Origin of the sequence: Nocardia exalbida NBRC 100660, from assembly GCF_000308575.1 — a bacterium.
Taxonomy (GTDB): Bacteria; Actinomycetota; Actinomycetes; order Mycobacteriales; family Mycobacteriaceae; genus Nocardia; species Nocardia exalbida.
In genome coordinates this window covers 1-55,666 of the sequence record NZ_BAFZ01000160.1, presented here as the reverse complement: position 1 = coordinate 55,666, position 55,666 = coordinate 1, and the positions used below count along the sequence as shown (strand labels likewise).

The window sequence follows — 55,666 nt, the reverse complement described above, 5'->3', positions numbered from 1 at the left end:
ACGTCGGCCCCGGGCCGCGGCAGCACATAGGAAACCAGCGCGGTCGCGCCGGAGGGCAGCGTCTTGCCGAGAGTGGCCGCGAAGTCGATGTCCGGGTGGCCGGTGAGCGCGTTGTCGATCTCGCCGAGTTCGATGCGGAAACCGCGGATCTTCACCTGGAAGTCCGAGCGGCCCAGGTATTCGATGACGCCGTCCTGGCCCGCGGATTCGGTGCGGCGCACCAGGTCGCCGGTGCGGTAGAGCCGCGCTCCGGGGTTGCCGGTGTCGGCGCCGAACGGACTGGCGACGAATCGCTCCGCGGTCAGGCCCGGCCGGTTGAGATAGCCCTGCGCCAGCGCGGGACCGGTCAGATACAGCTCGCCGACCACCCCGGCCGGCACCGGCCGCAGCCGCGAGTCCAGCACGAACGCCCCGACTCCAGGGATGGCCGTGCCGATCGTGATGGGCTCGCCCGGCGTCATCGGTGGGGTACTGGTAGCCAGGATCGTCGCCTCGGTGGGCCCGTAGCCGTTGTAGAACTCGCGCTCGGTCGCCCAGCGAGCGACCAGTTCGGGTCCGAACTTGTCGCCGGCCACCACGACGGCCTGCAAGTCGTCCAGCCCCGCCGGATCCACCGATTCCAGGGCCCCCGGCGTGATGAGCATGTGCGTGACGTGCTCGCGCCGCAGCAGGTCCGCCAACTCGAAACCGCCGAACACCGACGGCGGCGCGATCACCAGCGTCGCGCCGGTGGAGAAGGCCAGCAGCAGTTCCAGCACCGAGACGTCGAAGTTCGGCGAGCAGACGTGCAGAACGCGCGAATCCTCCGTCACCCCGTAGTGCTCGCGCTCCGCGGTCACGAGTCCCGCGAGACCGCTGTGCGAGACCACGACGCCCTTGGGCTTGCCGGTGGACCCGGAGGTGTAGATGACATAGGCCGGGTGCCGCTCGTCCAGCGGACGCACCCGGTCGGTGTAGGAGATGGGGTGCTCAGGGCGCGCGGCGATGCGCGCTGCCTGTACCGGGTCGTCCAGCTCGATCCAGTACACGCCGGTGCCGAGCACCGGGCGGTGCGCCGAGGTGGTCAAGCCGACCGTGGCGCCGGAGTCGGCGACGATGTGGTTGATGCGATCGGTGGGGTAGGTCGGATCCACCGGCACGTACGCCGCGCCGGTCTTGGCGATGGCCCAGACGGCGAGCACCGACTCCACGCTGCGCGAGATTCCGATGGCGACCACGTCGCCCGGCCCGACACCGCGCTCGATCAGCTCCCTGGCCAGCCGCGAGGACGCGGCGTCCAGCTCGGCGTAGGTGAGTTCCCGATCGTCGGCCGGATCTCCCGTGGGGTTGAACCGGATCGCGACCTCGGTGGCGGCGGACTCGACGGCGGCGGTGAGCAGCTGCGCGAACAGCGGACTGCCCGACCTGCGGCGACGGCTACCGCGAGCAGAGCGACGGGCGGTTTCCATTCGAGTGCATTCACCTCTCGCATCGAGCCAGGACCCGGGCCGTACCCTGCGCAGGGTTCGTTATCCGGGGCCAGCGCGGACCGAGCAATCATATAGGGGCTTGACTGCCCAACCCGCGCGCTGTATCGGATTGCCGCGGCTGCCGTCGGTGCGGTCCGCGTCCCCCCTTTCGGTGCTGTCCTCTCGTCGAGCGCCGCCCACTCCCCCATGGAATCGGTGTCTTGCCTGATGCCTGCCGTTATATCGGCGCCGAGTCCCTCATGTTGCAAGACTCGTTCGATCGGTGAGCTTGCTCACAGCCACCCGCGCCGGGTCGCCTGCACCCCCGCCTGGAATCTCGTACTCGCGCCGAGACGCTCCAGCAGCCGTGCGGTCCGGCGGACCACCGTGCGCCGGGACATCCCGAGCCTGCGCGCGATGGTGTCGTCGGTGGCGCCCAGTCCCATCAAGGTCAGGATCGCGCGGTCGCGTTCGTCCAGCGCCTCGGCGGCCGGATTCACCGATATGGGCGCGGCCATCGTCCACAGTACGTCGAAGGTCTTGACCAACAGCTCGAGCGTGGGGGACCCCGTGATGCGCAGACCCATCGGGTCGGGCCTGCGTTCGTCGGCGTGCAGCACCAGGCTGGCGCGCTCGTCGTCGCTGATGATCAGCTTGAACGGCGGCTCAGGCAGCGTTCTGGCCTGTGCGCCGCCGGCGTTGGTGGACAGCGCGTGCCGCAAGCGCTCCGGATCCTGGTAGACGGTGTCCTGATACAAGGTCTGATAGCGGATTCCTTCGGCGAGCCTGGTCCGCTTGAGTTCGAACAGCCGGCGCTCGCGTTCCGGATCGCTGAGATAGGGGCCGCGCTCGACCAGCTTGACGCAGCTGCGCGCGCCGGTCTGCATTTCCTCGAAATCCGCCAGCATCTCCAGCCGCTCGTACACCGGCACCACCGCGCCGTTCCCGCGGGGCGAGCGGCGCACCGAACGGAACGTCTCGCTCAAGCGCGCCGCGGCCGCGTGCATCTGGTTGATCTCCTGCTGTCTGCGCCGCGCCTCGGCTTCGGACAACGATTCCGGTGCGTGCGCGTCCCACAGCGGTTCGCCCTCGGGCGACTCGACGCGGACCGCGGCGCGCAATTCACACAACACATCCAACGAGTCCGCGGCGAGGTCTTCCGAAACGCCCAGGTACTGCGCGATATCGGTGAGACTCGACCGCGGATGGTGCACCAGCACGGCGTAGACGCGGCCGTGCGGTGACCCAGGCTCGAAGATGTCGCCCAGCTCGATCACGGCCCGAGCCTAGCGACCGACCGGTGCCCATGGGGCGGCTCTGAAAGACCCGTGCGCCAACCGCTTCCCGCATTACCTCGTCGCGGGAAGCTCCGCTGCGCGCAACCGTGCGCTGACCGGAATATCAAGCTGGACAGGAGAAATCAGTGCGCGGACGGGCCCCACTGCAACGGCACGCCCTTGGCTGACAGGTACGGCATCGGGTCGATCTTGGTGCCCCCCTGATCCCAGATCTCCAGGTGCAGGTGCGGACCGGTGGACTGCCCCCGGTTACCGACGGTGGCGATCACGTCGCCCGCGTTGACGTGCTGCCCGGCGTGCACGAACATCTCGTTCACGTGCCCGTAGACCGCGGTGGTGCCGTCGTCCTGCAGCACGCGCACCCACAGGCCGAAACCGGAAGCCGGTCCCGCCTCGATCACGGTGCCGTTGCTGACCGAGTGGATCGGCGCGCCCAGCGCGTCGGCGAAGTCGAGGCCGTAGTGCATGGCGCCCCAGCGGCTGCCGAAGCCGGAGCTGATCTCACCGGCCACCGGGCGCACCGCGGGCGCCGGAGCGACCTGCTGCTGCACGCCCTTGAGGACCTCTTCGGCCTGAGCCAAGGGGGCCGCGATCTCCGGGGGAAGATTGGGAATGCCGAACGGAGCGGCGACCTGGGCCGCGATCTGCCCGGCGACCGCGGCGGGCTCCGGCGCGGCCTGCGCGACCGGCTCGGCGACCTTCGCCTCGGCGATCGGCAGGATGCTCGTACCCTTCACGGTGGAAGGCGCGGCCTGCGTCTCCTCGTCGGCATCGTGCGAGCCGGGCAGCAACGGCGACGCGTAGGCGATCGCGGGAGCGACTTGGCTGGCGGCGCCGATCAGAGCGCCCGCGGCGACCGCAGCGGTCGCGGCGGCCTTCACGCGCTCGGTGGCGGACGGCTCGGCGCGGTGCCGCGTCGGCCGGCCCGTTTCGCCGCCGTCGCCGAGGAGGCTCTGGACGGTAATGGAACTGGGGCCTACACGGTGCTGCGACAAAGCTGAGTCCTCGGTCGTAGAACAGGGTCCGGGATGCCGGAGCCCGAGCCGAACCGGGTTCGATAACGATCCGGTGAAGCCGAGCGGATAACGGTTTGGCATCCGTCGTGACGGGAACTCTACCGCGTCGTGACCATTCCGCAACCTTCCAGCGGAAAATCGCTGGTGAGGCCCGAGTCACATGTCCAGATGCGCGACAATCGGAGCGTGATCCTCGACCAGGTGGACGTTCCGATCGTGCTGGCCCCGATGGCGGGCGGCCCCTCTACTCCCGAGCTGACCGCCGCGGTCGCCGAGGCGGGCGGGTTCGCCCAGCTGGCCGCCGGCTATCTGAGCGCGGCCGATACCGCGGCGCGGATCGCGGCGACGCGCGCGGCCACCGCCAAGCCGTTCGGCGTGAACCTCTTCGTACCCGGCCCACCGACCCCCGCCGCCGACCTCGCGGACTATCTCGCCGAACTCGGCGCCGACCACACGCTCGGGGATCCGCGCTACGACACCGACGACTGGGACGCCAAGCTCGACCTGCTGGTCGCCGACCCGGTCGCCGCCGTGTCGTTCACCTTCGGCTGCCCGAGCGCCGCGGAGATAGGGCGGCTGCACGCCGCCGGTTCCGAAATCTGGGTGACCGTCACCTCGGTCGACGAGGCACGCGTCGCGGTCGAGGCGGGCGCCGACGTGCTCATCGCCCAAGGCGCGGAGGCGGGCGGGCACCGCGCGACCTTCGTGGACCGCCCTGCGGACGACACCGCCGACCCGCTCGGCCTGCTGGCGCTACTGCAACTGCTCACCGCCGCCACGGACCGGCCCTTGGTGGCCACCGGTGGCCTCGCGACCGGCGCGGGCATCGCCGCCGCCCTCGCGGCGGGCGCCGTGGCCGCGCAACTGGGCACAGTATTCCTGCGCTGCCCCGAAGCAGGCACCAGCCAGGTGCACCGCACCGCCTTGACCGCCGACACCCCGACGATGCTCACGCGAGCGTTCACCGGACGCAGGGCACGCGGGTTGCGCAACCGATTCCTGCTGCGGCACAGCGCAACCGCGCCGGTGGGATACCCGGAGATCCATTACGCCACCGCCCCGCTGCGGGCCGCAGCGCGCGCGGCGGGCAACCCGGACGAGGTCAATCTCTGGGCCGGTCAAGCCCATACGCTGACCCCCGAGTCACCCGCGGGAGAATTGGTCGCCCAGCTGGCAGCCGACACGAAAGCCGCACTGGAAAAAGCTCTTTCACGCCGAATCCAGCATTATTGACAACGACTTTCGATTAGACTCGGGCATCGCATCGACGTCCAGCACTGGAGGAGAGCGCCATGTCCCTTGATGTCCCCACCGCAATACTGGAACGCGCCGAGCGCGGCGAGGTCGACGACGCCGACTTCGTCGAGGTCGTCCGCAACTCGCTGCCGTACGCCTGGGAAGTGGTCAGCCGCGTGGCCGCCGACCTGCGTTCCGGCACGGAGGAATACGCCGACAACACGATCGCCCCGCCCGACGACGTGGCACGCGGACAACTGCTGCGCGCCATGGCTTCCGACGCGATTCGCGGTGGACTGGAGCGGCACTTCGGCGTGAAGCTCGCCTTCCAGAACTGCCACCGGGTCGCCGCGTTCCCGCTCGCCGCGGTCGGCGGCGACACCTACAGCACGTTCATCAGCACTCGGGCCCAGCTGCTCAACCAGAGCCCGGAACTGCGCAACTGCTGATCCACGAGCTGAACACCCGGCGCGGCAAACTGATTCGCCCGCGCCGGGTGTTCGCGTCCATCCGGTGGTGCGCCCGCGCGTCGCCGCCGTCGACGGCGGACGGTTGCGCGTATGGTCAACCGCCATGAGCAGCAACGATCTTCGCGATGAGGTCGAAGCCCGGCTCGCGCCGTGGCAGCAACAGCTCGGGTCGGACCGCGCCGCCTACACCAATCACGTGCTGCGCGTCCTGACGCTGTGCGACCTCTTGGCCGCCGACCAGCAACCTCGACCGAGCACACGCGAGGAGTTCTTGACCGCCGCCACCATGCACGACATCGGCATCTGGTCGGCGGGCAGCTTCGACTACCTCGCCCCCTCGTGCGACCAGGCACGCGCGTGGCTGGCCAGCATCGACCGCGACGACTCGACCGGGCTGGTGGTGTCGATGATCGATCAGCATCACAAGCTCCGCCCGGCGGGGCCGCCGCACGACCCGGTCGAGATCTTCCGGCGCGCCGACGCCATCGACATCGAACGGGGATTGCTCGGCCGGTTCGGCATTTCCCGCGGAACCTACCGCGACCTGGCGAAGCGCTACCCGAACCACGGCTTCCACCGCAGGCTCGTGTCGCTGGCCGCGCGGCGGCTGCGGACCCACCCCACGTCACCACTGCCGATGCTGAAGTGGTGACGCGGGGCGGCGCCGTCAGCCGAGCGTGGTGACTTCCAGGTCGCCGTCGGCGTACTGGCTGCGCAACCGCTTCTTGTCGAACTTGCCCACACTGGTCTTGGGAACCTCGGCGATGAACGCCCAGCGTTCCGGCAACTGCCACTTGGCGAACTTGTCGGCCAGGAAGTCGCGCAGATCCTCGGGTTTCACCTCGGCGCCCTCGGCGAGGACGACCGCCACCAGCGGGCGCTCGTCCCACTTCTCGTCCGGCACACCGATCACCGCGGCCTCGGCCACCGCGGGATGGCCGATCACGGCGTTCTCCAGATCCACCGACGAGATCCACTCGCCACCGGACTTGATCACGTCCTTGGATCGGTCCACCAGCGTGAGGTAGCCGTCGGGGCTGATCTTGCCGACATCGCCGGTGCGCAGCCAGCCATCGTCGAACTTCTCCGGATCGATCACCGCGCCGTCCGGCGAATAGTACGAGCCGGTGATCCACGGCCCGCGCACTTCCAACTCGCCCAGCGACACACCGTCGTTGGGCACCACGCCGTCGTCACCGACCAGACGCGCGCGCACCCCGGCCGGGAAGCGGCCCTGGGTCACCCGGTAGGCCCACTTCTCCTCGTCGGTGACCGCGGTGGCGGGCGGATGCGCGACGCTGCCCAGTGGCGAGGTCTCGGTCATGCCCCACGCGTGCAGCACGCGCACGCCGTGGGAGTCCTCGAAGGTGCGCATCATCGACGGCGGCACCGCCGAGCCGCCCACCACCACCGAGCGCAGGTGCATGATGTCCTGCGGATTCGCCGCCAGCGCCGCCAGCACCCCACCCCAGATCGTCGGCACCGCGGCGGCGAACGACGGCTTTTGCGCGGCCATCATCTCCAGCAGCGGGCCCGGCTGCAGGAACCGGTCCGGCATCAGCAGATTCGACCCCGACATCAGCGCCGCGTACGGCAGACCCCAGGCGTTCGCGTGGAACAGCGGGACGATCGCCAGGATGGTGTCGGTTTCGAACAGGCCCATCCCGTTGTTCGCGCCGACCTGCATGGCGTGCAGCCAGTTCGAGCGGTGCGAGTACACCACGCCCTTCGGGTCGCCCGTGGTGCCGGAGGTGTAGCACATCGCCGCGGCGGAACGCTCGTCGATCACCGGGAAGTCGTAGGTGTCCGGCTGCGCGCCGAGCAACTCGGGGTAGGAGTGCACCTGCACGCCCTCGGGCGCGGTGAGCGTCGCCGCGTCACCGTTGACCACGATGACGTGGCGGACCGTCGTCAGGTGCGGCAGGATCTGGCTGAACAGCGGCACCAGCGTGCCGTCCACCAGCACCACCTGGTCCTCGGCGTGATTGGCCACGTAGACGACCTGGTCGGGGAACAACCGGATGTTCAGCGCGTGCAGCACCGCGCCCATCGCGGGCACCGCGATGTAGGCGACCAGGTGCTCGTTGTTGTTCCACATGAATGTGCCGACCCGATCGCCGACCCCGATGCCCAACGAGCGCAGCGCGTTCGCCAACCGCGCCGATTCGGCGCCGACCTCACGGTAGGTCATGGTGCGCACGCCGGTACCGGTCCAGGTGGACACAGTGGAATCGCCGGCGAACGTCGATGCGTAGCGCAGCAACGTTGCCAGCGACAACGGCTCGTCCTGCATGGTGCTCAACATCGGAACTCCTCTTTTCTTCGGTGACTTCCCGTCAGAAAGCCAAGTCGATTTCCGCCACCTGCGACGTGCTCCCGTCGAGCACCCCACCCAGCGGATCTGTCCGGGATACGGAATCGGTTCGCCGCGGGTGAGCACCGCGTACGACAGCGCCGCATCACCGGTCCTGCCGAGGCGAGCGGAAATCGGGGCAGAACAGGCTGAACACCCGGCCGACGAGCATCGGGCCGTTCACCACCGACGCCGGGTCCGGTTCGATCCGGGATCGCGGGGCCGGCGCTGTAGCGAGGATTTCCGGCCACGTCACCACGCCGGACCGACGCGCGAGCACCTATCCGCTCATGAATCCCGCTTCGTAACAAACGGATCCGGGAATGCGGCGGGCCGATCGGTACGTGTGCTTCCATGTTCGATGAGCAGGTGCACGACGAATGCGGTGACGCCTTCGGACTCGGAGTCGATGCCGAACGGCGTGGTGCGCCGACCGGCACATCGGAGCGCGCCCGGCTCAGCGCCCGGTCTGGAACGAGGTCGGCGAAACCCGCCGCCACGCCGATCCCGGCGGCCTCGGGATCTTCCGGGATGCGGCTGCGTAAGACCGGGTCGGGAAGCTCGGCAGAAGTCGGTACACGCGGCGGCATGGTTCAGCACGCACCGACCATGAGCCACATCACACCGGCGATGCTACCCAACGGTAGGCGGCCTAGGGCAAGGCCGACGGGGCAATCCCACGGGCCCCTATCGGATGGCGCACGCCCTCAGTTTCCGCTGGTCAGCTCGGCGCTTCGACCTCAGCGGACACATGCTCGGCTCCCAACCCTGCGGGGACCGCGACTTCGGCAGCGGATGTCCGGCCTCCTGCCGCACCCGGCACCGCGACCCAGAGAGCAGCCGCCCGGCTTCAGGCCGTGCCCGGCAGCGCGACCTCGGTATGCGCCGGATAGGCGTGCACCACAGCCGTGTCCAGCTTGGGCACCACGTGGGTGAGGGTGTGCTGGGCCTCGTGCGCGACGTGATGGGCGTCCGCGAGCGTGATCGTCGGGGCGACGTCCAGTTCGACGTCGGCGTGCAGCCGATGGCCGATCCATCGCATCCGCAGGCTGCGCACGCCCTGCACGCCCGGCTCCGCGGACAACGCCCGCTCGGCCGCGGTGACCAACTCGGGCTCGACGGCGTCCATCAACCGGCGCAGGACGTCGCGCGCCGCGGTCCGCAGCACCGCGAGAATCGCGACGGTGATGAGCAGCCCGACGATCGGGTCGGCGAGCGGGAACCCCAGCGCCACTCCCCCCGCCCCGAGCAGGACCGCCAGCGAGGTGAACCCGTCGGTGCGCGCGTGCAGACCGTCGGCGACCAATGCCGCCGAGCCGATTCGCCGCCCCACCCGGATCCGGTACAGCGCTACCGTCTCGTTGCCGAGGAATCCGATCAACCCGGCCGCGGCGACCCAGCCCAAGTGGTCGAGCGGTACCGGATCGAGCAGCCTGCGCACCGCCTCGTAGCCGGCGATCAGCGCGGACAGGGCGATCATCGCGACGACGAAGAGCCCGGCCAGGTCCTCGGCCCGGCCGAAGCCGTAGGTGTAGCGCCTGGTCGCGGCCTTGCGTCCGAGGGCGAACGCGATCCACAGCGGAACCGCGGTCAGCGCGTCGGAGAAGTTGTGCACGGTGTCCGCGGCCAGCGCCACCGAGCCGGACGCGACGACGATCACCAGTTGCAGCACCGCGGTGCACCCGAGCACGACCAGGCTGATCCCGACCGCCCGGATGCCGACCGCGCTCGCCTCCAGCGCGTCATCGATGCTGTCGGCCGCGTCATGGCTGTGCGGGACGAAGACTTCCCGCACCGCGCCGATCGCGCTCGACCGATGGCGGTGATGATGCCCGGCATGTTGGTGAGGATGCTGATGCCGATGGGTCATGACGCACTCGCCTCGTCGCGGCCGGGGAGGTCGCGCACCGCGCCCACGCCGCGATGGTGCGCGGGGACACCGGGCCCCGCATGCTCGGCGTTGTACACCGCGTCCACCACCAACTGCCGGACGTGCTCGTTCTCCAGCCGGTAGAAGATCGTCGTCCCCGATCGGCGGGTGCTCACCAACCGCGCCATCCGCAGCTTGGCCAGATGCTGCGACACCGAAGGCGCCGGCTTGCCGACTCGCGCGGCCAGATCGTTCACCGACAGTTCGCGATCCACCAGTGCCCAGAGCACCTGCACCCGCGTCGGATCGGCGAGCATGCGGAACACCTCGACAACCAGTCCGACCTGATCCTCGGCGAGACGCGGCCGCCATTCCTGGCTATCTGCATTCATACGCAGATATTAGAACGGATTGCGATGTGGAACCAGGTCTCCGGGCCGATGCGGCGGCGGCACCCCCTGCGTTGCCGCCGACGCACCGGTCGACCCCGAATCCCAACAGCTTTCTGTCTTAGTCGAGTGTGGCGTCACTGCGCCAGACGATCGAAGGGATATCACCCGAATGAGACGAACCAATCGCGCAGCTGCGCACTCCATTTCGGACCACGCCCGATGGAACGGCGATGACCAGCACGAATGATCCGGCGGCGGCCGGAAAGTTCACGCGCACCTGCGCGCACAGCTGCACGTGCAGCACGGGCCGCGTGAGCGTCCCTGCACCTCGGCCGCACCGGCTGCGCCACTGGCGATCCGGACATTCTGCACCGAACCGGGCGTGCTCGCGGGAATTCTGTCCGTACCGTGATCTCCGCCCACCGGTTCATCCACCCGCGACGACGGTTGCCGATCACCACTCCCGGACGAGCGGACCGATCCCCGCCGACGCCCGGTTACTGTGAATCACGAGAATCGAGCGACCGCGGAGTAGACGACATGCCAGTGGACCGAATGCTGCCCACCCCCGAAGCCAGGGACCTGCTGGAACTGACCCGCGACATCGCCGACAAGGTGCTCGAGCCGCGCGTGGCCGAGTGCGAGAAGACCGGGATCTTCCCCGATGGCGTCTTCCCCGCGCTGGGCGCCGCCGGACTGCTCAGCCTGCCGTATCCGGAGGAATACGGCGGCGGCGCGCAACCCTACGAGGTGTACCTCCAGGTGCTCGAGGAGCTCGCCGCCCGCTGGGCCGCGGTCGCCGTCGCCGTCAGCGTGCACAGTCTCAGCTGCCATCCACTGTTCGCGTTCGGCACCGAGGAGCAGAAGCAGCGCTGGCTTGCCGGCATGCTTTCCGGCGAGACCATCGGCGCCTACAGCCTGTCCGAGCCGCACGCCGGTTCCGACGCGGCCGCGCTGCGCTGCCGCGCCACCCCGGTCGAGGGCGGCTACCGGATCACCGGCGCCAAAGCCTGGATCACCAACGGTGGCCGCGCCGACTTCTACACGCTGTTCGCCCGCACCGGCGAAGGCTCCCGCGGCATCTCCTGCTTCCTGGTCCCCGGCGACACCGAGGGACTGAGTTTCGGCAAACCCGAGGAGAAGATGGGTTTGCGCGCCGTGCCCACCACCACCGCCGCCTACGACGACGCGTTCCTGCCCGCCGAACGCCGCGTCGGCGCGGAGGGACAGGGCCTGTCCATCGCCTTCAGCGCCTTGGACTCCGGCCGCCTCGGCATCGCCGCGGTCGCCACCGGCCTGGCGCAGCGCGCCCTCGACGAGGCCGTCGCGTACGCCAAGGAGCGCGAGGCGTTCGGCCGCCACATCATCGACCACCAGGGGCTCGGCTTCGTACTCGCCGACATGGCCGCCGCGGTGGACTCCGCCCGCGCCACCTACCTCGACGCCGCCCGCCGCCGGGACGCGGGGCTGCCGTACTCGCGCCAGGCCAGCGTGGCCAAACTCGTCGCCACCGACGCCGCCATGAAGGTCACCACCGACGCGGTCCAGGTCTTCGGCGGTTACGGCTACACCCAGGACTTCCCCGTCGAGCGCTACATGCGCGAGGCCAAGGTGATGCAGATCTTCGAGGGCACCAACCAGATTCAGCGTCTGGTCATCGCACGCCAGCTCGCGGGCAACTGATGCCGGGGCGCCTACGCGAATAAAACGCGCACGATCGAGCGGCCCCACGTTTCGCGCGGGCTGAGCGACCGCCGCACCGCGACCGTGGCCGAAAATACCGATTGATTGACCGCGGATGTCTTCGGACCTGCGAGTACTGTTGCGTACCCTCGAGACATGACGACGCCGTCCATCATCATCATCGGAGCCGGATTCGGCGGGCTCGGCATGGCACTGGAGCTGCGGCGGGCCGGGCTGGACACTTTCACCATCCTGGAGCGCGCCACCGACCTCGGCGGCGTCTGGCGGGAGAACACCTACCCCGGCGCCGCCTGCGACGTGCCCTCCCCGCTGTACTCCTGGTCCTACGAGCCGAAATCCGATTGGCCACGGCGTTTCTCCGAACAGCGCGACATCCACGCGTACATGCGCGGCGTCGCCGACAAGCACGGCCTGCGGCGCTTCATCCGCTTCGGCACCGAGGTGACCGACGCGGAATTCGACGAGCGCACCGGCCGGTGGACCGTCCGCACGGCCGACGGAGCGCAACTGACCGCCGACATCCTCATCCCGGCGGTCGGCCAGCTCTCACGTCCCGCGCTACCCAACATTCCCGGCATCGACACCTTCACCGGTCCCGCCTTCCACTCCGCCGAGTGGGACCACGACGTCGACCTGACCGGCAAGCGCATCGCCTGCATCGGCACCGGAGCCAGCGCGATCCAGTACATCCCGCGCATCCAGCCGGACGCCGCCCACCTCACGCTGTTCCAGCGCTCGGCGGCCTGGGTCCTGCCGAAAGCCGACGTCGAGTACAGCGCCCTGCACCACGCGCTGTTCAAGTACTTCCCACCCAGCCGCCTCGCCGAGCGCTTCACCATCTGGTCCGTCTTCGAACTGCTCGCCCTCGGACTCACCGACATCCCGGCGATCAAGACCCCCGTGATCGCCCTGGCCGACCGCCACCGCGAAAAGCAGGTTCCCGACGCCGGACTGCGCGCGAAACTGACGCCCGACTACGCGGCGGGATGCAAGCGCGGACTGTTCTCCAACGAGTACTTCCCGGCGCTCGCGCAGCCGAACGTCACCGTCGAGACCACCGCCATCGAGTCGATCACGCCGACCGGAATCCGCACCGCCGACGGCGTCGAGCACGAAGTGGACGTCATCATCTTCGGCACCGGCTTCAAGGGCACCGAATTCCTGGCGCCGATGAACATCTACGGCCTCGGCGGCCGCAAGCTGGCCGACGTCTGGGGCGACGAAGGCGCCCGCGCCTACCTCGGCCTGTCTGTCCCGCAGTTCCCCAACCTGTTCCTGATGTACGGCCCGAACACCAACGTCGGCGCGGGCTCCATCATCTACATGCTCGAATCCCAAGCCCGCTACATCCGCCAGGTCGTGCGCTACCTCACCGACCGCCCCGGCCGCTACCTCGCCGCCCGCCCCACCGCCGAGCAGCGCTGGGACGACTGGCTACAGCGCCGCCTGAAAGACACCCCCTGGAACTTCTGCTCCAGCTGGTACCGCAACGCCTCCGGCCGGATCACCAACAACTGGCCCGGCGCCACCGTCCTCTACCGCTGGAAGACCCGCACTTTCCACCCCGCCGACTACGACGAGGCGCAAGCGGCAACGCGCTGACCCGGCACACCGAGCCCGACCTCAGCTATCGGTCAGTAAACTGAACTGGTCCGAGGTCCAGCGGAAGAGGTGCCATGTGGTGGCTACTGATCGTTCTGATACTGATAGCGCTGATCGCCTTACTGGCCTGGCAGTCGCAGCAGGGCAAACAGCGCGAAGCCACTGAACTCGCCGACGCTCTCGCCGACGCCCGGCAGGTGAACGAACGACTAGGCGGCCAGGTCTACAGCCTCTCCGGCGGCAACGACGCCGCCGTTCAGGCACTCGCCGACGCCTCCGAACGGCATCTCGCGGCAGGCGCCCAACTCGACCAGGCCCGCACCCCCACGCAGGCACGACTGGCGAAGCAGACCGCCCTCGAAGGGCTCTACTACATCAGGGCCGCGCGGACCGCGATGAGGATGGACCCCGGCCCCGCGATCCCCGCCCTCGACGGCCAGAACACCGCCGGACAGGTCACGGAGAAGCGCGTAGTCGAATACGAAGGCAGGCAGATCGCCGCCGCCCCCGCTCCCTCGCCATCGACCCCCAACTACTACCCCGGTGGCCGAGTGGCCGGACGTCCGGTACCCGCGGGGTGGTACTCCGAGCCCTGGTGGAAACCCGCGTTGATCGCCGGCGCGTGGGGCCTCGGCTCCACCCTCCTATTCACATCCCTATTCGCCGGAATGTCCGGAGTGGGCTACGGAGCGTCCGGCTTCGAGAGCGGCTACGGCGAAGGCTTCCAAGACGGGATGGCCGCGGATGGGGGCTTTGACGCCGGTGGCGACAACGACGGTGGGTACGACTCGGGTGGCGACTACGACGGAGGGTACGACTCGGGTGGCGACTACGGCGGAGGCTTCGATGGAGGCGGAGGCTTCGACGGCGGAGGCTTCTGATCACTCGCGATATCCCCCCGACAGCGATGCGGCTTCCGAGCCCCTCACCCGGTAGACTGCGAACGTCCCGGGCGGGCCCAGCCCACCCACGCCTTCGTAGCTCAGGGGATAGAGCACCGCTCTCCTAAAGCGGGTGTCGCAGGTTCGAATCCTGCCGAGGGCACATACACGACAGCGTTTCCGCAGGTCAATTCAGTTTCGCGATCCACGCGCGGTTTGCGGATCGTCAACGGAACCGTATAAATGCAGGTCAACGGTTGCCCCGGTTCGAGTCCTGTAGGAATCATGAAACAAGGGCAACTGGACCGGCAAAATCGGCGGACTTCAAGATCAGCCGACTTCGATGCGATGAGGCCCGCGGGTGTCACTCGGAGGTGTTGTCCTTGCCCTTGTCCGCAGTCAACGTGGTGAATCGTCGGTGTTTGCCGAGTTCGGACGTTCCACCACCCGCGACCGGGATCAGCGGTTTGATCACTCCTACAACTCACAATCCGCGCCCGCGATGCTTCAATTATGAAATACACTGCAAGACAGCGTCATTAACCGCACCCGAACACGATGAGATCCCCTACTCTACGCAGAAGATCGGAGCCGGGTGGTGGTTCGATCCCTCGATGTCTTCTGCGGTGCCGATATCGCGACATTGCTTGCCGAGGCCGATCTTGTCTGGGTCGCCCGGCACTATTTAGATCTGCCCTCCGCGATGGAGCCGCCGCCCGATACTGATCGGGCGTCGCAGTCGTACGCCGACCTCCTAGGAGAACCTGCGCCGCAACCGGGGCCCGTGGCACTGCTGCGCATGGCGCGGCGCAACCGGCCGTTGCCTTCAGATCTACTGCGACTCAACACATCAGGGGATCAGCTTGTGGTATGGATGGGCCATCGGAGTCAGGTCGTACGGCTCTACCGGGCCGACCGCGACACGCCCGAGTTGCAGGGATATCGGCCTTAATGCGAGTGAAGGGTAGCCATTTTGAGCGAGTCCCATGGTGACAAGCACTATTCAACGGACGTACGGCTTACTGAGGACGAGTCCCAGATCCTACGGCGAGCCAGGCTCTCGAAGTCGGCGGCAAGCGCCATCAGCCGGGGCAACCTCATCGCGGAGGTCCCAAAGCTGACTCGTGTCGAAACCAGTTCCCTGTACCGACATCTCAAGCATCGCAGCGGCGCATCGTTGACCGCGATGGCCACGGCGGTCCAGTCCAGCCTTGCTCGCGCCGACGATGAGCGTGCGGCGCGGATCCTCCACGACTGCTTCCACGGAGCGATCGCGGTGACCGCCGCAACTGTCGCGCTGACCGAACGCCAACTCGCCGCGATCCTGCGCGCCCGTCCTGACGAGTTGCCGCAGACAGTTGAATCGCTGATGAATAACTGGAACGACGCCGATACGATCGATATCGAAGACTTTGGTTCTACATCGGTAGTGCGGGCGGCGGCCTGGTCGTCAATGGTTGTCGGCAGGCACGCGGGGGATGTGGCCGCCCTCGCCTGGCTACACGCGGACCCGCCTGCATTCTGGAGCACAGCGCAAATCGATGCCATCCAGTACGTGTGGGGGTCGGTTCGGGAGCGATATCCGCTTCTGCCGGAAGTGCCCGCTTCCCTGGAGAAGCTTGTCGAGATCCTTTCCGAACTGAGCGATATCGACTATGTAGACGATTCGGAGACTGTTGATGTCAGTGACGAGGAAGCGAGCATGCCGGAGGCGGTCGGATTGTTCAGCGTGACTGCGGCGGATGTCCTCGAGTCCAGAATGACCGGCCTGACCGAGAACCTCTCGGCCGAAGCGGTCCGAGAACTTCGTACCGGGAACAACCCGACCCTACTGGCAGAGTTCATTGCCGCAGGTGAGCGACTGGAGCAGGAGCGGCAGTCGATTACCGCAGAAGTCCTACCGACTCTCACTCGCACGATCGCTGCGGGCTTGCCAGTCGAGACTACCGACATTGCCGGGATCGTGGAATTCTCCGTGCATCTGCGCGTGCTGCTGGCCGCCGCAGCTGCTACCGCCGATGAGTCGGTCGCTGACCTGGACACGGCGCGAGCGGCCTTACAGCGAGCCCACGACGCTGTAGCTGAGGCGGATGCCGCCGATGAGCGGGTCGAGCAAGTTCGACGTCTTGCGGCGTTGACCGGGCCGGACTTCCTCGCCGAGCAAATCACGCTGATTCAGGCTCTGGCCTGCGATGTGACAGTTGACAGCGATGCGGAGACGGTCGGCGCTCTCCTGGCGCTGCTGGAACTCATCACCCTCGCAGGCCGAGACCTTCAGCGTGCCCACGAACTCGAGCAGATGGTCAAGGCAGCCGCACTACCCGCCGCGAATTCGTTGCTCTCCTTCGTGAACACCCCCGGCGCCTTCGCCCTCAGCGATACGCTCACCCCACCGCCCGTCACCTACGCCGATGCGGCCCTGCCCGACGACCGCCCGGCGGACGACGACACAGCCAGGTTCAGCGGCGATGCCACTGGTGACGACAGTGCCGCTACGACCCACGGTGACGCAGCGGACGGTGGCGCCGACGCAACTGTCGCCGATTCGCGCACGGATACGACGAACGAGGTTCGATCTGCTGGACAGCAGACCGAACCGGGGCTCGAAGATGTTCTCGCCCAATTGGACCTCATCGTCCCGATGCCGCGTTCGCCGCAGGCCCCAGCTGTCCCGCCCCCGGCCCCCGCCTCGGTCGCACCGAAGGCAGCAGGCTCGGACTCGTTGTACAGCGAACTGCTCCGATCAGGCGAACTGTCACTGGCCTACTGGGCCAAGGTCGCGGAAAACGCCGACACCTCGATTCAAGCTGCGCACCGGCTCGCGGCGCTCGCCGCCGCGATGAAGACCTCCGCCGGATCCAATGCCGCCGAATTCGCCTCGACTATCGCGGATCTCGAACCACGCGATCTCAGAGACCATCCCGGTCTGCAAATGCTCGTGTACGGAGCATCGGTGCGCGCAGGCTTGCTGTCTCCGATCACGGGGGCATCCGATCCACTGCGTGCGTCCGCGAGCGTCGTGCGCTCCGGAGACGCGGTCGCCGAGCTGACGGAAGTGCTGCAGGCCGCGATCTACGCCGGGGTGTACTTGACTCCTCGTAATGTCAATGCGGTGATCGAGGCGTCGGAGGCTGCATCGCAACACGACGCATTCGCCCGGGAGGCAGCCGCCAAGCTCAGGAACGCCCCGAATCGCACCATCAAATACGGCCCGGCAACCGAACTGTGGCAGGTTTGGATGGCGCCGGAAGATGGTTATCTCGGTGTACCTCTCAATATCGTCGCATCTGGGACACCGTCGCTGGAAGACCTGCAGTTCGTCCGAACCCGTGTCGCCGATCTGCGCACCCCGCGCAGTCTCGAGCAAGCCCTTGATCGGGCAGCCGCGCAAGCCCGCAGCCGAAAGCGGAGCGCGAAGCGGATCGAGGCCGGAGCGCGGATCAAGTTGCTCGACTGGGCGGGTGAGGTTACCGAACTGTTGGCACGATGGGTCGATACGACGGAGAACGTGCTGCCGTCCGACGGTGGTACGTGGATGACCGATCCAATCGCGGAGTTGCGGGCGAAGGTGGCCGCGGTCCGGGAACCAGCACTGGCTGAATTGGCAGTGCTGGGTGACAGCGGGGACGTGGCCCGCGATGCCGCGACCGATGCCGGGCTGAAACTGTTGAACAACGCACTGGACCTGCTCATGGGCACCGAGGTTGTCGACGGGCCTGAGACCTCGTCCGCGCGCACGCTCAACGGGCTCCTGACTTTGGCGCCTGCCGTGGAACTCTACCCGTCGATCAAGCCACGCGGTTCGGTCGAGTTGGCCGACATACAAACCGCATTCGACGCTCTACGCGCCGGCGACAACGGCTGGATCAAGGCATTCGACAAGCGCGCCGCGCGACATGATCAGGTGGGGACCCAGCTGCTCATCGAAACGCTGCGACCACGCAACTCGCGGCTCGCACAGCAGTTGTCGGCGGAGCGAGAGAAGGCCATCGACGCTTCCGTCGACCAAGTGGATCAAAACGCCGCCGCACTCGCGGCTCGTATCGACTCCGACCGGTTGTCCGGGCGGTTGACCGTGGATAAATGGACCGATCTGACTACCCGCGTGCGCGCCTGTCAAACTCCGCATCGCGGCGCTCGCAGCGACTTCGACATCGTGCTCGACAGGCTCAGCGAGCTCGAGCTCGAACGAGCCGAGGCTGTGAAGTTGGAAATCAGCACCGTCAGAAGCGCGCTCGACACCCTGGAGATCTCCGCCGACGCCGTGGAGCGGATTCAGCAGTGTATCGACAAAGGTGACCTGACCACCGCGGCGGAATACGTGGAGACGATCCGAGCCGGTCGCCAACTGCCCGCCAAGCACGCCGCCTCCGACCACCTGTGCCATTTCATGGGTGGTTTTCCGGACGCGTTCGCCGCCGATCGCCCCGGACACGGTGCTGACCGACGCCCGATGCTCGTCCAACTGCACGACGCTCTGGAAGCGGGCGTGTCGACCGACGATCTCCCGGCTGGTGCGCTCCGCGATACGCTGCGCCACGCCGAGATCGAGCTTCGACGGGTCGGTCGCGGAACGACCGCATCGTCCCGGATCGAGCAATGGACTCTGCTTGCGAAAAACAGGTCCTTCCAAGCTGGGATCGGTAACGTGAAGTCGATTCTCGGACAGGTCGGATTCACCTTCGACAAGGCAACCAATCCGCCCGCACGGCGCGGGCACTCCGGCAGCCGCGGTACGTGGCTGGACTTGCACGAAGTGCGGGCCAGCTTCGGCAAAGCTCTACTGCCCGCATTCGGGTCGGCGATGAGTCCGTCCGGCGACTCGTTGCGTCTGCTGGGCATCTGGCGTGCCCCGACACCGGGCGAACTCGTGGAGATGCTGCGCGACGAGCCGAACGATCATTCCATCGTGGTGCTCTACTTCGGTGTGCTCGCCTCCGACGCGCGCCGCGAACTGGCGGCGTTGTTCCGTCGCAACCGGCGGCTGCCCGCGACGATCGTGATCGATGACGCCGCGTTCGCGTATCTGTCGTGCCAGCCGGAACCGAATCGGGAAATCACGATGTCGACGCTGCTGCCGTTCACAGCGTCCGCACCGTTCGCACCGGACGTTCCGGGGGCGAGTATCCGCCAAGAGATGTTCTACGGCCGCAACGACGAACGCGGCAAGATCATCGACATGATGGGCCCCTGCATCGTGTACGGCGGACGTCAGCTCGGCAAGTCGGCGCTGCTGTTGGAAGCGGCTCGCGAGTTCGATGACAAGCAAGACCGGCATGCGATCTACGAGTCGATCTTCAAGATCGGGAGAGCGGTGCCGGTCGATGCGGTGTGGACGACGCTGTGGCCGCTGCTGGCCGAGCGGGACATCGTGCCACCGGATATGCCCGCGGGTGATGTCGCCGGTGCGCTCACCCAACACGTCACGGAGTGGGTCTCGGCCAGACCGAAGCGGCAACTGCTACTTCTCCTGGACGAATCCGACAAATTCCTCGACGGCGATGCCGAAGCTGTCAATGGGATGTTCACGCACGTGACCCACTTCAAGGAGCTGATGGAACGGACCAGACGTGCGGTGAAGGTGGTATTCGCCGGGCTGCATCAAACGGCGAGGTTCGATCGCCTCGCGAACCATCCGCTCGCGCACTTTGGAGAACCCGTCTGCGTCGGCCCGCTGGCACCTCAGGCCGCTTATGATCTGCTGACTCGTCCGTTGCGGGCGTTGGGTTATCACTTCGACGACCCTGATCACGCAGCCCGCGTTCTCGCACTCGCGAACAACCAGCCCGCACTCATTCAGCTGTTCGCCGCACAGTTGCTGCGTAACCTGCAATCCGACGCGATGCCCGAAGACGCTCCGCCGCAGACCGTGATCGCCGACGATATCGAAAGAGTGTGGGCGGACCCGGGTCTGCGGAAGTCTTTCCGCAAGCGCTTCGATTGGACTCTCGACCTCGATCCGCGATACAAGATCATCGCTTACAGCGTCGCACTCCATGCGCACGCCGGCGGCATCGACGCGACGATGTCGCCGAGCGAGCTGCGCGCCGAGTGCGAGACGTGGTGGCCCACCGGATTCTCCCCCGAGGACGTTCGCGCCGGAGAGTTCCGGGCGCTGCTGGATGAATGTGTCGATCTCGGTGTGCTGTCCTACACGGCCAAGGGATACCGGCTGCGCACACCGAACGTGCTCGACCTGCTCGGTGCCAAAGAGGAGGTGGAGGCGGTTCTCGATCAAGCCGAGTCCATCGAGCTGCCGGAAAGTTTCGACGGTAGCATGATGCGGCCGGAGTTCAGCGGAGGTCCGACCCGCGGGCCGTTGACGTCGCAGCAGATCGCGGATCTGCTGGCTGCGCGCAGTCAAGTCCGCCACGTCATAGGCTCGCCCGCGCTGACTATCGAACGGTGTCTGAAAGCACTACAGGACGAGAACGAACGTGCGGTGTCGGGACATCGCAAATACATTGTGCGAGCGAGTCCGACAACGCTTGCCAAAGTTTGTCAGCAAGGGGCATACAAAGCCCCCGATGGTCACGTGATCGTGCTGGTGGACCTGCTGAGGAACGTCACCTGGGAGGTCGCTGCGGCGACATGGAAACAGGCACGGGAGCTGATCGCCGTCCACTCCGGCGGCACCTTGGGGATCGTGCTCGTGTCCGGGCCCGCACAAGCGCCGGCATGGCCGGCCGCGGGGCGGGAGGCCAGCATATCCTCCGGACTTACCGAGTTGCGCCGCTACGATCGGACCGACCTGCGGCTGTGGCTGACCGAGACGACCTTGCCCTTCCAAGACAACGCGGCTCGTGACGAATTGCTCGCGGTTACGGGTGGCTGGCCGATGTTGCTGAACATCGTCGCCGATAATTGGACCAAGCACGGTTCTGGACTGCGCTCGGACCCACTGCGTGAGATCCGCGATCGGCTGACCGACCGCGAGCACTGCCGTAAGTTGGTCGAGGCGTCGGGAGTTCGCAGCGATGAGGCGCTGAGTCAAGCATGGGATCTGCTCGTGCGTGAATGCGCCGACGATCGCGCCGATCTCGAGACATTCGCGGAATACCTCACCATGCATAGCGAGGGCAGCAGCGATGAATCCGAGGCACTCACCCCGAACAAGCTGGCCCCCGCCGGGTACAAAGACACGGCAGACGTAGTCGAAGTGCTGCATATGCTCGGGGTGCTCATCGGTTCACGTGAGGATGGGCGGTTCGCACTCGAACCTGTCATGGTAGCCGCGACCCGGCGTGTGCACGGATGAGCCGGACCGCGCCGCAACTGCTCGATGCGATACTCCTCGACGCTGCCCGAGCTGCCCTGAAGTCACAGGCATATGCGGAACAGACGATCGACCCGCACGCATTCGCGCGGGCGAATAAGGCCGGACTGCTCCAACTCGTGGCGCGGGTACGCGCCTTGCGAGCCGAACTCGGGCAGAACTACCGAGACGAGTTGACCGAGACGCATTCACTGGTGGTGGCGCTGTTGGCTGACGATGCCGCGGTCAGTGCCGCCGCGGCGAAGAAGCTGTGTGACCCGCGCACGATCCGGGCGGCCCGTGGACGGGCCAAGTCTTCCGCAAAGACCGGGGGCGACGGCGAGGCACAGTCGGAGGTCACGGATGCTCGCGGCACGGTCCCCCCGGCCGCGATGCGTCGGCTGGAACGGCTCGAACGACGCCTCACCGAGACGCGTGCAGCCCGCGACCGGGCGAGGATACAACGCGACTATGCCAATGCGGAGGCCGATCGGTTGCGTCGTGACCTCACAACCGCCGAGGAGGACCGGGACGACTCGTTGGCCGTCATCGAGGCACTGCGAGCCGAGCTGGCCGCCGAGCGTGCACGGGCGGCGGAATGGGTCACGGATGTGTCAGCTGCGGCTGCGGTGTTGAAGACTGCGATTCTCCCCGAATCGGTCGATCACCCGATAATCGAGGACATCGATATGGACCCGCGCGAGCGTGAAGCTGTCGCGACTGCCCTCGCTGCCCGGCCATCGGCGCCGGTGTCGGTGGCCGACCCGAAGCTCGCGGCGGCGCTAGCCCGGGCCGATGTGGCGCCGGACGTACTGTTGTCGATACTCAATGCCCTGCTCGAGCCACCCGCACCAGTGGAATCGGTGTGGGTTGGCGAGCCGCGTGAAATCGCCCTGACCCCATTGGGCGGCGGCACCGATATCGGCGGCTCCTGCATGCTGGTGAGCGTCGGCGGCATCCGGATTCTCATCGACGCCGGGATGCGTGCCAACAAGCGGATCGACCAAGCTGGACCAGAAGATATCGATGTGGCGTTGGCCGGGCCGATCGCCGCGATCGTGATCACGCACGCGCACAACGACCACGCCGGGTATGTTCCCGCGCTGACCGCGAAATACCCCACTGTGCCGGTGATCTGTACACCCGAGACCGCGGCGATCCTGCCGACGATGTGGAACGATTCGGTGCGGGTGTTCGACCGAGCGCGTGGGCAACATGTCCGGGATGATGAACCGCTGGCGGAGCCGCCGTACGGAACCGTGCAGGTCCATGCTGCGCAGCGCCGCATCAAGGAGGTGCGGTGCGGCCGGACCGTCGAGATCGCCGCCGGTGTCACGGTCACTCTGTTTCCGGCTGGTCACATCCTCGGCGCGGCCGGTGTGGTGGTATCGGCAGGCCCGAACCGGGTCACTGTTACCGGAGATGTGTCCGACCTGGCCCAGTTGAGTGTTCCCGGTCTGGTGGTGCCGGATGTGGCGCGCGGGTCGGATCTACTGGTCATCGAATCGACGTACTGTGGGCCTCGCATTTCAAACCGCGAAGCCGAAGTCGAGAAGTTCGTCCGGATGGTGGCCGAGACCGTCGGTGATCCGGCGAACGGCGGGCGGGTGCTCGTGCCGGCTTTCGCCCTCGGGAGGGCGCAGGAAGTCGCGTTGACGCTACGCGATCGATTGCCGAATGTGCCGGTTCTCATCGATGGGATGGCCAAGGATATCGCGAAGATCCACGAGGAGCAGACCGCCGGAACCCCTCGGCCGCTCAAGATTTATGGCGAGCAGGTGTCGGCGGTGCAGCCAGGGCAACGGAATCAGCTGATGCGCACGTTCCAGCGCGGAGTTGTAGTCACCACGTCAGGGATGTTGACAGCCGGTCCGGCGGTGACCTGGGCACGCTCGATCCTGCCGGACCCGAACGCCGCGCTGCTGCTCGCCGGCTATCAGGACGAGGACTCCCCGGGGTTCGAGCTGCTCGAGCTGGCGAAAACCACCAGGAAGGCGACGTTCGTACTCGACCGTGAGGAGCTCACGGTCAACGCTCGAGTCGCGAAGTTCGGTCTGTCGGCGCACGCCGACCGAAAGGGCCTGTCCTCCATCATCGCCGAGGTCGGCGCGCACGAAGTGATGTTGGTGCACGGGCTTGCCTCCGCACAAAGGGATTTCGCGGACAATCTGACCCGCCGCAGGTTCCGCGTCGCCCCCACCCGGCACTGGGAGCTCGACAGCTTCTCTCGCAATCGGAAGGCACTCAAGTGACCGAGGAGGTATCCCTCATCAGCGTGTTGCTCCCGGGAACCGCGGATACGGGATTGGATGGCCTTGCTTTCAGCACGTTTGTCGATGGCGAGATTTCCGTACCTGTGTCCGCGGTCGACCAACTGCTGGTCGCGTTCAGCCACCACGTTATCGACCGGATGCCCCGAAGTGCGGCAGTCGTTCAGCTGCCGCGTGCCAACCATAGGATCGCGCTCACGCTCGCGATCTGTGTGCACCTGCTGCGACTGCAAGTACCGTTGGTCGCCGGACCCGTCGTGCTTGCCGCACTCGACGTGGACTTGACCGAGCAGCTCCGGCAGCTCCGTATGCGCAACTATCGCAGTATGGCCCTCGACCGAGGCAACCCGCTATCGGCACAACGACTTTCCCGCGGAGGAGAGCTCGTTCCGGCGGTTGGCGCCACGCCCCGTTCCTGCGATAGTTCTCTCGTCTACTTCAACACTCGAGTCGGCGACCCCACTCTGCCGCAATGCAACCCGCCACTTGTTGTCCTGGACGCAACCTCGATCACCAACCCGGATAGCCGTGCGCGAGTGCTCGCTTGGGCGTCGAAGCATTCGGCTGTTTCGACGGTTGTCGTCGGCGACATCGGCGACGAATCCCTCATAAAAATCGTGACCGCAACCGATTCCACGCCTCTTGTCCTCCCCGTGACCGATGCGGAGGTGAGTGCACTCGTCTACGAACTCAACCGGCAAGAGCCGTCGCCGAGTTCACTCTCAAGCATGTGGATGCTGTGGCATGAGAAGCAGCCCCCACTCACGATATACCGTGCCGGCGGCAACGAGATCAATGCTGCGATTGCTCGCTCGTTCGTCTGTCTGGCGACGCGGCCCGACGGGCTCATGCCACGAGCGCTCGACTACTCGACCAAGCTGCTCAATTCAGGAACCCGCCTGGCTGCGGCGGTGAACGACTATCGCAGAGCGTGCGCCTTCGCGGACCGGCCTGGCGAAGGCCCCGACGCCCTCCGACGTGCTCTCAGAAGCATGACCTTCACGGGCACCGGCCCATGGTATGCCTGGAGCGTCGCTCGATGGGGTGAACTCAAGATCGCCGTGGAAACGCTGTGGCGGCATCTCGATGAAACCAATCCGAAGCTCAGCCTCCTCTGGGAGCTGCTGGCACGCGCGGAGCGCGGCAGCTGCGGGCGGATCGTGATCCGCTGCCACAGCAAGGCAGCAGCCGTCGCTACGAGACAATCGCTCAACGGAGCGAATCGGACCGACGTGCAGATCGCACTGTGGACACGTATCGGTACAAGGGTCGAGGTCGACACCTTCGCCAAGCGCTACCCGCCGGGGCACGTTGACATCCAGATCCTTACCGGCAATCCCCCACCGCGGCATTTCGCCCTGCTGTTCAGTGGTGAAGCGCGCGCGACCTGGCTGCTCGCTTACGAAGCCGAAGACGCTGCTCTGCGGCGCAGGCTGCATGGTTGGCACGCCACGACCGATGCGTGGCGGCGCACTACATTTCAGGCGTTCGGTGCATCCGAGCCGACTGCTGTCGCCGGCCCACTATCCGCCGATGAGATCCACAGCACGCCGCCAGTACCATCCGAACTGCGTATACCTGAGCTTTCGCTCCTCGATGTGCTCGATCGCGCAGGCGATGCCATGGAATCATCAATGCTCAGCGCGACGCTCGGCGACTGGCGTAGCTCCGACGAAACCGAAAGCTGCGTACCGATTCACCTCGAAGACGGACGAATTTGGTGGGTGCCGAATGAGATAGACCAGGACGGCGACCTCGCCACACCTGTACTCGTGGTGGCCGACGACAAGCGCTATCTGCCCCTGCGTCATGTCCACCCCGGTGACGCGATCATCGTTCCGGCCGGTGACGGCACGGATTCCGTGCATGCCCGCCTCGTAGCCCTCAGCCATGACAACGATGATGTCGCTTCGCTCGACGCGATACTCGGGCAGTTCCGTCGGGCCGCCCGCTCGGTGCTCGAGGCGTATGACACACAGCAGGTGGCGATAGCGGCGGTTCGTCGCGCAGGCGCGCGGGCTCCGGGTGAGCTGAGCATGTGGGCCAGTGGCCGAACCATCGCCCCTCGGGTACCCGAGGACATCGCCGCAGTCTTCAGAGCCGCACATCAGACGGCACCCGACCTGCGGCTGCTGCGCACTGTCGCTGAGCGGCTCCGCACCTTGCATCGCTCGCTCGGTCACTTCGTGAAAGCACTTGTCTCCGAACGCGCCGACGACGCTGTCGGACAGCTTCGCCGCCTCGTCGGCGAGAGCGCAGACGAACTCCTGGACGAATTCCTCGCAGCAACGGTGACCAGTGTGGGTCAGCCCACCGATGTTCCTGTCGACCTCGCGGGTCGGATCGTTTGAACCAGCACTCGATGTCAGCGGTAGAGCGTAGGCTCTGTGCCGAACATGCTGTCGCGCAACCGAAGACATCACTTCCCAAATCCTTGGTGTGAATTCGCCTGCCAGAGACATCGGCTCCAGCTCACTCCACGACTATTCGAGGACGACATGACTGTAGTCACTTCGCATGACGCCAGTAGCCTGATCCCGCCCGTCGGTATCGAGCAAAGCCGGGAGAATCGGGCTGAGGAAATCCTCGTCCATCACATCCTCGCGGAACTGGTGGATGCGCTGACCGACCGGTCCGGTGGCGAGCACCCCTTCCCCTGGTCTCCTGAGCGCAAAGTCCGCATCGGCGTACTCGGCGCCACGATCGCGCCACCGACGGCGCCCAACCCCGGCGGGGTCGATGGCGCCGCATCTGCTGCCACCGCACCTTCGGTCGAGAATCGCGGTGTGATCGGTCTGGATTTCGTGGTGAAAGGCGCTCCGGCCACCGTCGATCTCACCGTCGACGTCGGCTATGCCATCTATCAGCAACTCTTGCCTGCCTTCATCGAGGTGTCGGAAGAGGCCGCACGGCGGACGACTTCCACCGCGAGTACGTCCCGTCGCCGTCCGACGGTCGCGCTCAACCCGACCTGGTACCGCGACCAACGACGCCTCAGCGTATCCATGTCCATCCCGGTCACCGGGGACGAGTACACGCGCATCAGCGATGAGCTGGCTGGGGGATGTCCGTTGGCAGCCGACGCGCAGGCCGCGGTAAACGACCATTACACCAAGGCTGCCGCGCTTTGGAAGTTGACAAACAACCAGACACTGCCGCTGGCCGCGGTCTCCAGCACGGAGGCTGCATTTCGTCAGGCGATCGACTCGCGCCGCGATCCGCGATGGACGCCGATCGCTCCGATCCCCCGTTTGACCGTCTCCACACTGCCGACAGTCGATGGGGACACCGCCGTCTCGGTGTCGATCACCAACTCGTTGGTGATCGAGGCACGCGGCCTGCAGGACCCGGCCCTGTACGACACCACACTCTCGGTCACCGTCCACACGCCTGAGCTGCTGACCCGTCAACTCGGGTTCGCCAACAATGACTGCCGCTATGCGACCCGCGCAACAGTTTTCGGCCGGGGCCGCGGCTGCGTCGCTCGACGAGGAGACAAGTCGAATGTAGTGATTGCAGACACCCTCCCGATCCACACCCAGCATCAAACCGATTCCACCGAGTTGACCGACATCTCCTTCGGGAACCTCATCGACAACTGGACTTCCGTATTAGGTTCGCTCAGCGCGGAAATGCGAGACTTCTACCGTGGCTGGGACTTCAGCGCAGCTCGGAACGCCGACGAGCGGCGTCAGATCCAAGCGCTCAAAGATCAGTTCGAGGCCGAGGTTGAGCGTTTCGAGCTCGGATTGGATCTGCTGCGGACCGATCCACACCTTGCCCGCGCCTTCGAACTTGCCAACACTGCTTTTGCAGCGTCGCGCGGCTCGACCGCCCGATGGCGTCTCTTCCAATTGGTCTTCATTGTGTCCGAGCTCACGGCGTTGGCTGGCCGCGAAAACCCAACCGACCCGCGCCTGCGTACCGAGCTCGATGCCGTCGATGTCCTCTGGTTTCCCACCGGCGGTGGAAAGACCGAGGCGTATCTCGGGCTTATCGTGGTCGCTCTCTTCTACGACCGTTTTCGTGGCAAGGAGCGCGGCACGAGTGCATGGCTGCTGTTTCCGCTGCGAATGCTGTCCGTACAACAACTCTCGCGAGTCAACGCGATTCTGCATCACGCGGAGATCGCACGTGCTGCACGGCACCTTCCCGGAGACCCATTCTCGCTCGGCTACTTTGTCGGATCGGGCAACACCCCGAACCGCTTGGCATACCCCGACGCCCACGGTTGGTGGCCGGGCCTGTCCGAATTCGCCAAAAAATCTCAGTCAGAGCGTGACCAGAGACGGCTCGTGGGGGCCTGTCCCGCCTGTGGAGACGACAATAGCGTCGGTCTGGATTGCGACATCACCGATCAGCGACTGCTACATGTATGCCGTTCCTGCGGGAATGTGCTGGCAATACACGCCAGCGACGACGAAACCACCCGCTACCAATCCTCGGTCATCGTGTCGACAATCGACAAGGTATGCGCCTTCGCCCGCAACGGCGAATTAACCGCCATCAACCGAGGTCCACGAGCCATGTGCCCGCAGCACGGCTGGTACACACACAAAACCTGTATCGCCAAAGACTGCGCCACCGCACCGTCGACGCATACTGCGCCAAACGGATTCAAGGACCCCACGCCAGCGTTGTGGGTCCAAGATGAACTGCACCTTGTTCGTGAGGAACTGGGTGTTTTCGCCGCGCACTACCACACGCTGCTCGCGGAACTGGCCCGGGGCGCACAGAACGAGCCGTCAAAGGTGATCGCCGCCACCGCGACCATCGAACAATTCGAGGACCAGCTGTCCCAGGTCTATGGTCGCCGACCGCGCATGTTCCCCACTGGCGGTGGCACCGTGGACAAATCCTTCTACACAACGACAACAGACGATGTGAGGCGTATCTACCTCGGCGTCCTGCCCGCAGGCAGTGGCACAGTCAAGGTCGACCTCGCAGGCGATCTGACCGCCCGCATCATCGAGCGAATCCATTACCTCACCGACGACCCCGCTCCCCTACTCGCCGCGCTGGCCAACGCGGGAGTAGCACTCACAGCCACCGAGGCGCGGTCCATGCTGTTCGTATACGAACTCGCGTTGGCCTATGTGAACTCCAAAGCACACGGTGTAGCCATCGTTGACGACCTCAATCGCCTGTCGGAACGTCTCATCAACTCCGATGCGGACCGGGTGCGATCCGAATATCTCACCGGCGAGTCATCACTGGGCGAGCTCGCCGCGATCATCGCCGAGATCCAAGCATCCGATCCCACGCTGAGCCGCGCGGAGCGTATTCGCGGCATGGTGGGCACCTCCGTCGTGTCCCACGGCGTAGATCTCGACCGGCTGAACTTCGAGATCCTCGCAGGAATGCCACCTACCTATGCTCACTACATCCAGGCGACCGCGAGGGCAGGCCGCAGGCATGTGGGGCTCGTGATCGATATCTTCGATCGGAACAACCGTCGCGAGACGTCGATGTACCAAAGCTTCCTCACCACCCATGCGGCCCTGGAACGTATGGTCGAACCGGTTCCGGTCAATCGGTTCGCGAGCCGCGCCGTCGAGCGAACCCTGCCGGGAATCATCTGCGCTCTGTTGTGGGACGAAACCCGCGACCCCAACTGGGGGACCAGCGCGAATATCGGCAAAACCCGAGAGTTCAGCGCATGGTGGAACGCCAGAGCTGCGAACTTCCTTCCTCAACTCAACGAGCGAATCGCAAGAGCGTTTCGCTGCCCGGTTTCGGATGTCGTCATGTCCGCAGACGAGCAGCGGCTCGTAGACGACGCCCTGCTCCGCTGGAACCAGATCGAACGTCCACGTCTCCAGCAGTGGTATTCCGATTGGCTCACAGAATTGTTCACCGGACCCGCCATGACCAGCCTCCGCGATGTGCAACCCCCAACCGAATTCCGCGGCGGCAACCAAGCCCAACAGGTCATTTCCTGCATGTACGCCTGAGGAGACTCCCGACGATGCAGCGCTCGACTACCCAAATTCTGTACCGCTACCTGCCCGGTGCGGTCTTTGCTCACGACGACGGTTTCTATGCACGTGTCCACCGCATCGACGGGCGCAGAGTAAGCGGTGAAATAAACCAGATGGTTTTGCTGGACGAATTAACAGACGAAATCAGCCGTTGGCGTCCCGACCAGATAGGTATCCCGAATCCGCGGACGAATCGAGACGAATTCGTATTCATCAAGCCCGAGGAAGTAGTCTGGGATGTCTTCCCGCTCACCTTCGAGTGCACGAACTCGGCTTGCGGGCGTGTCCGGCGATGGTGGCGGCAGGACCGCCTCGTCGCCGATACCGGGGCGACAGGTCAGCTCCGCTGTCGGCACTGCTCCTCGAAAATGCGGCAACTCCGCTATCTCACAGCCCACAACTGCGGGTCAATGGAACCTCTTCACACCCCGTCCTGCTCGAGCTGCAGAAACGACGCCAACATGTATCTCGATGATCTCGGGTCATTCCGAGCATCATCGTGGCGATGCCGCACCTGCGGCAACGCAGTGAGCACCCGCTTCACTCCATGTGACTGCCGCCAATACGCTCGCGAAAACCAGCAGCCCTACCGTCAGGGCTACACGGCACGCGATCAACACCTCTGGTATCCCCATGGCCTCACGATCCTCAACATCTCTTCGAACCAGACCTACGACAACCTCCAACGCAGTAGTAACCGCGGTGTCGCCGCGCTGGCCTCCTGGCTCGGGGATGAGCAGAATCTAGCCGCATCGCTCACCGAGCTCGACCAGCCCGACACCGGCCCGCGCCAATCCCCGAAAGAGTGGGCCGAGACCGAAGCCAAGCTTCGGGCGAGTTACGTCGACGAGAAAACCATTGACGCTATTCGGGCATTGCAAGCACCGGCCACGGTCGGGCCGGCCGCGATAATGGCGGGCGTGAGCGGTGCAGCCATGAGAATGGCCAGCGCCCGGACCATGGTTGAACGCGCGGGTTTGTTCGACCGCAACATCATCACAGATCGTCGCAGCTTCGCCGATGTCGCGGCGAGCTCCTCCGGAACCGCGGCGATCACCAGCACGTCTGCTGTCGCTGACGCAATAGCAGCTCTGGGCATCGAAGACATATCCGTCACACAGAGCTTTCCGATCGTGACTGCCAGCTACGGCTATACCCGAGCAGTCCGCGAGCCCGGCCAGGCGCATCTACGCACGTACGCAGCACCTCGTCAATATAGCAACAAGACTCCGATCTTCGCCGTGCCCGCAGACACGGAGGCATTGCTGATCACTTTCGACGCGCGGATGATACTCGGATTTCTACGGCACCATGGATTGTGGGCAGGCACGCTGCCCGCCACGCCGCGTGAGGCGAAACTGGCCGTCGCCGAAATTCTGGCAGGAGGCCCTGGCAGCGGAGACGACAGCGCTGGAGTCATCCGGCGTCTGGTGCACTCCGCCTCGCACGCTCTGCTGCGCGCTCTGGACGACGGCCGAAGTGGTTTCGGCGAATCCAGCCTTGCCGAGTGGATCGTCCCCGACGCGTTGACTTCGGCCATCTATGTGGTGTCATATGCCGATTTCACCCTCGGAGCCTTCGATACTGTGCAACGTCGCCGAATTGGGCCATGGCTCGAGCGTGCCGCAGATGCTATGGACCACTGTGACAACGACCCGTTGTGCTCGCAGACTTCGACATTTCGACCCTACGCCGCCTGCGATCGTTGCCTGTACATTTCCTTCGGATGCAGGGTCTGGAATGCTGACCTCGACCGAAAGCTACTGCGCCGCTTTTGGTTGTGGACACGGCGACGGACCCTCGTGTGACGACTGGCATTGTCGGCCTCGTTCCGCTTGCTGAACTGCTCGCCGAAACGGTCGGCAGCCGAAAGGGTGCCGTTCGTCTCGCCGCTCGGATCTTGGACGAGGGAGCACAGGCACTCCCGCGAAGTACCGGAGACATCGTGTACGCCGCGCGCCGGGAACTGGTCGACACCGGGGTGGTAACCGAGAACGGTGTCCCGGTGGCGCACCGGGCAGCCGAACTGGTCATCGTGTGCGAGGTGTTGGCGACCAGCACACTGCCCGACTCCCAATCGCCGAATGAGCAGCGGCTCGTACTTTCCGCGCCGGCTGAAACCGCAACCGTAAGCGATGCGGAACGCCTCGATGGCCTGGTGCTCGACGTGATTCGCAACGCAACGCGCACGTTGCACCTGGGAGGGGCGTTTTGGAACCCCGCAGGTTTCGACCGTCTCGATGAGGTGCTGATACCGGCGCTCGAGGTCCGCGCCATCACTGCCGTGGTGTACGCGAACAGCCCGGTCGAGGAGCATCATAGGGCGTCGCTGCATCGCCACCTCGGTCGACTAACGGAAAACGGCCAAGTCGCTCTGCGGTGGTTCAGCGGTCCCAGACCCACCATGCTGCATGCCAAGTTCGTGATCGCCGACAGCCGGATCGGTTACCTCGGCACCGCGAACCTGACGTCATGGGGATTCCGTGGCCATATCGAGGCGGGCGTCGAGTTGACCGCAGGTCAAGCAGAACGGTTCGTCAGGTTCCTCGGAGAGCTCGAAATGGCTGGCTTGTTCACAGATAACCCGCCCGCCCCGCCGTTTCGGACAACCGACATCCGGCATAGTAGAGCCGATGATGGCTCCAACTGACCCTTGGCGCAGCGTGCTTCGCCACCTCGACGTAGCCGGGATAAACGCCAGCGCCCGCGCCGAAGCCCGCTCCCGACAAACCGTGCTGCCACCGATCACTACCTATAGGTGGTGGGCGCGGCGTACCGAGGCAGTGACCGGAGCCCTTATCGACGCGGCCAATATCGACCAACCAGGTCGACTCGTCGTCGCTGATCCATTCACCGGCGGCGGTGTCATCGCGCTGGCCGCTCTGATGCGCGGCCACCGGGTCTACGCCCAAGACATCAACCTGTGGGCAGCCCGAAACCTCACCACGATGCTCTCGCTCCCTCCGGCCGATCGCCTGGAACCTGCAGCTGACCGACTCAGGGCAGCGGTGTCACAGCTCTTGGATACCGCATACTCCACATCATTCGAGGACGGGACGCCCGCGACAGTAGCGCACACTCTCAGGGTCGCAGTGGTCACCTGCCCGACATGCCGCGACGCGGTCCGACTCTTTCCGTCAGGAATAGTCAGTCTCACTGAACGCGTCGATCAGGGGGGCAATGCCGGCTGGCTCGCTTGCCCATCCGGTCACCTCCAGTTCGGACCCACAGATCGGTGCACCCGATGCCGAAACTGCAAGCGAATGATCGACCCGGGCGCGCGATACACCACGGGCCGTCGATTTCATTGCCGATGCGGCTACTCCGGCCGCATCTGGAAGGCCGGAGGGATGCGCTGGGAACCGATTCTCGTCGAGCGCACCGTACCGGGCCGTCGAGAGATCGGACCCCCAACCGAACACGAACTCACTATCGCCGCGGACACCACGTGGCCGAGCCAGCGCCGCCTGCCGATGATCGCGCCCGGCACGGAGACCGCCGTTCTCCACCGCTACGGCATGACACGTTGGGACCAGGTGATGCCACGCCGCCAGCATGCGGTGATCGACGCACTGGTCGACAAGATCGATTCCGTCGTCACGGGGGACGCAGCCGTCGCTTCCACGCTGTATGCCGCCGTGCTAGGTTCCGTCGAAATGGCTGGCTATCTGTCCCGATGGGACGCCCGCTACCTCAAGGCATACGAGGCGATAGCCAATCATCGCTACAACGTCGCCACCTTGGCCGCCGAACCGAATGTGTGGGGTGCTCCACAGTCGGGGCGGGGTACTGTCGGTCGCCGATTGGCCCATCTCGCAAAGGCAGGAAACTGGTACGCCGAACGCCTCGGACGTGCTCCCCATGTCGTCGGGCCACTACCCGCCGAACAGCGTCGTTCCAACGGATCCCGGACCGTTGATGTCCGAGTCGTCATAGGGTCGAGCACAAGGCTTCTTGCCACGGACAACTCGATCGACCTGGTATGTACGGATCCGCCATATCACGATGACGTGAAGTACGGAGAGCTCTCCGAAATCTTCCGCGCTTGGGCCGGATTGGACACCACTCGCGTCGATGGCGAAGCAGTCGTATCCTCGGCCACCCTCGTCGACACTGACGCCTATGAAGCAACCCTCACGCGAGCCTTCCGCGAAATGCGACGGGCTTTGAAACCCAATGGCCACCTCGTCCTGTCGTACGCGAACCGCGACCCGGCGGCATGGGCTGCGCTTTTCAGCGCTCTACAAGCAGCCGGGTTCACCGCAATCGGCTTTCAGGTTGTCCACGCCGAGAACGATATCGACCACGCGAAGGCGCACCGTCGCGCATGCAACCTCGACCTAATACTCGACCTAGTGACTGCCGCCGACCACGCGTTGGAAAAGTTCATTGCCCACGGTCCGCAGGTACGAACAGACGAGGAGGATTTCTGTCACGCGGTGGGGAAGATCGCACTACAGATCGGCAGTCTCGACGGAGCATGGCGCGAAAAGCTACAGCGGACCGTTGCCAGACACCCATTTGTGACAAGAGGCAGGGCGACGACGCAGACCGACTGGGAACCGAACGATTAGCATGCACCGACCTGGATCTGGTAGAAACTCGGTCCCATCGCCCGCACGGTGGAATCAGCACCGATCGACGTCGCAATGATCTGCCTGCCACCTCAGCAGCACCGCTATCGCCTTCGCCTGAACAACGGCGAGCCGTTCCCCTTCCGCACCACCGACATATCGAACCTCGAAAGACGCCGCCACCCCTGAACACACCGCGTCCACAACCCGCCCGCCGACCGATCCGATCCGCCCATCGCTCGACCCGGCGACCGCACAACCTTCGTCGCCACCCTCGACGCCCACCGCGTCCCGACTCACCGGCACATCACCCGACTCCAACAACACCGAGTCAGCAGCATTGATCCCCTCGTCATCGGCCACGCGAGAGATTCTCGACTGGAACACACCCAAGTTCCGGCAGGCGCGCGGAGAGATGCCGACCCACCTGAAGCAGCCACAGGCTATCCCCGGTTCCACGTTCGGAGCCCTGCCCACGACGCGTCGACATGAAATGGCCAGCGGCCAGTGCCGGAACGCGACGACGCTTAGACCAGGTAAGCACCCATCATGACCAGGCGTTTCCCAGTTGCCCATGTTTTGGGTTTCCTGCCGAGGGCACAAATTTGCGACAATGTTTCCGCAGGTCAGAACGTTTTCCGGGTCAGCACACTCCCACGCGAGGCCGCCGCTGGACGCAAAACCCCAGGTGAGATGTCGCAGGTTCGACTCCTGGGGTCGCGAACCTGCGACATGCACTTCGCCCGGTCGACCAAGTGATCTACAGCATGCAGGAAGGCGAGCAGCGGTCTCGCCGCCCCGTGAGTTCGCTGCGCCCCGTCAGCCAGCGACGACCACATCACCGTTCCATCCATTAGGGTCTACGCCGCTTCGGGCAGTGCAGCTTCCATTAGACCAGTGATGGTTTCGAGCATGGTGGTGATCCGTGCGATCACCGACTCGAACGCCTCCACATTCGTCGTGACCTCGATTCCCAGCGCCGCTTGGGTCGCTCGAGCTTCCGATCCGGCAAAGTGCGCCACGCCATCCTTCGCGCGGAACTCCCTGAGATGACGCAGGATGGCAGTACAGTTCGATTCATCGTCAAGCTTCTCCACGAGCCGCTGCAGTAGCTCTAGTGACCGCTCGTCCTTAGAGCGCCTATCAGGTTCGGTTGCGGAGTCTTCGCCAGCAGATGAGGGCAGCGGCGAGGTCGAGGAATCCTTGGTGGATGTCGGTGCGTCTTTCCCAGCGGGTGGCCAGGCGCCGGTACTGGTGCAGCAGGGCCAGGGATTGCTCGACGATCCATCGCCCTGTCACTTTGTCGCGGGTGCCGCGGCGGGGGATGTAGCCGGTGATACGACGTTGCCGCAGGTCGGCATGGACGCGCGGATAGTCGTAGCCCTTGTCCGCGATCAGTGTCTTGATCCGGTGGCGTGGCCGACCCGCCCTGCCGCGCAGCGGCCGGACCCGGTCAAGCAACTCCGGCAGCATCAGGTGGTCGTTGATGTTGGCGCCCGACAGCGCGACCGCGAGAGGTAGCCCGTTCCCGCAGGTCAGGATGTGGTGTTTCGATCCTGTTTTACGGCGGTCGACCGGGCTCGGACCGGTCGCGGCGCCCCTTTTTTCGCCCGCACGTGCGAGGCGTCGGCGATGACCCGGTCGAAATCGATCAACCCGGCGCTGTTGGCGTGGGCAAGCATCGCCTGGTGCAGCGCCTCGAACACCCCGGCCGCTTGCCAGTCCCGCACTCGCCGCCAGCAGGTCATGCCGGACCCGAATCCCAGTTCTTGGGGCAGGTCTTCCCAACCGATCCCGGTGAACAGCACGAACAAGATCCCCTGGAACACCAGCCGGTCGACATCCGCGCCGGCCCCGGCGTTCCCGGCGCCCGGACCGGCAGTAGCGGTTCGATCACTGCCCACAACTCGTCATCCACGACCCACGGTGCCGCCACAACGAAACATACTGCACCGCAACAACAGTCATCGCCACTCACCAGAACCTGTTAGGAGCTCTTATCCGCGCCGCCGAGATACGTCTTCAACGGTGCCGGATCAATCCCATCGATGATCACGATCGGCAGCAAGAGCAGCGCTTCCCGAAGTGATCTCGGATCCTCATCGAGAGGACCGATCATCGACTCCCATTCGGCGAGGTGCTCATTGAGAAGCTCGCACCACAGTGGCACGCCCAGCAGCGTTTCCGCAACGCGCGGGCGATCTGTGCGACCAGCACTATCTGGGCATACTGAGGCCATTTGCCCAGGAGATAAAAGCGCTTTCTTCATTGGACCTAGGGGTCAGTGGACGCTGGCAGTAGTTGAGGATATTGACCGCTGGGCCCAGCGTTGCGCCCAGCATTGCCTTGAAAGTGGCATTCTGGGACGAGGAGTACTCATTGAAGGCGGTCAACGTCGCGCGTTCGAAGACTTCGATATCTATCTCGTACATATCGCTGGCGATCGCTGTCAAGCCGGTTGCAGTACCCAACACTGAGCAAGTGTCGGTATGCATGCGTACGAACAGGTCGCCTACCCGCAACGACGGACTCCATACCGTCTGGTCACCAACCTCGAATGCGTAGCTCATCATGCCCACTCTACTAGAATCTGGACGCCGGGATTTTCGGCACGCATCTTCTCAACTGCAGCATCTACCTGCGCCCGAAAGTTGGGATCGGCGCCAGGGGTCGTGAACCGGAGTCCGATGGGGGCCTGCTCATAGCCATCGATATACTGTCGAGCCTCGATGTAGGACCCCAACTTCTTTTCCACCTGTTTCGCAATCCACTTGTCAACATCGGCGGCATTCGTGGCCGACTTCTCCTCCCATAGGACCCCATTCTTGACCTCATCAATATCGGTGATTGTCTTGGACGTATCATTCGGATTGTCGATCTGTACTTCTCGATCCCCATCCTTCACATGATATTTTCCGTCGCTACCTAGGTGTGGTCGGCGTGGATCAGTGAACGTGACATCCGTTTTCGGGTCCGATGTAGTCAGGAGTATCGGTAGCTCGACAATGGTGGGCAGCCCGCCCGTTGTCAGAACGGCCACGGAAAAGGTGAAGCCGCCGAGCGCGGTGAGGAATGTGTTGGCAGGACCAGCCAAAGCTCCGGCAGCCTGGTCCAGGAAGTCGATCTCTTCTTGGCGTTCGTGGGGTGTTTTTTGCCCATTCGGTGTCTTTTGCTTCGTTGGTGGCTCTTTGACCTGCACCATCGAACGCCCGATCTGAATGGCGGTGACGACCACCACCATGGCGAACTGAGTGTTCATGTCCGAGCGCATCGTGGTCAAAGGAACCTTGTGGGCGTCGACTGCGGCCGCGATGTCGCGGGCAGCGGCTTCGATATCGCCGACGCTGGTAGCGAGCGTACGAAGGTGGCCTACGAGGTTCGGGATATCTTTCGGGGCGTTGGATCCGTAGCCACGCTCGAGCCCGGAGGCGACCACTAACAGTCGCCCCTTGCCGCCGTATACAGGGTCTGAATGAGCGAAGGTCTTCCATGCGGTTGCGGCGCGCGCCAGCTTATCGGTGTCCCCGTCAGGGACTTCGCCGCCAGAGACAAGCGCAGTGACCTTGTCCTGCAATTCGGTCCAGTCCGTCTCGAGTCCGCGGCTGTAAGTTCCCGATGACGCGACACCGTTAACTATGCCGGGGCCGTAAGGTAGTTCCGAGGGGAAACCGCTGGGCAACGATGGTGGGACACCCTTGTTTGGGTCGCGGTTGGCTTTGTACTCCGCGTACTTCCAGTTGTAGCCAGCCGCAGTCAAAACGTCCCCGAAGTGCTGCAATGCCCGCGCGAAGCTGGTCGCCACCAGCGTCACTGCACCAGCGCGGTCATCATAGGCTTTCGACCACGTCTTGACCGCCTGATAGCCACCGGCCATCGCGCTGGTTTCCAAAAGGACGCGTTGCATCGCGTTGTAGACGGTTTGGAATTTCTCCGACAGATCGTAGCATTCCTTGGCCGCGCTCTCATAGGACTGTGGGGAAATTGAGCCCACTGAGTTCAGCCGCCGCTCATTCTCAAATTTATTTCCGCTGCCGCGCTGTAGGCGTCGCGGGCAGTGACGGCGGCGGTGTACATCTCAGTGATTCCTTCAACCACTGCAGCAGCCCCGATTGCCCATTCTCGGTAGGCTTCCTCCTGGGCGGCGGCAGCGGCTCCCTGCCAGTTTTGCTGGATGGTGGCGATTCGGTGGTTGAGTCCGTCGAGACTTTCGGTGAGGAACCCAATGAATCCATTGGCGCGGGTGACGAGCTGGTCCAACTCATCGATATCGAAGGTGAAGTCCCGGAAGTTGTCGGCCATCACATATTCAGTTCCGGTAGGTCTAGCGAATGAAAACTTGTTGCACTGGAAATATCGCGGCCAGCAATGGACTTACTTGCCACGCCAAGAAGTCCACCCATGGCCGCGAGCGCATCCAGTACGGTGGCAGCGCCCTCCTTGGCTGCCGTCCAGCCTTCACCGAATGCGTCTGCCGCCGACCCCTTCCAATTGTCGAGGACGCTCGAAACCTCACGGTCGAGCGAGTTCAACCCGATGATCAGAGAACTAGCGACCTGCTCGACGTAGACGCCCGCATCGGTCACCTCATCCGGAACAAACGCGAAATCTGTTCCGGGCGAACCCTGCTCGGTTGACACACGCCCCCCTCCAGACATCAAGAAAACCTTAGCCACGACCGATCCCGAACGCAATAGCATCAACTCTACCGGCAGTCAGTTGGATCTCGTGGCCGCGCGGATAGGCAACACAGTGCCGTGCCCCGGTAGTGCGCACCGGACTCTTCCGCCACGCGAGCTCCCGACCGGCTGACCCATCGCCAGGTCCGGCCCACTGTCACCCAGAGTGCAACAGCTACATCAGGTTTCAACGACGTACCGTATCCCAGTAGCCGCCTTCCGTAGTCCCGCAGCCCGTACTGAAGCGCTCGTCCGATGGCTTGCGTTATCCATCGACCAGGTAGGTGTAGATGTCGAGGGTGGTTGTGCTGTTCTTGTGTCGCATGCGCCGTTTCACTTCCGCCAAGCGGTAGGCTCCGTCGGCCAGCAGCAATCTGTACATGTGGGGAGCGAGTGAAAGCCCATCTGCTGGCGCATCTTCCCGTCGGACCCAACGGCACCAACTTCGCTGGCTCCCCGCCGAGCTCCAAACCGCAGCGTTGACTACGCATCCCGTGAGCGTCCGCGCCGTCCGCACACCACCAGACCCAGTCGGCACCAATGAGAGCTTCGGCTCGCTGAGTGAACGGAACGACGGTGACTACCCGGGAGGTGTGGGCTGTCATAATCTCGGTGATTGTCGGCGCGCTCCATTCCATGCCCGTCCGCTCGCGTGCAGCCATGTGCCGAACGGCTTGGATACGAGCCCATCTGAACGCATTCTCGACCGCCGTCACAGCTCATCCTCCTACGTGAAACGGACAAGAGTGCACCGCCTGCAACCGTTGATAGTTGCACCGCGCCCGCGCGTTGCAACCCACCCCAGGACAATCACCGTCCGCGACCACGCGGCAAGCGCACAGACGCAGACACCGCGACACTCAGATCCGGATCCGGTATGTCCCCGCGATGACCAGGCGTTTTCCATTTGCCCATGTTTTGTGTGCCCCGCCGAGGGCACAAGCTGCGACGCGTCTCCGCAGGTCAGCGAGTTGTCGTGATTCCCGGACTGCTTCCGGTCCAATTGGATAGAACGGAAACGTGCAGGTCAAGACGGTTGCCTCAGTACAAGCCCCTAGGAAACACAAAACATGGGCAACCGCGTGGAAGACCACCCAGTCTGACCAGAACGAATCCACCCCACGACCTGAAATGACGCATCACCCAAGCCTATGTAACCCGGCAGACACCCGCTGACCCGGCTACGCCAGTTTGCCAATACGCTGCTCACGAGCAGCGCAACCCAATCCGTACCCGATCACGCCGGGCCGCAGGCCAGCGAAAGATCGAGGCTGAATAAGACGATGTCTCACTGACAATATCTTCATCCGAACAGTCTGCGTTTGCTGGGGACGGCCCCTGTTCCGCGAACCGCGAACCGCGAACCTCCAGAGAATGGCGCCAATGTGGGCGCTGATGGTTACAGTGTGAGGTCGACGCTGGGTACGACGAATCGGACACGATCGGTATTCACCGCTCCCCACCTGAGATCCACCACCGCATTGCCGCCATCGATTGGTTCTACGAGATCCACCTCGATTTCGACTGGCACGGGGTAGGTTGAGCCAGGCCCAAGATCTTCGGTTCCATCGAAGATCGGCAACTTGTCGATCAGGCTGTGTACGACACCCTCGGCGTCGGTCAGTTGGACCTCTATGATTCCTGGCTGGTCGTCGGCAACCCAACGAACAGCCATCCCTTTTACACTTGCCATTCCACTATTCTGCCAGCTCGTCTCCGACAAGTCACTGCCACAAGACTCTGCCGGGATCGTGTTCCACCGGATCGGCCTGCACCAGCGGCCTTGTGTGGGGTTGCCTGTAGATCGAACGAATCTCGAGTGCGTTCGGAGTCTCAGGAATCACCGTTGATCTCAGTCGATAAAGTTTACTCGATTCCGGGCCTCCTGCTGCCCAGTGGGCCGCCTGCCACGTTGAGCGTAGATATAGCGCATCGATCCGCGGAATGCGTCTCGTTGTTTCATGTAGTTCTACTGTGCGTACCCCGCACTCGTTGAGACGAAGGAGAACAGCCTTTAATTGTCGATCAATTTGTCGATATCAGCCCTGCTAGCGCCGGTCGAAATTTTCGACGGTGACGGCAGCGAACCGTACACCGCTTTCCCAGGGCGCCCACTTAAGCCAGCGGCCCCAAGTCGCCCCGACCATTACGGCGGACACTTCCAGCAGCGCCCGCCCTAATGGTGGGTTATCTGTTCACCAGGTACACCTTCACTTCACTCGTTGTGCGAGTTTCAATTCGACGTGTGCAAGCGCGGCGCGATAATCCTCGAGTGGCATCGGCTGGGCCGGAACCATCTCGAAATGTTGTCTGTCTTTTCCACGCTGGATGATCTGCAGCGACGATGGATAACTCATCACAGCGTAGGCACCTCCGAAGCGCTCGACTGACGATGGGTCGGTGTGCAGAGAAATACCGTGGGTGGTCTGTACCAGACCATCTCGGATACGATACTCGTTCGGCTTGGGCTCCATATTGTTTCCGCCCCGGTAGAAACCGCCTGGCCCTTCCGGGTACCATCCCTCCACCTGGGCGAAGTGCGGTCCTTCTGTCGTCGGCTCCGCGCTGGCCGGACTGCCGACCAGCCCCGCTGTGACGATGGATACAAAGAGCAGCGCAATCGCTGCAAGCAGTTTCCGCATCGTTAAATTCCACATTCCTGGCAATGACATACTGGGTACGTCATTGAATCACTTCATATTTGAATGTGCCGCGTGCGTTACCCAGCGAATTGCAGCTCAGCGTTGCTCGGCGATCATCTTTCCTGGGGATGTCAAATATTTCCGAGGGATCCGGCTGCCATGCGCAATCGATAGAAACCCTGACTCGGTAACTTCTTTCAGCGCTGAGATTCCAGCAGCGCACTTCGATATCTTTATCATTCTTCCGATCCGACCGACAATCCAGCGGCGTCGGGGCAGGCTGCGCCACTGCCGCGGGGGCCGTTGCGATCACACCCCCGCCCATCAATGTGGCAATGCCGCAGAGAATCGCGAGATAACTTCTGACCTTCATGAATGCTCCGCTTCGCGTCTGACATTTACGCAGAAGGTGCTCTATAATCAGCGAACTCCCCCCCGTAAACCCTCCCAGATTTGGCACCTCTTCCGAGGTCGCCCGAGCTGACACTATCCCGCTTCACGTACTGATGTCAATGAAAAAATCTGCAGCGCAACAAGATTCACGGAAGCTTGCGGAAGCGCAATCGCCGCCAGGACGCGCCGTGGACTTGTGGATACTGGGCGAGCCAGACACTCGCACCGAGGGCCAAGCCCAGCAGAGACACTACGGCCAGTATGAAAGGCGTCGTAAATCCACGCATGTCAGTCCATGTGCCAGGTGTAAAAGTCCACCACCACGGCAGAGTCTGAATCGACCACGACACGATCAATGAGGTTCCCAGCGCTATCATTCTGGGAAGATGCACACATGCTAGGAGTGCGATTCCGAAGAAGAGCGCCGTATCGAATCCGGCGCGGATTACGCCACCGAACGGAACACCGGACAAACGCATTGCCCCGATTACCGGTACTGCGAGGGCAAGGGCTATCAATACCAATTGTGTACGTTCGATAAGGGAGCGTCTGCCGAGTAGCGCATGCTCGTGAGCGTCACCGAGACGCGAGCCGGTTGCGACCACCAGTGCTCCCGCTAATAAAATCGGCACAAGCCGGGCCGGGCTTATACCGACACCTTGTTCCAGCCCGTACAGCCGCGGTATCTGCTGTTTCGCCAACGCTATGAGCGGAAAGCACACCACTAAGAATGGCACAGCTTCCAACAACGTTCGCATACGGAGGTACTGGCTGAGCGGCATCAGCGATACCCAATGTTGTCGAGCAAAGCCGGCGCCGAAGTGGCATCGCATTCACTAACGGCTCGATACGCCTGCGACATATAGAAGAATTGCTTATCCGGCGGCCAGCTTAGGACATGCTCGGCGGCGAGGTATTCTTCCGTGGGGCTGCCGTCGGCATGCCTCGATATCAGCCGGTCCGCACCCAGTGGGAAGTTGCCGAGCCATCCCATGTATATCTGGGTGAGAGCCAAGTATTCGCCTCGAATTTCAACGTCGCCCGCGCACTGTTTCGGCCGATCCGAGCCGATACATGAAGCGCTCTCGGCAGACACACGCCCCAGTATATTTACGACGCCGTCCTTCATAGTGCGGAACGGGCAAATTTTTGCTGCCGCGTCGGGCATCGCGCCGGATACGCTCAGCCGCGCCGGAATCGGGTAACCCGTATTCCGCATAGCGTCGGTAAGCTTGGGCAGCGCGGGCCCTAGCGCCGCGAGCCGCTGGGTGTCCTCGTTCCAGGAACAGACTTGCAGTTCCGATCCGACACAGACGGGCTCGGTTGCCGCGACGCGCGGTTCCAGCCAGGAACTCCCACCTGTGGCGATTGAAGCTGCGATCGGGATCACGACTGCACTGGCAAGCGCCGCACCGGTGGTCTTCCACGAAACCCGTCGGGGTATCGTGGCAGCCACAATCAATGCGGCTACGAGGAGGGTCGTGATGATTCCGACAATCGTCACTATAGGAGTCGGGGACAAGTCCACAGCGTAGGACGGCAATGATGGCAGTTGGCGTCCGGCAAGCAGAGGAAAACCGATGTGACCATCATTGGCCATGACCGATCCCACCGACAGTAGGAGCGTCGTCGCTGCGGCGGTGAAAATCGCAGCGGCAGCGCGCAGTATACTGCCGATCGCCCACCCCATGGTGACACAAAACAGAAGCCACACCATACAATCAACGACAACAGAATACTTTGGCGTACCTGCGCCGTGCGAACTGAACCGGTAGGCGACGAGTAACGCGTAGTCCATCGCAAACATGGTGATTACCACCAGATACAGCCTAACCAGGTCGCGGACCGAGATCTGCCAGCCAGCACGTACCGAAGCCTGCATTCGAAGGCGTACCGGCCATCGTTGCGCGACCCACGCAGAAACCGCGGCTACCCCCACCCCCACGAGCAGGGTTCTAGCCGCAGCCGAAACATCCACGCCGGGCCAATACCCGCTGAATTGTTCTCTCGGATCCGAGACCTGCATGTAGGTTAGCGAAAGCCCGAAAAGAGCTATCATGGCCGACTTGGGAATCGGTCGACCACCGCGGAGGTAAGCCACAAGTCTTCTCACGCGGGTACCGCTCCCGCGTCTTCGTCGTCCGAAGCCAGTTCCACGTATGCTTGCGAGATCGAACCGTACTCGGCCTTCAGCGCTGCGGGCGTGTCCTCGGCGACCAGTGATCCGCCGCTCAAAATACCGATCCAATCGGCTGATTCGGCGTCCTCCGAAAGGTGGGTTGCGAGCAATACGATGACACCCTCGCGGCCCAGGTCGTTGATCATCGTGTTCAGCGAGCGTCGATGCTTCGGGTCTAGCCCCGCGGTTGGTTCGTCGAGGACAAGTATGGATGGCGAGTGCACTATCCCTGCGGCAATGAGCGCACGGCGTTGCATGCCCCCCGAGAGCGCCTTGATCCGGTCTTTGCGGCGTGCGGCCAGGCCCACCCGCTCCAGCGCTTCCCCAGCCGCGGCCGCCGACGCTCGGCTGGACATGCCACGCAGCCAACCACAATAGGAAACGAAATCGTGCACTCGCATGGCCCGGTCCACATCGAGAGCCTGCGGTACCCAGCCTATGCGGCGCCGAATGGTCATCAGATCCCTGGGGGCGGCCCAGGAAAGCTTGTCGGAGGAGATACTGCCTGCCGTTATTGCGAGTCGTGTGGCGACCAAGGCGAGCAAGGTCGACTTACCTGCCCCGTTGGGGCCGAGCAGCATTGTCACACCAGGATTCAACTCCCAAGTCACACCGCGTAACACGGAGCGAGTCCCGTAAGAGAAACTCACATCGCTGATCAACAAGCTCATGGCTTCAGGCTATCCCCCACTCGAACCCCACGATGTGCTGACGACAGGGTAGCCGAACGCCTTCCGGACACGCCAGGCGGGCCTACTACTCCAGCCATAGTTCGTGGTCGGGCTCGTCTACAGGGACCAGCACGGCTACCCGTGATCATCCAGGGTTGCGGAAGCTCTGTTGGCCGCATTCGACGTCGGCTGAGACGAACACGAGCAGACGCTGCGCGTGAAGGAACGCGAAACCCTGGTCGTATCGCCGCTGGTGCTAACCGATCTGGATCATCTCATCCGCCGCGACCTCGGCTTCACCGCAGCGATGAAGATCACCGATGCGTTGTTGGGCCGAGCCCTCGACTGGCGCTACCGGCTTACCGAGTTGGAACATGTCGACCTGTCCACAGCGTAATCGGTCGGAGCCAAATACGAAGTGCTGCAACTTGACTCGCCAACTAGGTCGGTGTCGCGCTCGCCGACGAAGTACAGGACCGACTGCATCGCCACCCTCCAGCAGCACGACCTCCTCGCCGTCGAACCACTGATACGCGGTTTCCGCTCGTTACGGACCCTGCCGACCGACACGTAGCAACCTGGGCACCCGCAGTCACACTGCATAAGTCCCGCGAATGACCAGCAGTTTTCCAGTTGCGCATGTTTGTGTGTCCTGCCGAGGGCACCATAAGGTTCCAGGTCAGGTTTGGCCGCGCGTTCGACCCTCCTTCCATTGCTCACTTAATCTCCGCCGACCAGTTCTGACACCGTCAGCAGATGGGTGCGAATCAGATGGCTTTAGACATCGTCGTACAGGACATCAACCATGCCGAGATACACCGCTTCGGTGAAGATTCGGACGAAACGCTGTTCAAACTGTGCGCCGCGCAACCCGACACCAGCCTGATACGAGGTATCTACCGATACGGCGACACCATGTTCAACCGGTACCAGCTCGGCTTGATCCTTGATCAGATCGGGGGGATCGAGGTACGGACCGATGCCGAGCGGCAGACTGTCGACCTGCTGAGGCGGGCGGCGTCGATCGCGCTTCGCGCCAACGGATATCTCCTGTTCGTCGGCGACTGACGGGTAGGACCGGTCAGGTCTCGGGCGACCATGCAGCGTGCGAATCCGGTTCAGCGGGCAGCGATCGCTCGCCTGGCCGTCCCCTCGGACGGGTCGATTGGCCGAGCACTATTTGGCCCTCACAGGCCAGGGTTGTGCCGGTACCGCACGGTTGCACGATCTATGCGCGGCCGCGAGGGAAGGAGGCGAATGTCGAAAGAGTGTGGCGGGAAACAGTTCCGGCCGCCGGAGGACGCGCAGAATCCGAGCAGGCAGTGATTGCCGAGACGGTGGCGGAGCTCGCCGATAACCGGGCCAGCCGCCCCGGTCCGCGGTAGACCTCGAATATCACACCGCAGTCCGATTCCATGTCATACCAGAGGGTTACGGGTAACGAGAATCCGGCCGATAGCTTCGGGGTATCGACATCGGCGCCCCACTCCGACATCGACCGGCCGACATCGTCGGCGGACGGAGGTGGCGTCTCCGACTCAGCTCTCAGGAAGATCTATGACGACATCTGCCTTGGTCCCCGAGTCATCTCCACGGTCACCGCGGCGCGGCGCCGACGGTGACTACGCCCGTCTGTTGCGCCGGATCTCCGAGGCGGGACTGATGAACCGGCGTCCCGTCTACTACGCCGTCCGGCTCAGCCTCGTCGGGGTCGCCTTCGTAGCGGGCTGGGCGGCGTTCGTCCTCATCGGCGATTCGTGGTGGACGCTGCTGGTCGCGGGGTTCATGGCCGTGACGTTCGCTCAAATCGCCCTCGTCATGCACGATGTCGCGCACCGCCAAGTCTTCCGGCTACGGCAGCCGACGGAACTCGTGGGACGACTCGTCGGCAACGCCGGCATCGGCCTGGGCTACGGCTGGTGGCAGGACAAGCACACCCGGCATCACGCCAACCCGAACCACGAGGAACTCGACCCCGATGTCGCGCCCGACATTCTGGTCTGGTCGCAACAGCAAGCACGGTCCAGCCGCGGTCTGCCTCGTCTCATCGGGAGGGCGCAGGCGTTCCTCTTCTTCCCGTTCCTGTTGCTGGAGGGCCTGAACCTCCACGTGGCGGGTGTGCGTGCGCTCAGAAATCGATCGATCAAACAGCGCGGATCGGAGGGTGCGCTGCTGTTCGTCCACTTCGCCACCTACCTGGCCGCGCTGATCGCGGTGCTGCCCGCCGACAAAGCCTTCGCGTTCCTCGCTGTCCACCAGGGCCTCTTCGGCCTGTACATGGGCTGCATCTTCGCCCCGAACCACAAGGGCATGCCGACCTTGACCGGTGACGACCGCCCCGACTACCTCCGCCGCCAAGTGCTGACCTCCCGCAACGTGCGGGGTGGCGCGTTGACCGACATCGCCCTCGGCGGGCTCAACTATCAGATCGAGCACCATTTGTTCCCGAGCATGCCGACACCGAACCTGCGTCACGCCCAGGTGATCGTGCGCGACTACTGCACCGAAATCGGCGTGCCCTATCACGAAACCGGGCTGATCTCCTCTTACCGCGAGGCGCTGCGACACCTGCACCACGTCGGCGCTCCGCTGCGCACTCCCGATCGACACCCGGATACCGAAGTGCCACAACGTAATCCTTGAACAATAGCCCTACCGATATCCGTTGGTCCCAGCGTCGACGTGATGCCACGATCACGTGACATCACGTCATGACGACCGCGCTGAGAGGACGCCGCATGATCGGGGATCTCCGTATCCGTTTCGCTGTCGACGATGAGGTGCTCTCGCGGCTGCACACCGACGCATTCGGCGGTGACCACGGGTGAGCCCTTGGAAGGCGCGCCTGGAACGGCACAGCAGATCGTGGGTCGGTGCGTTCGTCGGCGATCGGCTTGTCGGGTTCGTGCACGCAGTGTGGGACGGAGGTCGGCATGCGTTCCTCCTCGACACCATGGTCGCCCCCGAATTCCAGCATCAGCGCATCGGAACCAGCCTGGTCACGACACTCATCAGCGACCTACGCGAACTCGGTATCGACTGGCTCCACGTCGACTACGAACCACCCCTCGACAGCTTCTACCGCGACAGCTGCGGGTTCCGAACCACCGACGCCGGCCTACTACGACTGAACTGACACCGAACGCCACAACGGCGCAGCCGACCACGACGGCCCCTGGACCTTCCGATTGCTGAGCCGACCAGTGCAGATCCGCGCGGATGCGGCATGACCGGACGTCGACACGTTATGTGACGCCTACGGCTTGGCCGGTGAGGTGATCGCCGGTCCGACCGGGGCCCCGAAGTCCGGCACTCCCGGGTAGTCGGGCAGCTCGACGCCGTTGATCGCGCGCTCGATCAACTCGGTGAACCACTCGCCGGTGAAATCGGGGCTCGGCTCGGCCTCCGGCGCGGGAACGGTGAGGCTACGCGCGTGCAACCGGCCGATCTCCTGGTTGGCCTCGACGAACGAGCGCATCCGCCGCTCGTATCCGGCGAACCCTGCCTCCGGGTCCCATCCGGTGGCGGCCAGCTCTCCGGCCAGCAGGTAGGCGCCGACCAGGGCCAGCCCGGTGCCCTGCCCGGACATCGGCGACGAGCTGAACGCCGCGTCGCCGAGCAGCCCGACCCGTCCGCTCGACCAGCGGTCCATCACCACCTGGGCGACCTGGTCGAGGTAGAAGTCCGGGGTGTCGTCCAGGTGCGCGAGGATGCGCGGGGTCAACCAACCCATCCCGGCCATCCGCTCGCGCAGCAGGCGCTTCTGGGCCGCGACGTCGCGGTAGTCGACGTCGAAGTCCCCCGAGGGGAAGGAGAACATGGCCATCGCCCGGGTGGCGTCCTGGATGGGCCGCAGTCCGGCCGAGCGACCGGACTCCTGGTAGTCGATCAGCCAGCGGTCCAGCCCGAACTCATTGGGCACGCTGTAGAAGGCCAGCACGAGACCGAGGTGGCGGACGAATCGCTCGCGCGGCCCGAAGACCATCGCTCGCAGCGCCGAGTGCAACCCGTCCGCCCCGATTACCAGGTCGAAGCGCCGCCGGTCGCCGCCCGCGAAGACCACGTCGACCCCGTCGGCGTCCTGGGTGAGCTCGGCGATCCGGTCGTCGAAGATGTACTCGACACCGTCGCGGGTGTCGTCGTAGAGCACCCGGGACAGGTCCCCGCGCAGGATCTCGATCTCCGCGATGTACCCGTCGCCGCCGTCGTCGGCTGCGCGGAAGGTTTCCAGCACGTTCCCGTTCACGTCCACGGTGTGCGCACCGGCGGTTTCGGTGCGGGCCGCGCGCACCGCCGCGTCCAGCCCCATCCGCTGGATGACCTCCTTGGTCACCCCGCGCGCGTCCACCGCCTGCCCGCCAGGACGCAGCTCGGGGGCGCGCTCCACCACGGTTACCTCGGCTCCCCGCCGGCGCAGCCAGTGGGCCAGCGCGGGCCCCGCGATACTCGCCCCCGCCACCAACACCCTTGTACCGCTCACCGCGCCACCTGCTCGCCCATCCGGATCGCGGCCCGAATCATTTGCTCCTGCGCGGGATCGTCGACGCCCATCATTGCCTCCATGTGTTCTGCCCGCGCTGGACGGTCCCAGCACAGGCCGATGTCGGTGTATCCATCGGTATCGACGACGGATCCCCACAGAATTCATCGGTGCAGCCGAAATGGTGTCCCTGCTCGTGCGAACACCCTGAACTCGACATCAACGGGCGTTTCGGCGTGCCCGAACCCGCAAGCCGGCCGATACGAATTACTCCAGCATGCCGGACGATCCAAGCAAACAGGTCTGCGCCGCCTCGCCGACCGCCAGTAACGACCTCAGGTCAGCCGCGTTCCCCCGCGTCCCTGGACGAGTCGGCCGTCTGGCCCCGATCCGATGACGGAGGGAGTTACGCAGTGGCCACGTTGAGCTCAGAAAGCACGCCTTCGGGGTCGTTGAGACAGCGGTATCCCTCCACTGGGAAATCGAACTGGCCGAGCACGTTCGCCACGGCATCGCGTTCCGCTTCAGTGACCGGGATCCGGCGCTTGACGAGAGTGGCGCACAACACGTCGACGAGCATCGCCCACTCACCCACGTCGCTATAGGTCCGGTAGCTTTCGACCAGCTCAGGAGGCAGGCGGTCGGCGACGCTTTCGAGAAGGTCTCGCGAGTCCTTGCTCATCCTGTTGAGCCGACGGTTACGGGCCTCGATAGTTTGCGGGTCGCGCTGACGCCTTCGCGCTTCTCGTGCCGCCCTGTCAGAATTCATCGCCCTCCTTGCTGATTTGATGGGTCGGCATTCGCGTCATCCCTGACTGCATCGTCCTACGGAACACCCCGAAGCCGGGCGAACGCCCGTCGATCAGGCACGACCGTTGCCGCGCGGAAATCGAGGGCCAGCGCGCCAGGTCGCAGTACTTCACCTCAGATCGACGAACCGATTCGGATTTATGGTGAACCGATCCGTGCGGGCGCACCGCAATCGTCGGACCGGGTATGTAGCCACCATGATCAGGCGTTTTCCAACTGCCCATGTTTCTCGTGTAGCGCCGAGTACCACTACCTGCGACTCGCCATGAAATCATCACCACCACAAATGGATTCATCGGCACGAACACCACAACTCCGCCCCTTATCGCCTTCCTGCCCGCTGCCTCTAGAAACACTGGCAGGGACCCCTCAGAAGGCCAGCCTGGTTCGGGTGTGATTACGGCGGCGTGACTTTGCCTGCCTCTCTATCCGCGAGGATTATCTGCGTCGCTATCGGTAGGGGCATCAGTCGATAGCGCATCGTCTGGCTTTCAGCTGGTCCAGCCTCCGTAGAGGTTGCGGCGTTCGAAGAAGGCGTCGTCAGCTTCCCGCACAGCCGCTTCGTCCAACGGTCGGCGATGTTCGCTAGTCCTCGCCTCCGGAGCCAGGAGCAGCTTCGACCGGTGGAGAAGACGCGGGTCGGCTTTTTGCAGAAGTCCTTCGATCTTGGACTTGATGTCAGCGCGGGCTTTGCTGTGGCAATCACGCACAGCGCTCGCAAGCTGGCTGCTGGTCCAGTTCATCACGGCAGGGGCGATTTGCAAGCTGGTGATCTCACCGCTGGCATCGACTTCGATGAGGACTCCGCGGTCTTTGCCGCGCCCGCGGAGTTCGGCTGCTTTCTCGATCAATTGCTCGCCGTGGCGGCGGATCTCGGTGAGCTGTTGTTGAAGCTGCTGCTCCCATTGCCCCATGTTCGTCATGAGCGGTCCACCTCCCTAGTGAGTGTGTGCTGTGACTGTCGCCTCGGCGTGTAGAAGCCTGCCCGACTGGGGCAGCATCGCGAAACACGGGTCTGGTCAGCTCACACTCATACCGCGTTCCGGCCATGCGTTGGACTCGCTGTACACGGAGTTGATCTTCCTGGACGCTTTGAGGAAGATGTAGTCGACGTCGCCGTCGACCGGCTGGGCGGTCCGAGAAGCCTTGTCCATGGCCAATTTCCTTGTCAAAGCCCCCGGGTCGTCACCGAATTCGTACACGACGATCTCCGGGCTCTCGGACTCTTTGGCGAAGTATACGATTGCTGCCACGCTCACCATCCACTTTCGAAGTCTTCGCGCTTGTTCAACGGAACCTGGGTCTGCCAATTGAACGACTCGTTCGCGACCCGGTGAGCATCCTGATACGTGACGCCCGGGTTCGCTCGCAGGTAATTCAACTCGGCGAGCTCGTGCTCGAGCAATACGTGATCCTCAGGCAGGGCGTTCCCGGAGCGCAGCCGGATCCACGCGTCGGCGATTTCAGGATCGGGATCGAACTTCCGGACCACGACTTGGCCGGTCTCGTAGTCCAGAATCGGGTGTTCGGTGTCGAACAGATGCTTCTTGATCGCAGCGATCTCGGCCTCGGAGAATCCTGTTGCGCCGTTGGCTCGAGCGAGATCGTCGGTGTTGCGGCTGATCGCGGAGATGTCGCGCGGGTCTTGGGTGAAGTTGTCGTAGGCATCCTGGGCCCACCTCGTTTGTGCGGGGTCATCGAGCATGTTCGCCGGCCGGCGCCGCCCGCCGCTGAGCCATTCATCGGCGGTTCCCCTTCCAGGGGTTGCCCCACGGGCTTCGCGTGTCCACAGCTTCGCCTTCGCGACGTCGACCCATTTGCCGACCTTGTCCAGTAGCGGTTTCAGTGCCGCAGTGACCGGCCTGATGGCGCGCGTCACTATCTCGGTAACCCTGGTGCCGAGCTCGCCGATGATGGTGGCAATGCGACGAGCTCGCACCGCGATACGACCAGCAAGCGCGGTATTGCCCACCCACTCCGAAACCGTAGCGGTGAACGGCGCCAACACGGCGAAGACGGCCTCAGCGGCCGCGGTTTCGATCAGGAAGTCTTTGACCTCCTCGAGGATCTTGTGGTGGGCCTCGTCGAGGTGGTGGGCGTACTCGCCACAAGAGTCCCCGAGCGTTTGGCACGCATCAGCCAATGCGTTGAGATCAGTCTGACGTTCCTGGCAGGTGTCGACCGCGATCCCGATCTCCGGCGACTGCTGGTTTGTCAGCAGCTCGACTGCTCGGGGCACCTGAGCAGCCACGGCGCGGTAGTCCGCCGATGCGGTGTGCCATGCGGTTTCGGCGGCGGCGAGTTGGTCTTGGTGACCGTTGGGCCAGCCGAAACCGACAAGGTTCTTGAGGATTGACCACCCGAATGGCTCGGGGATCCCGTCGCCAGCCGCCGACGGCGCGTCTTCGGCCAGACAGGGCGCGATCGACAGCTGCGCGGGTGCAGGCGAGGAAGGGTTACGCGGATCGGAACCGGTCTCCGCGAGCTGATGGTTATGTGCTCCGACAGCGATCAAATCTCTGGTTTGACTACACGCAGTCGCCAGTTTCGATGACGATGAGATCGCCAGCTGGGCGGCCTCATCGTAGGCACTGGCCCATTGACCACCGACACTGTCGCTACCAGCCATCCCCGCATACGTGCTCAACACGGTGATCAGCGCCGCATGGGTTGTCACCGTGTCAGCCGACATCTGGCCGAACACCTCACCCGCGGAGGAGTATTCACCGGCGCGGTGGACGATGACCGGTACGGTCGGAGCCGTCACTGCGGCCACATCCGGTAGTTGGTCTCGGCAGCTCCCATGTAGTTCGTGTGTGCCCGACGCGCCACCTCACGTAGCTCATCGAGGTTGTCCCGCATCTCGCCGACACCGACCATCCAGCGGTCATGGGCTACACGCTGCGCCTCAGCGGCTTGGCTCGACCACGACAAATGCAGATCGGCGACGTGCTGATGCACCTCACGCAGCCAACCTTCGACCTCGGCGCCGAACTTCGCCATGGTCGCGATCGCGTCATCGAGCTGCGACAGATTCACACGGTAGCTGCAGTCGTCGTCAGCCACGGCTAAACCTGATTACCCAGCCCGGTGAGCCCCTCGGCATTGGTGCCATCGCGAAGCTCGTAGCGGTTGGCCGCGTCGGCGAGGTTCATTGCCGACGTTTCCAACGCCGCGACGATCTGATCCGCGCCGCGCTTCCACTCCACCCAAGACTCGTCATATGCCGAAGCCGCACGGCCCTGCCAACCGTCGGCCAACAACTCTCCGCCGATCGTTTCATCCAGGCGCGCGAGTCGCTCTCGAATCGTCTGCGCTTTGTCGGCGATGAACCGCGACGCCTCGCGGAGCTGGCCGACCCGAACCTGTAGTTCACCGACCACTGCGACTCCCCTCTGCCCCTGCTCGCCGATCGCATCCAACTATAAGTGAACAACCGAAAAATCCTGTCGGCGAGAGCCGTCGAGGAATGCGCTCGCCGCCACCGGGACACAACCTTCGACACCTCTGCCGCCAGCACATCCGTGGCCAGCTCCGCCACATGGGCGCGTTCGGCAACCAACCCGGCTCCGCAACGCCTCGATGACGGCCAGCGACTCGTCCCGGTCTTCCTCGGCTGAACCGCCACGAACACTCCTGGCGAAACAGACCGCCGAAGCAGGCGTTCGGGGAGTGTCCGGCCGGTGCTCCAATGTCAGACCGGACTACGTCGCTGTGGTCGACGGCCAGGCTCGGTCGTCGATGGTGAGCCAGGGTTCGGTGGCTGCGGAGGTGGGGGCTGTGCCGGTGAATTCGCGGATGTCGCGGTGGAGGTGGGATTGGTCGGCGTAGCCGGCGTCGGCTGCTACTCGGGAGGGAGGGTGTCCTTGGACGAGGCGGTGGACGGCGTGGTCGAAGCGGACCAGTTTGGCGGCGCGTTTGGGGGTGAGGCCGATTCGGGTGCCGAAGCGGGACCACAGTCGTTGGCGGCTCCAGCCCAGCTCGGCGGCGAGGTGCTCGACGCGCAGACGGCCGCGGCTGAGCTTGATTTGTCGCCATGCCCAGGCGACCTCCGGGTCGAGGCGGTGGTCGTGCCGGAACCGCGCCGACAGCGCGGTGTCGACCAAGGCGAATCGGTCGGGCCAGTTCGGTGTCTCGTGCAGGCGCTCGCGCAGCCACCCCGCCTCGCGCCCCCAGAGGTCGTCCAGACCGATGATAGATCCACCCAGCTCGGCGGGAGGCAGACCGAGGATAGCTTGGGCGACAGCGGGTTCCAGGCGAATCTGGACGCATTCGACGGCCTGGACGCATTCGACGGCATGGACGCGGACCGGAAGCGCGGTGCGGGCGAGGCCGAGGGTCAGGCTGCCCGAATGGCTGCGGCCCGTCGAGTCGCGGACGTCGAAGCCGCACTCGCCGAACTCGACGATCACCGTGACCGCCGGATGCGGAATGACACGCACCTGCTCCGGGCCGTCCCCGTGGACATGGAATCCGGCCATGTCGACGCCGCGCAGGGCGGGTGGCCGCACCGGCCGCGCGATGTCCCAAGGCACAGGTCGATTGTATGAGCGGCCACGGACGCTGACATTTCTTCAATACGCGACCCGCTGTCGTGCTCGAACGTGGTGACGTCCCCACCAATCGAAGGAGGAACCGTGGACGAAACCACCACCGCCGCAGGACGCAATCGGTGGCAGCGCATCGGGCTGCTGATCGTCACCGCCCTGGTCGCCGCGCTCACCGGCAATACGACCGGCGCGGCGAAAGCCGAGACCGACGATTCGCACGAACGCATGGTGCACCTGACGGGCGGAGACATCCACGTCGTCGCCGACGGAACACCCGGTGCTCGTGCGTTGGTGCTGCTACACGGTCTGGGCGCCTCGACCGCCTACTGGGATCCGGTGCTGCCCGCCCTGCGGGACCAGTACGTCGTGCGCATCGATCTACTCGGCCACGGCAAGTCCGATAAACCCGACAGCGGCTACAGCACGTCCGAACAGGCGAGCCGAGTCGGGACCGCGCTCGACCGGCTGGGCGTGCGCCAGGCGATCGTCGTCGGGCATTCCTCCGGGGGCTACGTCGCCACCTCGCTGGCCGAACAGCGCCACGACCTGGTGTCGGCGATCATGCTGATCGACTCCGGACCCAGCCTGGACGCCGTCACCGACAACGGTCCGGTCGGCAACCTCCTGTTCGTTCCGGCGATCGGGCAGCCGCTGTGGCCACTGCTGCCGGACGTCGTCCTCCGGCAAGCCATGAGCTCCGCGTTCACCCGGGACGTGCGGATCCCCGACCAGTTCGTCGCCGACCTGCGTGGCATGACCTACCGCAGTCTCACCGCGACCTCGGCCGCGTCGGATGACTACCTGCGGGAACGCACCGAAACGGACCGGCTCATCGACCTCGGCGTGCCTGCCATGGTGCTCTACGGGTCGCAGGACAAACGTTGGCAGCCGGACTCTTTCGAGGATTACCGCCGC

General features: G+C 64.5%; 44 protein-coding genes, 1 tRNA gene and 1 pseudogene. 19 read left to right on the top strand and 27 right to left on the bottom strand.

Going from position 1 to position 55,666, the window contains the following annotated elements; translation table 11 throughout:
- The 3 genes from ON29_RS31385 to ON29_RS31375 form a co-directional block, all read right to left on the bottom strand.
- Nucleotides 1-1,448, bottom strand: a 1,448-nt coding sequence (locus ON29_RS31385) for a non-ribosomal peptide synthetase (protein ID WP_040871828.1), incomplete at its 3' end; no start/stop codon positions are given.
- A 293-nt stretch (nucleotides 1,449-1,741) separates the two neighbouring features.
- Nucleotides 1,742-2,725 (bottom strand): helix-turn-helix domain-containing protein, encoded by a 984-nt coding sequence (locus ON29_RS31380; RefSeq protein ID WP_040871827.1) that lies wholly within the window; start codon nucleotides 2,723-2,725, stop codon nucleotides 1,742-1,744.
- Between the two features lie 143 nt (nucleotides 2,726-2,868).
- On the bottom strand, nucleotides 2,869-3,741 hold the full coding sequence (locus ON29_RS31375; protein WP_040871826.1) for a M23 family metallopeptidase: 873 nt from the start codon (nucleotides 3,739-3,741) through the stop codon (nucleotides 2,869-2,871).
- A gap of 189 nt (nucleotides 3,742-3,930) precedes the next feature.
- Here ON29_RS31375 and ON29_RS31370 point away from each other — a divergent pair, with 189 nt between their 5' ends.
- The 3 genes from ON29_RS31370 (at nucleotide 3,931) to ON29_RS31360 (ending at nucleotide 6,120) form a co-directional block, all read left to right on the top strand.
- Nucleotides 3,931-4,995, top strand: a complete 1,065-nt coding sequence (locus ON29_RS31370; RefSeq protein WP_083864193.1) for a nitronate monooxygenase — start codon at nucleotides 3,931-3,933, stop codon at nucleotides 4,993-4,995.
- A 59-nt stretch (nucleotides 4,996-5,054) separates the two neighbouring features.
- On the top strand, nucleotides 5,055-5,447 hold the full coding sequence (locus ON29_RS31365) for an SCO5389 family protein (protein ID WP_040871825.1): 393 nt from the start codon (nucleotides 5,055-5,057) through the stop codon (nucleotides 5,445-5,447).
- Nucleotides 5,448-5,571: 124 nt separating this feature from the next.
- The gene (locus ON29_RS31360; protein ID WP_040871824.1) at nucleotides 5,572-6,120 is read left to right on the top strand and encodes a hypothetical protein; all 549 of its coding nucleotides are present in this window, start codon (nucleotides 5,572-5,574) and stop codon (nucleotides 6,118-6,120) included.
- Between the two features lie 15 nt (nucleotides 6,121-6,135).
- Here ON29_RS31360 and ON29_RS31355 read toward each other — a convergent pair whose 3' ends face one another.
- From ON29_RS31355 to ON29_RS31345, 3 genes are all read right to left on the bottom strand, one after another.
- Nucleotides 6,136-7,773, bottom strand: a complete 1,638-nt coding sequence (locus ON29_RS31355) for a long-chain fatty acid--CoA ligase (protein WP_040871823.1) — start codon at nucleotides 7,771-7,773, stop codon at nucleotides 6,136-6,138.
- Between the two features lie 898 nt (nucleotides 7,774-8,671).
- Nucleotides 8,672-9,691: a cation diffusion facilitator family transporter gene (locus ON29_RS31350; RefSeq protein WP_040871822.1), complete on the bottom strand. Its 1,020-nt coding sequence runs from the start codon at nucleotides 9,689-9,691 to the stop codon at nucleotides 8,672-8,674.
- Entirely contained in the window at nucleotides 9,688-10,083 is a 396-nt protein-coding gene (locus ON29_RS31345; protein ID WP_040871821.1) for an ArsR/SmtB family transcription factor, read from the bottom strand. The genes ON29_RS31350 and ON29_RS31345 overlap by 4 nt, the downstream gene beginning before the upstream one ends.
- Before the next feature lie 540 nt (nucleotides 10,084-10,623).
- On the opposite strand from ON29_RS31345, the gene ON29_RS31335 reads away from it, so the two are divergent.
- From ON29_RS31335 to ON29_RS36245, 11 genes are all read left to right on the top strand, one after another.
- Nucleotides 10,624-11,766, top strand: coding sequence for an acyl-CoA dehydrogenase family protein (locus tag ON29_RS31335; protein ID WP_040871819.1), 1,143 nt, complete (start codon nucleotides 10,624-10,626; stop codon nucleotides 11,764-11,766).
- Between the two features lie 156 nt (nucleotides 11,767-11,922).
- The gene (locus tag ON29_RS31330) at nucleotides 11,923-13,389 is read left to right on the top strand and encodes a flavin-containing monooxygenase (protein ID WP_040871818.1); all 1,467 of its coding nucleotides are present in this window, start codon (nucleotides 11,923-11,925) and stop codon (nucleotides 13,387-13,389) included.
- Between the two features lie 74 nt (nucleotides 13,390-13,463).
- Complete coding sequence (locus tag ON29_RS31325) at nucleotides 13,464-14,270, top strand: hypothetical protein (RefSeq protein WP_040871817.1); 807 nt, start codon at nucleotides 13,464-13,466, stop codon at nucleotides 14,268-14,270.
- 90 nt (nucleotides 14,271-14,360) lie between these two features.
- A tRNA-Arg gene (locus tag ON29_RS31320) sits at nucleotides 14,361-14,433 on the top strand.
- 1,023 nt (nucleotides 14,434-15,456) lie between these two features.
- On the top strand, nucleotides 15,457-21,528 hold the full coding sequence (locus ON29_RS31315; RefSeq protein WP_040871816.1) for a hypothetical protein: 6,072 nt from the start codon (nucleotides 15,457-15,459) through the stop codon (nucleotides 21,526-21,528).
- Complete coding sequence (locus tag ON29_RS31310; RefSeq protein ID WP_040871815.1) at nucleotides 21,525-23,777, top strand: MBL fold metallo-hydrolase; 2,253 nt, start codon at nucleotides 21,525-21,527, stop codon at nucleotides 23,775-23,777. The genes ON29_RS31315 and ON29_RS31310 overlap by 4 nt, the downstream gene beginning before the upstream one ends.
- A complete protein-coding gene (locus tag ON29_RS31305; RefSeq protein WP_157172968.1) occupies nucleotides 23,774-26,146 on the top strand; it encodes a DISARM anti-phage system protein DrmE domain-containing protein in 2,373 nt (790 codons plus the stop codon). The genes ON29_RS31310 and ON29_RS31305 overlap by 4 nt, the downstream gene beginning before the upstream one ends.
- A gap of 147 nt (nucleotides 26,147-26,293) precedes the next feature.
- A complete protein-coding gene (locus ON29_RS31300; RefSeq protein ID WP_157172967.1) occupies nucleotides 26,294-29,749 on the top strand; it encodes a DEAD/DEAH box helicase family protein in 3,456 nt (1,151 codons plus the stop codon).
- A gap of 14 nt (nucleotides 29,750-29,763) precedes the next feature.
- Nucleotides 29,764-31,584 (top strand): hypothetical protein, encoded by a 1,821-nt coding sequence (locus tag ON29_RS31295; RefSeq protein ID WP_157172966.1) that lies wholly within the window; start codon nucleotides 29,764-29,766, stop codon nucleotides 31,582-31,584.
- Nucleotides 31,581-32,426, top strand: a complete 846-nt coding sequence (locus tag ON29_RS31290) for a phospholipase D-like domain-containing protein (protein ID WP_157172965.1) — start codon at nucleotides 31,581-31,583, stop codon at nucleotides 32,424-32,426. Before ON29_RS31295 ends, ON29_RS31290 begins: the two co-directional genes overlap by 4 nt.
- Before the next feature lie 613 nt (nucleotides 32,427-33,039).
- On the top strand, nucleotides 33,040-34,350 hold the full coding sequence (locus tag ON29_RS36245) for a hypothetical protein (protein ID WP_157172964.1): 1,311 nt from the start codon (nucleotides 33,040-33,042) through the stop codon (nucleotides 34,348-34,350).
- 54 nt (nucleotides 34,351-34,404) lie between these two features.
- Here ON29_RS36245 and ON29_RS31280 read toward each other — a convergent pair whose 3' ends face one another.
- The 12 genes and pseudogenes from ON29_RS31280 to ON29_RS35180 all read right to left on the bottom strand — a co-directional run bounded on the left by ON29_RS31280 (nucleotide 34,405) and on the right by ON29_RS35180 (nucleotide 44,911).
- Nucleotides 34,405-34,713 (bottom strand): hypothetical protein, encoded by a 309-nt coding sequence (locus ON29_RS31280; protein ID WP_157172963.1) that lies wholly within the window; start codon nucleotides 34,711-34,713, stop codon nucleotides 34,405-34,407.
- Nucleotides 34,714-35,210: 497 nt separating this feature from the next.
- Nucleotides 35,211-35,447 carry a hypothetical protein gene (locus tag ON29_RS31275; protein WP_040871808.1) on the bottom strand — a complete coding sequence of 79 codons (237 nt, stop codon included), beginning with the start codon at nucleotides 35,445-35,447 and terminating at the stop codon, nucleotides 35,211-35,213.
- Between the two features lie 46 nt (nucleotides 35,448-35,493).
- Nucleotides 35,494-36,286 (bottom strand): annotated as a pseudogene (locus tag ON29_RS35190) (IS5 family transposase).
- Nucleotides 36,287-36,566: 280 nt separating this feature from the next.
- On the bottom strand, nucleotides 36,567-36,920 hold the full coding sequence (locus ON29_RS31255; protein WP_040871836.1) for a DUF6086 family protein: 354 nt from the start codon (nucleotides 36,918-36,920) through the stop codon (nucleotides 36,567-36,569).
- Entirely contained in the window at nucleotides 36,920-38,341 is a 1,422-nt protein-coding gene (locus ON29_RS31250) for a hypothetical protein (protein WP_157172962.1), read from the bottom strand. The genes ON29_RS31255 and ON29_RS31250 overlap by 1 nt, the downstream gene beginning before the upstream one ends.
- 5 nt (nucleotides 38,342-38,346) lie before the next feature.
- A complete protein-coding gene (locus tag ON29_RS31245; RefSeq protein WP_040871806.1) occupies nucleotides 38,347-38,649 on the bottom strand; it encodes a WXG100 family type VII secretion target in 303 nt (100 codons plus the stop codon).
- On the bottom strand, nucleotides 38,649-38,987 hold the full coding sequence (locus ON29_RS35185) for a WXG100 family type VII secretion target (protein WP_157172961.1): 339 nt from the start codon (nucleotides 38,985-38,987) through the stop codon (nucleotides 38,649-38,651). Before ON29_RS35185 ends, ON29_RS31245 begins: the two co-directional genes overlap by 1 nt.
- A 1,438-nt stretch (nucleotides 38,988-40,425) precedes the next feature.
- Nucleotides 40,426-40,719: a hypothetical protein gene (locus ON29_RS31240; protein WP_157172960.1), complete on the bottom strand. Its 294-nt coding sequence runs from the start codon at nucleotides 40,717-40,719 to the stop codon at nucleotides 40,426-40,428.
- Between the two features lie 517 nt (nucleotides 40,720-41,236).
- The gene (locus ON29_RS36240; protein WP_157172959.1) at nucleotides 41,237-41,668 is read right to left on the bottom strand and encodes a hypothetical protein; all 432 of its coding nucleotides are present in this window, start codon (nucleotides 41,666-41,668) and stop codon (nucleotides 41,237-41,239) included.
- Between the two features lie 40 nt (nucleotides 41,669-41,708).
- Nucleotides 41,709-42,041 (bottom strand): hypothetical protein, encoded by a 333-nt coding sequence (locus tag ON29_RS36235; RefSeq protein WP_157172958.1) that lies wholly within the window; start codon nucleotides 42,039-42,041, stop codon nucleotides 41,709-41,711.
- 801 nt (nucleotides 42,042-42,842) lie between these two features.
- A complete protein-coding gene (locus tag ON29_RS31235) occupies nucleotides 42,843-43,880 on the bottom strand; it encodes a hypothetical protein (protein WP_157172957.1) in 1,038 nt (345 codons plus the stop codon).
- A 290-nt stretch (nucleotides 43,881-44,170) separates the two neighbouring features.
- Nucleotides 44,171-44,911 carry an ABC transporter ATP-binding protein gene (locus tag ON29_RS35180; protein WP_083864188.1) on the bottom strand — a complete coding sequence of 247 codons (741 nt, stop codon included), beginning with the start codon at nucleotides 44,909-44,911 and terminating at the stop codon, nucleotides 44,171-44,173.
- A 217-nt stretch (nucleotides 44,912-45,128) separates the two neighbouring features.
- Between ON29_RS35180 and ON29_RS35175 the strand changes: the two genes are divergently transcribed.
- The 4 genes from ON29_RS35175 to ON29_RS31210 all read left to right on the top strand — a co-directional run bounded on the left by ON29_RS35175 (nucleotide 45,129) and on the right by ON29_RS31210 (nucleotide 48,047).
- Nucleotides 45,129-45,308, top strand: coding sequence for a PIN domain-containing protein (locus ON29_RS35175; protein ID WP_051175807.1), 180 nt, complete (start codon nucleotides 45,129-45,131; stop codon nucleotides 45,306-45,308).
- A gap of 359 nt (nucleotides 45,309-45,667) precedes the next feature.
- Nucleotides 45,668-45,979 (top strand): hypothetical protein, encoded by a 312-nt coding sequence (locus tag ON29_RS31220; RefSeq protein ID WP_040871803.1) that lies wholly within the window; start codon nucleotides 45,668-45,670, stop codon nucleotides 45,977-45,979.
- 489 nt (nucleotides 45,980-46,468) lie between these two features.
- Nucleotides 46,469-47,554 carry a fatty acid desaturase family protein gene (locus ON29_RS31215; protein ID WP_051175806.1) on the top strand — a complete coding sequence of 362 codons (1,086 nt, stop codon included), beginning with the start codon at nucleotides 46,469-46,471 and terminating at the stop codon, nucleotides 47,552-47,554.
- A gap of 181 nt (nucleotides 47,555-47,735) precedes the next feature.
- Complete coding sequence (locus ON29_RS31210; protein ID WP_217999360.1) at nucleotides 47,736-48,047, top strand: GNAT family N-acetyltransferase; 312 nt, start codon at nucleotides 47,736-47,738, stop codon at nucleotides 48,045-48,047.
- A gap of 120 nt (nucleotides 48,048-48,167) precedes the next feature.
- Here ON29_RS31210 and ON29_RS31205 read toward each other — a convergent pair whose 3' ends face one another.
- The 9 genes from ON29_RS31205 to ON29_RS31170 form a co-directional block, all read right to left on the bottom strand.
- A complete protein-coding gene (locus ON29_RS31205) occupies nucleotides 48,168-49,391 on the bottom strand; it encodes an FAD-dependent monooxygenase (RefSeq protein ID WP_083864187.1) in 1,224 nt (407 codons plus the stop codon).
- A gap of 406 nt (nucleotides 49,392-49,797) precedes the next feature.
- Entirely contained in the window at nucleotides 49,798-50,073 is a 276-nt protein-coding gene (locus ON29_RS31200) for a MafI family immunity protein (protein WP_040871802.1), read from the bottom strand.
- 76 nt (nucleotides 50,074-50,149) lie between these two features.
- Nucleotides 50,150-50,512, bottom strand: a complete 363-nt coding sequence (locus ON29_RS36230) for a hypothetical protein (protein ID WP_157172956.1) — start codon at nucleotides 50,510-50,512, stop codon at nucleotides 50,150-50,152.
- Between the two features lie 180 nt (nucleotides 50,513-50,692).
- Complete coding sequence (locus ON29_RS31195) at nucleotides 50,693-51,124, bottom strand: YbaB/EbfC family nucleoid-associated protein (protein ID WP_040871801.1); 432 nt, start codon at nucleotides 51,122-51,124, stop codon at nucleotides 50,693-50,695.
- A gap of 96 nt (nucleotides 51,125-51,220) precedes the next feature.
- Nucleotides 51,221-51,454, bottom strand: a complete 234-nt coding sequence (locus ON29_RS31190; protein WP_157172955.1) for a hypothetical protein — start codon at nucleotides 51,452-51,454, stop codon at nucleotides 51,221-51,223.
- A 2-nt stretch (nucleotides 51,455-51,456) separates the two neighbouring features.
- The gene (locus ON29_RS34170) at nucleotides 51,457-52,968 is read right to left on the bottom strand and encodes a WXG100-like domain-containing protein (RefSeq protein ID WP_157172954.1); all 1,512 of its coding nucleotides are present in this window, start codon (nucleotides 52,966-52,968) and stop codon (nucleotides 51,457-51,459) included.
- Nucleotides 52,965-53,267, bottom strand: coding sequence for a WXG100 family type VII secretion target (locus ON29_RS31180; RefSeq protein WP_040871799.1), 303 nt, complete (start codon nucleotides 53,265-53,267; stop codon nucleotides 52,965-52,967). Before ON29_RS31180 ends, ON29_RS34170 begins: the two co-directional genes overlap by 4 nt.
- A gap of 2 nt (nucleotides 53,268-53,269) precedes the next feature.
- The gene (locus ON29_RS31175; protein WP_051175804.1) at nucleotides 53,270-53,584 is read right to left on the bottom strand and encodes a WXG100 family type VII secretion target; all 315 of its coding nucleotides are present in this window, start codon (nucleotides 53,582-53,584) and stop codon (nucleotides 53,270-53,272) included.
- Between the two features lie 321 nt (nucleotides 53,585-53,905).
- Nucleotides 53,906-54,736: an AraC family transcriptional regulator gene (locus ON29_RS31170; protein WP_040871798.1), complete on the bottom strand. Its 831-nt coding sequence runs from the start codon at nucleotides 54,734-54,736 to the stop codon at nucleotides 53,906-53,908.
- A 102-nt stretch (nucleotides 54,737-54,838) separates the two neighbouring features.
- Here ON29_RS31170 and ON29_RS31165 point away from each other — a divergent pair.
- A partial coding sequence (locus ON29_RS31165; RefSeq protein WP_051175803.1) for an alpha/beta fold hydrolase occupies nucleotides 54,839-55,666 on the top strand: 828 nt, incomplete at its 3' end.

Excerpts from the sequence above, each read along its gene's own strand:
- ON29_RS31295 (WP_157172966.1), top strand. The coding sequence starts at position 29,764 with ATGCAGCGCTCGACTACCCAAATTCTGTACCGCTACCTGCCCGGTGCG.
- ON29_RS31350 (WP_040871822.1), bottom strand. The coding sequence starts at position 9,691 with ATGACCCATCGGCATCAGCATCCTCACCAACATGCCGGGCATCATCAC.
- ON29_RS31365 (WP_040871825.1), top strand. The coding sequence starts at position 5,055 with ATGTCCCTTGATGTCCCCACCGCAATACTGGAACGCGCCGAGCGCGGC.
- ON29_RS36245 (WP_157172964.1), top strand. The coding sequence starts at position 33,040 with ATGATCGACCCGGGCGCGCGATACACCACGGGCCGTCGATTTCATTGC.
- ON29_RS31330 (WP_040871818.1), top strand. The coding sequence starts at position 11,923 with ATGACGACGCCGTCCATCATCATCATCGGAGCCGGATTCGGCGGGCTC.
- ON29_RS31315 (WP_040871816.1), top strand. The coding sequence starts at position 15,457 with ATGGCCACGGCGGTCCAGTCCAGCCTTGCTCGCGCCGACGATGAGCGT.
- ON29_RS31335 (WP_040871819.1), top strand. The coding sequence starts at position 10,624 with ATGCCAGTGGACCGAATGCTGCCCACCCCCGAAGCCAGGGACCTGCTG.
- ON29_RS31255 (WP_040871836.1), bottom strand. The coding sequence starts at position 36,920 with ATGAGCTACGCATTCGAGGTTGGTGACCAGACGGTATGGAGTCCGTCG.
- ON29_RS31200 (WP_040871802.1), bottom strand. The coding sequence starts at position 50,073 with ATGAGCAAGGACTCGCGAGACCTTCTCGAAAGCGTCGCCGACCGCCTG.
- ON29_RS31355 (WP_040871823.1), bottom strand. The coding sequence starts at position 7,773 with ATGTTGAGCACCATGCAGGACGAGCCGTTGTCGCTGGCAACGTTGCTG.
- ON29_RS35180 (WP_083864188.1), bottom strand. The coding sequence starts at position 44,911 with ATGAGCTTGTTGATCAGCGATGTGAGTTTCTCTTACGGGACTCGCTCC.
- ON29_RS31310 (WP_040871815.1), top strand. The coding sequence starts at position 21,525 with ATGAGCCGGACCGCGCCGCAACTGCTCGATGCGATACTCCTCGACGCT.
- ON29_RS31325 (WP_040871817.1), top strand. The coding sequence starts at position 13,464 with ATGTGGTGGCTACTGATCGTTCTGATACTGATAGCGCTGATCGCCTTA.
- ON29_RS31195 (WP_040871801.1), bottom strand. The coding sequence starts at position 51,124 with ATGACGAACATGGGGCAATGGGAGCAGCAGCTTCAACAACAGCTCACC.
- ON29_RS31245 (WP_040871806.1), bottom strand. The coding sequence starts at position 38,649 with ATGGCCGACAACTTCCGGGACTTCACCTTCGATATCGATGAGTTGGAC.
- ON29_RS36235 (WP_157172958.1), bottom strand. The coding sequence starts at position 42,041 with ATGAAGGTCAGAAGTTATCTCGCGATTCTCTGCGGCATTGCCACATTG.
- ON29_RS31240 (WP_157172960.1), bottom strand. The coding sequence starts at position 40,719 with ATGGCAAGTGTAAAAGGGATGGCTGTTCGTTGGGTTGCCGACGACCAG.
- ON29_RS31300 (WP_157172967.1), top strand. The coding sequence starts at position 26,294 with ATGACTGTAGTCACTTCGCATGACGCCAGTAGCCTGATCCCGCCCGTC.
- ON29_RS31370 (WP_083864193.1), top strand. The coding sequence starts at position 3,931 with ATGCGCGACAATCGGAGCGTGATCCTCGACCAGGTGGACGTTCCGATC.
- ON29_RS31220 (WP_040871803.1), top strand. The coding sequence starts at position 45,668 with ATGGGTGCGAATCAGATGGCTTTAGACATCGTCGTACAGGACATCAAC.
- ON29_RS31345 (WP_040871821.1), bottom strand. The coding sequence starts at position 10,083 with ATGAATGCAGATAGCCAGGAATGGCGGCCGCGTCTCGCCGAGGATCAG.
- ON29_RS31215 (WP_051175806.1), top strand. The coding sequence starts at position 46,469 with ATGACGACATCTGCCTTGGTCCCCGAGTCATCTCCACGGTCACCGCGG.
- ON29_RS31360 (WP_040871824.1), top strand. The coding sequence starts at position 5,572 with ATGAGCAGCAACGATCTTCGCGATGAGGTCGAAGCCCGGCTCGCGCCG.
- ON29_RS36240 (WP_157172959.1), bottom strand. The coding sequence starts at position 41,668 with ATGCGGAAACTGCTTGCAGCGATTGCGCTGCTCTTTGTATCCATCGTC.